Below are 52,888 nucleotides of genomic sequence, written 5' to 3'. Positions count from 1 at the left end.
TCATGCGGCCTCTTGTTCGAAGGAGGGCTCGAGGGCTTGCGCTTGCGGGAGCCGCTCGTGCCCGATGCCGAGCGCATCGAAGAAATCGCCGACGGCGGCGAGTTGCGCCTCGCAGCTCTCCAGCGTGTTCATGCGGGCGCGGAACAGCGCGCCGCCTGGCAGGGTGTGCACTGCCCAGCCGATGTGCTTGCGCGCGGTGCGCACGCCGGCGTATTCGCCGTAGAGCCCGTAGTGATCGTGCAGGTGTTCGATCAGCCACGCTTTCGCCTGTGCCGTCTTCGGCGCGGGAAGCTGCGTGCCGGTGGCGAGGAAGTGCGCGATCTCGCGGAAGATCCACGGCCGCCCTTGCGCGGCGCGGCCGATCATCACCGCGTCGGCCCCGGTCGCGGCGAACACCTCGCGCGCCTTGCGCGGGCTGTCGATGTCGCCGTTGGCAACGACCGGCACGCGCACGGCCGCCTTCACCGCCGCAACCGTGTCGTACTCGGCCCGGCCGCCGTAGCCCTGCTCGCGGGTGCGGCCATGCACCGTGAGCATCGCGACGCCCAGCGCTTCGGCGCCGCGCGCCAGCGCGACCGCGTTGCGATCCTGCGCGCTCCAGCCGGTGCGCATCTTCAGCGTCACCGGCACACCGTGCGGTGCGCAGGCGGTGACCACGGCCTCGACGATGCGCAGCGCCAGCGACTCGTCACGCATCAGTGCCGAGCCGGCCCACACATTGCACACCTTCTTGGCTGGGCAGCCCATGTTGATGTCGATCACCTGCGCGCCGCGGTCGATGTTGTAGGCGGCGGCCTCGGCCATCATCAGCGGCTCGGTGCCGGCGATCTGCACCGCGATCGGCGCGACCTCGCCTTCGTGGTTGGCGCGGCGCGAGGTCTTCAGGCTGTGCCAGAGGTCCTTGCGCGAGGTGACCATCTCGCTGACCGCGTAGCCGGCGCCGAGACGCTTGCACAGCTGCCGAAACGGCCGGTCGGTGACGCCCGCCATCGGCGCCGCGAACAGCCGGTTCGGAAGCTCGATCGAGCCGATGCGCAGGGGGGACACGGAAGGCGGTGTGCTTAAAAAGAGGGCAGAGTATAGCGGTCCGACCCGGGCCGATTTTCAATCGCCGGCGGCGCGGCATGCTGCGCTGCATCGACAATCCCGGTCGATGGAAACGTGGCTCGAATCACTGCTCTCGCTGCTGGCGCTGCCGAAGTTCGGCCTGAGCACGGTGTTCGTCGTTGCCTTCATTTCGGCGACGCTGCTGCCTTTCGGTTCGGAGCCGGCGGTGTTCGGCCTGGTGAAGCTCGACCCGCAGCTGTTCTGGCCGGCCGTGCTGGTGGCATCGGTCGGCAACACGCTGGGCGGCGCGTTGACATGGTGGATGGGCTATGGCGCCGAACGCGCCTACGAGCGCGTGAAGCACAAGCCGGCCGAAGCGCGCGTGCTGAAGTGGCTCGAGCGCTTCGGCCCCAAGGCCTGTCTGCTCAGCTGGTTGCCGGTGGTCGGCGATCCGCTGTGCGCGGTGGCCGGCTGGCTGCGGCTGCCGTTCTGGCCCTGCGTGCTCTACATGGCCGTTGGCAAGTTCGCGCGCTACCTCACGGTGACGGCGTTGCTGCTGTGGGTGCTGCCGGGGCAGTTCCACCCCTGACGGCGTCTCCCTATCACTGCATCAGGCGGCTCGCTTGCGCGGAGCGGCTCGCGTGGTGGTCGTCCCACGGAGAGCGGAGGCCTTGGCAGCGGTCTTCGCCGGCGCGGCCTTCTTGCGGGCCGGTGCCTTCGACAGTTTGGCCACCTGGGCGCTCAGCGCGTCGACGCGTTTGATCAGCGTGTCGAGGTCCTTGCCCGACGGCACGCCGAGCTTGCCCAGCGCCTTGGCGACGCGGTCCTCGAAGATCGACTCGAGCTTGTCCCACTGCTGACCTGCCCGGGTCTGCACGTCGTCGGACAGTCGTGTCATCTTGCTGCTCACCTCGCCGAGTTTCTCCTCGGCCGCGGCCTGGGTTTTGCGCTGGATCGAGACGCCTTCCTTGACCAGTGTCTCGAACACCTTGCTGCCTTCGCCCTGCGCCTTGGCGAACGCGCCGAGACCGGCCTGCCAGATCTGCTGGGCGGAGTCCTTCACCGAGTTCGCGAACTGGTTGTCGAACAGGTGAGCCATCGAGGGTGCGCCGGAGGTGCTCATCTTGTCGGCGAGTTTCTGCAGCTTCTTGACCATGCTTGTCTTCCTCGAGAGTGCGTTGCAGCGCTCCCCGTGAAGCAAGCGCCCTGATCACTATAGGAGCACTCCCTAGGAGCCGCAGCCTAAAACGCCGAGAAAGTACCGGGCGCGGCACACGCCGACGATCGGGCCGACGAAGACATGCCGCAAGCGAGCGACGCGGGTGCTGCTCAGTGCGCGTGACCGGCGCTCGGCGGCTGCGCCGCCCGAGCGCCGCGGCAGCGGTTGATCTCGATCGACACATGCGCCAGGCTCGGCAATCCCTGCAGTCGGGCGCGGTAGTGGTCGGCCGCCAGGGGCTCGTCGGCCACCAGCGTCGCCTGGCAGGCGAAGCGCGCATCGCCGACGCGCCACAGGTGCAGGTCGGCCACGCGGGCGTCGCCGTCCGATTCCAGCCGCTCGCGCACCTGGCCGGCGAGCGGGTCGTCCATCTCGCGGTCGAGCAGGATCTTCGCGGTCTGGCGCAGCAGTCCGAGAGACCAGGCCGCGATCAGCGCCGCCCCCAGCAGCCCGACCAGCGGGTCCATCCAGGTCCAGCCGGCGAGCTTGCCGGTCAGCAGCGCGCCGATCGCCAGCACGGACGTGGCGGCGTCGGCCAGCACGTGCAGGTAGGCGGCCCGCAGGTTCAGGTCCTTGCCGTGTTCGTGTTCATCCTGACGGGCGTGCGCGTGCTCGCCGTGGTGGGCGGCATGCCCATCGTGGTGGTGATCGTGGTCGTGGTCGTGTCCGCCGTGAGGGTGCGCATGCCCGCCATGCAGCAGTCTTGCGCACGCGGCATTGACCAGCAGCCCGATCACGGCAACGACGAGGGATTCGTCGTAGGACACCGGCTCCGGCGCCCACAAGCGCAGGCCCGACTCGAGCGCGATGCCGATCGCCACCACGCCGAGCAGCACCGCGCTCGTGTAGGCGCCCAGCACCTCGACCTTCCAGGGGCCGAGCGAGAAGCGGGCATCGCCGGCCCAGCGCCGCGCCAGTGCGTAGCTCAGCGCGGCCACGCCGATGGCTGCCGCATGCGTGCCCATGTGCCAGCCGTCGGCCAGCAGCGCCATCGAATGCCACCACCAGCCGGCAGCGATCTCGGCCACCATCATCGCGAGCGTGATCGCGATCACCCAGCGCGTGCGCCGTTCAGCGGCGCCGCGGTCGGCGGCATAGTCGTGGCGGTGCTGCCAAGGGCTGAGGTCGTGGGTGTGCATGGGCGTTAGCTTATCCGCCCGCGGCCGGACCGCACGGCCGATGGGCTCACGGTCCCGGGCGGTGCGGCACGGTCGATGTCACCTGGCGACTTCGATCGACGTCACCGTGTAAGCGCCGTTGATCTTGTCTGCCGTGAAGCGCACCTTGTCGCCGGCCTTCACCTTGGCCAGCAGCGCCGGGTCGCTGACCTGGAACACCATACTCATCGGGGGTATGTCGAGGTTCTTGATCTCGCCGTGCTTGAGCGTGATCTTCTTCTGCGCGGCATCGACCTTGCGCACCTCGCCGTCGGTCGTGGTCTGGGCGTGCGCCAGCATGGCGGTCGCGGCGAGCATCAGGGCGCTCAGGCGGTGCTCCATGTCGATCACTCCTTGGTCTTCGGTGCGGCGACGACGACGATCCGCCGGGGGGCGATCGAGAAACCACCGACCGTGCGGCGCTCCGGTGTCATGCGCGAGGGCTGCGCCGGGTGGTACGGCGCATTGGAGCAAAAGTATGCGCCAGACCAGGCGGGCGACGGTGCGAAAAGTTCCGCCCGTACCCGCCCGCACCGATGTCAGACTGGGGCGAACCCTAGAATGCGGCCCGATCGCCTCTGAGTCCGGAGAACCCGCCATGGCCCCCCACGCTCCCGCTGCTGCGTCCGACCCGCTGACCATCTCGCCGCGCGACAAGGCCGAGATCCTGGCCCAGGCGCTGCCCTACATCCGCAAGTTCCACGGCAAGACGCTGGTCATCAAGTACGGCGGCAACGCGATGACCGACCCGGCGCTGCAGCAGGACTTCGCCGAGGACATCGTGCTGCTCAAGCTGGTGGGCATGAACCCGGTCGTGGTCCATGGCGGCGGGCCGCAGATCGACGAGGCGCTCTCCCGTCTGGGCAAGAAGGGCACCTTCATCCAGGGCATGCGCGTGACCGACGAGGAGACGATGGAGGTCGTCGAGTGGGTGCTCGGCGGTGAGGTGCAGCAGGACATCGTCGGCCTGATCAACGCGGTGGGCGGCAAGGCGGTCGGTCTGACCGGCCGCGATGGCGGCATGATCCGGGCGCGCAAGCTGAAGATGGTCGACAAGGACGATCCCAGCATCGAGCACGACGTCGGCCAGGTCGGCGAGATCACGGCCATCGACCCGGCGGTCGTCAAGGCGTTGCAGGACGACCAGTTCATCCCGGTGATCAGCCCGATCGGCTTCGGCGAGCACAACGAGAGCTACAACATCAACGCCGACATGGTGGCGAGCAAGCTGGCCACCGTGCTGCAGGCCGAGAAGCTGATGCTGCTGACCAACACGCCGGGCGTGCTCGACAAGGCCGGCAAGCTGCTGACCAACCTCAGTGCGCGCGAGATCGACGAGCTGTTCGCCGACGGCACCATCAGCGGCGGCATGCTGCCGAAGATCGCCGGCGCGCTGGACGCCGCCAAGAGCGGCGTCAACGCAGTGCACATCATCGACGGGCGGGTGCCGCACGCGATGCTGCTGGAGATCCTGAGCGATCAGGCCTACGGCACCATGATCCGTTCGCACTGAGAGCGGATCATGGGGACGCCGCTTGGTCCGCTGACGATGCTCCGCCCTCGCTGAGCCGTGGGCAGGACACACCCGGCCCACCGCCGGGCCGCGCCGCCGCGCCGCCGCGCGCGCGGCGGCTCCGTGACGTGGCTGTTCGATCTCGACAACACGCTGCACGATGCCTCGCACGCCTTCGGCTTGCTCGACGAGGCGATGAACGACTACATCGCGCGCGAGCTCCGGGTCGGTGCGGCGCGGGCCGATTTCCTGCGGCGCGACTACTGGCGCCGATTCGGCGCGACGCTGCTCGGCCTGGAGCGGCATCACGGCATCCGCGCTGCCCACTTTCTGGAGCACACGCACCGCCTGCCGGGCCTGGAGGAGCGTTTGCGAGGCAATGCCCGGGATCGGGCCGCGCTGCGGGCCTTGCCCGGGCGCAAGTTCGTGCTGACCAATGCGCCCGCCCACTACGCCAAGCGAGTGTTGACGGCCCTCGATCTCGCGGATTGCTTCGAGGGGATCATCAGCATCGAAGGCATGCGCCTGTTCGGGCAGCTGCGTCCCAAGCCCGATGCGCGCATGTTCCGCGTGGTGCTGGCGCGGCTGCAACTGCGGCCAACGCAGTGCGTGCTGGTCGAAGACACGCTGGCCCACCAACGTGCCGCTCGGGCCGTGGGCTTGCGCTGCGTGTGGATGCAGCGATATTTGTGGCGCAATGCGCATGGACCCGAAGTAGGTGCGCGCTTGCGTCGAAAGCCCGCCTATGTGTATGCAAGAATTCGTTCGCTTCAGAAGTTAAGAGCCCTCTTCCTGCCAGCCTGAGCGCATGTCCGACACGCCGACCCCCGAGCCGCTGGATCCCGCTGTCGACGCGCCTGCCGAGGCGGTCGCCGGTGCGGCGCCGGTGCGCAAGCGCCCCAAGCCGGGTGAGCGCCGCATCCAGATCCTGCAGACGCTGGCGGCGATGCTCGAACAGCCGGGGGCCGAACGCATCACCACCGCTGCGCTGGCGGCCAGGCTCGATGTCAGCGAAGCCGCGCTCTACCGGCATTTCGCCAGCAAGGCGCAGATGTTCGAGGGCTTGATCGAGTTCATCGAGAGCAGCGTGTTCACGCTGGTGAATCAGATCGCCGAGCGCGACGTCGATCCGCGCGAGCAGGTGCACAAGATGCTCACGGTGCTGCTGCAGTTCGGCGAACGGAACCCGGGCATGTCGCGCGTGATGGCGGGTGACGCGCTGGTGTTCGAGAACGAGCGCCTGACCGCACGGATGAACCAGTTCTTCGATCGTTTCGAGTCGCAGCTGCGCCAGAGCCTGCGCACGCTCGCCGAGGCCAGCGGCTCACAGACGCCGACCGTCGATGCCCAGGCCCAGGCGTCCGTCCTGGTGAGCTTCGTCCTCGGTCGGCTGCAGCGTTACGCGCGCTCCGGCTTCAAACGCCTGCCGAGCGAGCATCTCGACGCGGCCCTGCGCCAACTCGTCGGCTGAGCCGGTCGGCCGCGAAGAGGGCGGCAGGCCCTCTAAACTCGGCGGCCATGAATCCAGAATTCCTGTCCCTGATGGCGCACGCCGAGCGTGTGCTGTCCCGCCTCGACACCCTGCTGCCAGGGCCCGGCGCGCGTGCCGTGCATGCACCCGACTGGGCCGCGTCCATCGCGTTTCGCTACCGCCGGCGCGGGGCCTCCGTGTTCGGGGGCGGCTGGCTCGAGCCGGTTCGTCATGTGGCGCCGATCCGTCTGTCCGGCCTGAAGGAGGTCGAGCCCCAGAAGGAGCGCCTGGTGCGCAACACCGAGCAGTTCGTCGCAGGGCGGTCCGCGAACAACGTGCTGCTGACGGGTGCGCGCGGGACCGGCAAGTCGTCCTTGGTGAAGGCCTGCCTGAACGAATTCGCGCCGCGCGGCTTGCGGCTGATCGAGGTCGACAAGGCCGACCTGGTCGACCTGCCCGACATCGTCGATCTGGTGGCGGACCGCGCCGAGCGCTTCCTGGTGTTCTGCGACGACCTCAGCTTCGATGAGGGCGAACCCGGTTACAAGGCGCTGAAGTCCATCCTCGACGGCTCGGTGGCGCAGTCCAGCGACAACGTGCTGATCGTGGCGACCTCCAACCGGCGGCACCTGCTGCCGGAGTACATGAAGGAGAACCTCAGCTACCAGCACACCGAGGACGGCGAGGTGCATCCGGGCGAAGTGGTGGAGGAGAAGATTTCCCTTTCCGAGCGCTTCGGGCTGTGGATCAGCTTCTACCCGTTCAGCCAGGGCGAGTACCTGGCGATCGTCGCGCAATGGCTGAGCGCCTTTGGCGTGGACACCGAGGCCATCGCCGCGGCGCGCCCCGAAGCCCTGGTCTGGGCGCTCGAGCGAGGCTCCCGCTCGGGTCGGGTGGCATGGCAGTTCGCGCGCGACTACGCCGGGCGCAGCGGTGCCGGCACGGGAGAGCAGGCGTGAGCGAGCGCACCCCGGTCGATGTGGCGGTGGGGGTCCTGTTCGACCCGCAAGGCCGCTTCCTGATGACCTCGCGGCCCGAGGGCAAGGTCTACGCCGGTTACTGGGAGTTCCCGGGCGGCAAGCTGGAGGTCGGAGAGACGGTCGAGCAGGCGCTGCGCCGCGAGCTGCACGAAGAACTGGGCATCTGCATCGGTGCCGCGCAGCCGTGGAAGGTGGAACTGGTCGAGTATCCGCACGCCCGCGTCAGGCTGCATTTCTGCAAGGTGCATGCGTGGAGCGGCGACCTGGTGATGCGTGAGCAGCAATCGGCGCGTTGGCAGGAACTGCCGGTCGAAGTGTTCCCGGTGTTGCCCGGCACCGTGCCGGTATTGACCTGGCTGGCCCAGGATCAGCAGTTCTCGGGAAAAACCCACACTGCATAGGCAGTACGCGTTGGTGCGAGCGAGCGCCGATGTCCGGGCGGGTGAAGCTCCCTCAGCACTCAGTCGGCGGCTGGGTTGCTGCATCGGCGGCAGCAAGGTTCACGGGCAGTTCGCTCAGCTCGGCCACGTCGAGGCCTGTGCGCAAGTCCCAGGAAGAGTCGAAACAGCTCCCGTCGCGGCTGCCATTGGCTTCCGTTTCGACCATGCTGTTGGCCGGCCCGGCGTGAGGTGCCGGCGAGCACCCATGGGGTTTGGCCGACTTTCCTGAACTGACGAGCGTCATGTGAACTCTCCCAACTGTGGCGCCTGCGGTGGGTGCCTCCGGTTGAAAGTGTCAGCGCGGGGCAGCGGCCCGCCCATCCCTCACGGTTGGGATGCGGGGCTCAAGGGGCCTGCGGCGATGACGATTCGTCATCACCGTCCACCGGTGGCGAGGCTTCGACACGGTAGCGTTCGTTGGCCCAGGCGCCGAGGTCGCCGTTCTTGCAACGTTCGCTGCAAAACGGCCGGTAGGGGTTGGCGGGGGCGAACTCGCTGCGCTGACCACAGCCGGGGCAGCGCACGATGCGGGGCGAAATGCCGGGCCCGGAGTTCATGAACACAGGGTGAGCTCGAAGCTCGCGTCATCGCCGCAGGGCCGAAGGCGGCCTTCGTTGTCCTGGCGCATCAGGCGGATAGACACCATCAGCCGGTGGCCGCTGATCTCCGGCACCAATCCTGGCGAATCGGTCAGGCGCACACGCAGCAGACTGAAACTGCGCCCCGGTGGCAGGCTTTGCTGGTACTGGCCGGCCGCCGCGAACACCATGTGGGGACTGCCCGATTCGCGCAACAGGGCCAGCAGCACCTTCAGGGCTTCGGCCAGCGGCAGCAGCGTGGCCATCCAGCGCTGCAGATCGCCCTTGCGCAGGTCGACGCTCTCGTGCTGCCAGGCGTAGTAGCCCGGCAGATCGAACTCGCAGGTGCCGCCGGGGATGCTGATCCGGCTGCGGATGCCCATCAGCCATTCGTTGGTGGTCAGCGCATGGCCGGCCTTGCCGGGCAACTGGTTCAGGGTGGCGAACGACTCGTCGATGCGCGAAATCACCTGGTCGAGCGCGGCTTCGGAGATCGACGGGTTGCCGCGGTACTGCGCGAGCTGCGTCTTGTGGCGCTCCAGATCCTTGAGGAGGTCGCTCTTCAGGTCGGCCCGTGAGGCGACATCCATGATCTCGAAGATCGTCGCAATGGCGAAGTGGTGGTCGATTGCCGCTTCACGATCGGCCAGCACCTCGAGCCGCTCGAACAGGTGCTCGAGGCGCAGCATCGTGCGGATGCTTTCATTCAAAGGGTACTCGTAGAGGATCAAGGTGGCCCACCTGAGCGCTGCAACGCGGCTGATTGTTCCACAGGGCGCCGGCCTTGCCCGCGCATGGCTTCAGCGCCGTTCGATCCAATGCGTCCAGAGCGCTTCGACCGCCAGCTGCAATGCGTCGAGCGTGTCACGACGGTTGTCGATGACGGCGTCGGCTGCGGCCCGCCGGGCTTCACGCGTCGCCTGCTGCACGATCACTCGCCTGACTTCGTCATGCGTCCAGTGCGACCGCCGCACGACGCGCTCGATCTGGACTTCCACGGGACAGTCGACCACGAGCACCCGGTCGACGCGGTCGCGCCAATGGCCGGATTCGACCAGCAAGGGCACGTCGAAGACGATGCAGGGACCGGTGTTTCCCCGGGCCGCGAGATCCTCTGTTCCAGCGCGGATCAACGGATGCAGGATGGCCTCGAGCTGCACGCGCGCCACGGGATCGGTGAACGCCCGCTCTCGCATCCAGGCGCGATCGAGGCCGCCTTGCGCATCGATGCAGTCCGGGCCGAAGTGCGCACGCAGCGCCGGCACGGCGCCTCCCCCTGGAGCGGCGAGCGAACGCGCGATGGCGTCGGTGTCGATCAGCAGGGCGCCGCGCCGCGCCAGCAGCGCAGCGACCGTGCTCTTGCCGCTGCCGATGCCGCCGGTGAGGCCGATGCGCAGTGCCGCGCGGTCGGTGCCCATCGAAACTCAGGCCCAGCCGAGCCAGCCCATCACGCGCTCCGAGCCGGCATACAGCACCACCAGTCCGGCGCCGGCCAGGAACGGACCGAAGGGCACGTAGCGTCCTTCGTGCAGCGCGCCGCCGAACTTCATCGCGATGCCGACGATGGCGCCGATCAGCGAAGCCGCGAGCACGATGGGCAGCAGCATCTGCCATCCGAGCCAGGCGCCGAGGGCGGCCAGCAGCTTGAAGTCGCCCGCGCCCATGCCTTCCTTGCCCGTGGTGAGCTTGAACAGCCAGTACACCGACCACAGCGACAGGTAGCCGAACACGGCCCCCCACACCGCCGTCGTGAGTGGCAGCGTCCAGCCGAGCGCGGCGGCCACCAGTCCGGCCCAGAGCAAGGGCAGCGTGAGGTTGTCCGGCAGCAGCGTCGTGTCCCAGTCGATGCCGGACAGCGCCAGCAGGATGGCGACGAACGCACACCAGATCAGGGCTGTCGGCTGCGCACCAAAGCGCCAGCCCAGCAGCGCGAACAGCAGTGCGGTCGCGATTTCGAGCAGCGGGTAGCGCACGGAGATCGGCGTCTTGCAGGCCGAGCAGCGGCCCCGCAGCGCCAGCCAGCTGAGCACCGGGATGTTCTCGAACCAGCGGATGCGGTGGCCGCACTGGGGGCAGCGCGAGGCCGGCTTGGCCAGCGTGAGTTCCGGCACCTCCGGGAGGGTGGTGCCCAGCAGCTCGGCACTCTCGAGTCGCCACGCCTGCTCCATCATCCGGGGCAGGCGGTGAACGACGACATTGAGGAAGCTGCCGATGCACAGGCCCAACAGGCCCAGCGTCCAGGGCGACAGCAGCGCGCCCTGCAGGTCAGGCGACATGCCGCGGGAGCGTGCTCAGACCACCTGGCCGAGCTTGAAGATCGGCAGGTACATCGAGACGACGATGCCGCCGATGATGGTGCCCAGCACGACGATGATGATCGGTTCGAGCAGGCTCGACAGGCCCTTCACCGCCTCGTCGACCTCGGCCTCGTAGAACTCGGCAGACTTGGCGAGCATGTGGTCGAGTGCGCCGGACTCCTCGCCGATGGCCGCCATCTGCAGGACCATGACGGGGAAGATGCCGGTTGCCTGCATCGACGTCGTCAGTGCCGTGCCGGTGGAAACATCCTTCTGGATCTGCTCGGTGGCTTCCGCGAACACGGCATTGCCCGAGGCGCCGCCGACCGAATCGAGTGCCTCGACCAGCGGCACGCCGGCCGCGAACATCGTGGCGAGCGTGCGCGTCCAGCGCGCGACGGCCGACTTGTAGATCAGGTCGCCGAACACCGGCACCTTCAACAGCAGCCGGTCCATGGTTTTTTGCATCTTCTCCGACCGCTTCCAGGACTCGAAGAAGAAATAGGTGCCGCCGATGATGACGCCGAAGATCAGCCACCAGTAGTGGACAAAGACCTCCGACATGCCCATCACCAGCAGCGTCGGTGCAGGCAGATCGGCGCCGAAGGACGTGAAGACTTCCTTGAACGCCGGGATCACGAAGATCATGATCACCGCGACGACCACGAAGGCGACCACCAGCACGGCGACCGGGTAGATCAGCGCCGACTTGATCTTGCGCTTGATCTCGAGGGTCTTCTCCTGGTAGACGGCCAGCCGCTCGAGCAGCGTTTCCAGGATACCCGCCGCTTCACCGGCCTCGACCAGGTTGCAGTACAGCGCGTCGAAGTACAGGGGATGCTTGCGGAACGCCGACGACAGGCTGGTGCCGGTCTCGATGTCGGAGCGGATGTCCGTCAGCAGTTTGGTCACGCGCGGGTTGGTGCTGCCACGCGCCACGATGTCGAAGGACTGCAGCAGCGGGACGCCGGCGCGCATCATCGTCGCGATCTGGCGCGTGAAGATCGCGATGTCCTTCTGCTTGATGGACTTGCCGCCGCTCATGCGGCGCTTCTTCACCTTGTTGACGAGAATGCCCTGACGGCGCAGCGAAGCGCTGACGACGGACTCGCCACCGGCGCGCATCTCGCCACGGACGACCTTGCCGTTCTTGTCCTTGCCTTCCCACTCGAAGACGAATTCCTTGATGTCTCTCGCCGAAGCCGTTGCTGCTGTGGCCATGGTGTCTCCGACTCTCCCTGACGACTGTTGGGCTTACTCGTTCGTGACCGAGATCACTTCTTCCAGCGTGGTCGCGCCGTTCCTGACCTTGATCAGCCCGGACTGACGCAGATCGCGCACGCCTTCGCGTTGTGCTTGCTTCGCGATGTCGACCGCGTTGCCCTGCGACAGGATGATGCGCTGGATCTCCTCGCTGATCGGCATGACCTGGTAGATGCCAACCCGCCCCCGGTAGCCGTTGCTGCAACTGGAGCAGCCGACGGCACGGTAAGGCTTCCAGCTGCCGTCCAGATCCGCTTCGACGAAGCCGGCACGAAGCAAGGCCTCGCGAGGGTAATCGGCCGGCGCCTTGCAGTTCTCGCAGAGTTTGCGCGCCAAGCGTTGCGCCGTGATCAGGATCACGCTCGATGCGATGTTGAAGGGCGCCACACCCATGTTCATCAGGCGCGTCAGCGTGGTGGGCGCATCGTTGGTGTGCAGCGTGCTCATCACCATGTGCCCCGTCTGCGCTGCCTTGATGGCGATGTCGGCGGTATCGAGATCGCGAATTTCGCCGACCATGATGATGTCCGGGTCCTGGCGCAGGAAGGCCTTCAGCGCGACCGAGAAATTCAGGCCCGCCTTGTCGTTGACGTTGACCTGGTTGACGCCCGGCAGGTTGATTTCGGCCGGATCCTCGACGGTCGAGATGTTCACGCCGGGCTGGTTCAGGATGTTCAGGCAGGTGTACAGCGACACGGTCTTGCCGGAGCCGGTCGGCCCGGTCACGAGCACCATGCCGTAGGGCCGCTTGATGGCTTCCATCAGACGGTCCTTCTCGATTTTCTCGTACCCCAGCGCCTCGATGCCGAGCTTGGCGCTCGACGGGTCGAGGATACGGATCACGATCTTCTCGCCGAACAACGTGGGCAGCGTGCTGACGCGGAAGTCGATGGCCTTGCTGCCGAACTTCAGCTTCATGCGGCCGTCCTGCGGCACGCGCTTCTCGGCGATGTCGAGCCGAGAGATCACCTTGATGCGAGACTCGAGCTTGTCCTTGATGGCGATCGGCGGCTGGGTGATCTCGCGCAACTCGCCGTCGACCCGGAAACGGACCCGGTAGTTGTATTCGAAGGGCTCGAAGTGCAGATCGGATGCGCGCGCGTTGATCGCATCGATCAGCATCTTTTGCAGGAAGCGGACGACCGGCGCATCCTCGACATCGGTGGTGACGTCCGCGGTTTCAACCGCGCCGGTATCTTCCTCGGTGACATCGAACTCGAAGTCGCCGGCCACCAGCGATTCGAGCGACTCGCTGGCCGTCGTCGTGGCGGCATCGACGAGCCTCGAGAGCTTGTCGTGCTCGACGATGACCCATTCGGGGGTCAGCTGCGTTGCAAACTTGATGCGCTCGGCAGCCTCCTGGTCGGTGGGGTCGGCCCCGGCGATGAAAAGGCGGTTGCCGCGTTTGCCCAGTACGAGCACCTGGTACTGTGTCGCCAGCTTGGCGTCGATCACGTTGCGGGGCAAGCGCTGCGGATCGACCGCTGCCAGATCGAGCAGGGGCATCGCCAGCACGCTGGAGAGCGTGTGCGCGAGATCCGACGGATTGACGGCGCCGGCGCTCAGGACCGCCGAAATGAAGCTGCGCTTCTGTTCCTTGGCGCTGCGGACGAGATCTTCAGCCGTCTTGACGCTGAGCTTGCCGGCGTGCACGAGCACGCGTGCAACACCGGACAGCGAACTCTGCGGGGCGTCGGCAAGGGTATCCACAGGGCAATCGGCGAAGTCTGGGCTGCAACCGGTTCATGATCGCCGATTCACGCGGCCCTGTAAACGATCGGAATCCGTGGATGTGAGCATCCACCACGCTATGCCGTGCAGACACCACGACATTGGCACGTCGCCCAGCTGCAACGGCAGTCGGCGTGAGAGGGTCCAGCCCTCCGGACCCTGCGTCCCGAACAAGCCGACGCAGCGCCAGAGTCGCAGGCACCGAAGTGCCTGCTTCCGGAAAGCCGGCAGGTTAGCACAGGCGTTTCGGGGTTTCCGTCCGTCTCCAGGGGTTCGGCGAAGCAATCCGGGCGCGCAGATCTCGAGCGGGCAAGCCGGTCCTTCGGGGGGCGTGTCAGGCCGGCTCGCGGGACACCAGCTTGTGCGTGGCCGACGGCAGCGTCGGGGACAGGCTTCTCCGCGGCACATGGGCGTCGGCGTTCCGGAACACCCGTTCGCGCGCGGGCATCGGTGCCGCCAAGAAGTCCCCGTACGAGCGGATCAGCAGCGCGCGGTAGCACCGGTACAGCGCCTGTTCGTTGTCGGCCGGCAGCTCGGGCTCCTGGCGGATGTACTGGAAGAAGCGTTTGAGGAGGTGCGGGCGGCGCGTGTCGACGACATGCGTGTCGTACGGCACCGCGAAGAAGTCGAGAAAGTCCTCGGCCGAGGACAGCTCGCGCAGGCGCTGGGCCAGTTCGTTCATGGCGTGGTTTCTCCGAACACGGGTTGGGCGCAGCTGTCATCGCAGTCGTGACAGGGCGTGCCTTCGATCTGCGAAGGCGCTCCGCGCAATGCCACCATCTCGCGCTCGAGGTTGGCAATGCGATCCAGCAGACAACCGATGGCCTTGCCCACCGGGTCGGGGACGAGGTGGTGCGCGAGGTCGATGCCGTGCGGGGCGCTGCGCTGGTGGCGTGGCACGACCACGCGCCCGGGGATGCCCACCACGGTGGCGCCTGCGGGCACCTCGTCGATCACCACCGAGTTGGCGGCCACGCGTGCCCGGTCGCCGATGGTGATGGGGCCGAGCACCTTGGCGCCCGCGCCCACCACGACGCCATCGCCCAGCGTCGGGTGGCGCTTGCCGGCGCGCCCGCTGGTGCCGCCGAGCGTGACACCGTGGTACAGCGTTGCGTCGTCGCCGATCTCGGCGGTCTCGCCGATCACGACACCGGCACCGTGGTCGATGAAGAAGCGCCGACCGATGCATGCGCCGGGGTGGATGTCCACCCCGGTCGCGGCGCGCGCCAGGAACGACAGCAGGCGCGGCAGGTAGCGCCAACCGTGCTGCCACAAGGCGTGCGCAACGCGGTGGGCCGCCACGGCGTGCACGCCGGGGTAGAGGGTCCAGACTTCGAAGCGCGAGCGTGCCGCGGGATCGCGTTCGACCACGCATGCCACGTCCTCGCGCAGCGTGCGCCAGATGCCGGGCCGGCGTTCTGGCGCTGGCGGTGTCTTGGCGGGTGCGGCGGGTGCGAGCACGGCCAGGTCTTCGCGCTTCATGAGGGCCGCCCCTCGGGCATGGTGGCTTCGAGGCGGAAGTACAGCGGTCCGGCCGCCGGGGGCGCGCATTCGGCCGGTGTCGCGTGAGCGCAGCTGGGCTCGATCAAGCGGCCGGGTTCGAGGGTCACCACCGGCAGCCCGGGCCCGGAGCGCCCGGCGCCGAAATGCCCACTTCCCTTTCGGGCACGCCGGCTTCCGGCAGCGCGCGCGATGGCGCATTCCTCTTCGATGACGAAGGCCGCGCCGGCGGTTTGTTCGCCGGCGCGCAAGCTCATGTTGCAGATGATCGCCGCGGGCTGCATGGCATCACTCGTGGGGGTCGATGCAGCGACTCCGCAAGCACTGTGCCATGCACGGAAGACACTCTGGAAATCGTGCAAAGCCTTGATTCCATGCGGCTTTGCAGGGTGTTGGCGGACGCCGGGCGGGGGCTGCGTTGCCGGGCCTGTCGGCTTTGTGCCGTTTGCCACACGGGCGCTTCATGACGGGCCCGAGAGCCCCGGAATGCTCAGCGCCCGGGACGGAGCCGCCGAGCGTCGCGGTCGGGTTCAGGCGCGGGCCGCAGGGCCGTTCGCATTGACCTCATGCCGGCACCGGCACGCTGGTCGGGCGACCCGCGAAGTCGGTCCAGCAACGCGCCTTGAAGTCGTAGAGCTTGCAGCGGCGGGCCGTGTCGGCATACCAGCGCCAGGAAAATGGCTGGACCACGATGCGGCCCGGGAGCTTGGCCTCCAGCCGCTTTTGCGCTTGCTTGAGCCGGTACAGCGGCACGCTCATGTCCACGTGGTGGGCGGTGTGCTCCATGATGTGGTGCAAGACGCCGCCCATCGCCGAGCGGAAGGTCAGGTGCACCGTGGTGGAGACGAAGGGGGCCGCGGCGGCCCAACTCGCCTTGTGCTCGTACCAGGCCACGCCGAGGTGGGTGTGGTGCACGTACACCACGAAGCCGATCATGCCGTTCCAGAAGACGAAAGGCAGCACGAAGCCGACGCTCACGAGCCACCAGGGCGATTGGCCGGTGGCCCGTGCGGCGACGACCAGGCCGCCGATCCACACCGCGGCGACGCTGCTCACCAGCAGACAGTCCCACAGGAACACCGCGCGGCGGGTGGGCATGTGACGCTTGTTCGGGAACATCATGCGGGCCCACCAGATCTCGACCATGTAGTAGAGCCACGGCGCCCAACCGCTGCGGTAGATGCGCTCCCGCAGTTGCCGCCAGCCCGACAGGGCCTGGAATTCCTCCAGCGAGCGCGGCTCCCAGACGAAATCGACCCCCTTCAGGTTGGTGTAGCCGTGGTGCACGACGTTGTGCCCGACCTCCCAGAGGCTGTAAGGCGTGAGCGACGGCAGGAACACGATGCGACCCACCCAGCGGTTCAGGCTGCGGTGGCGCGTCAGGCTCTGGTGGCAGGCGTCATGCCCCAGGATGAACAGGCGGCCGATGATGAAACCCGTGACCGCACCCATCAGCAGCTGCAGCGGCGCGCTGTCGATCACGATCGTTGCCGCCAGGGCCACCGCGAACAGCGCGATGTCGAACAGCACCAGGGCGAGCGCGTAGGGCGTGCTGCGCTCGGAGATGTCCGCCAGCCACGAGCGGATCAGTTTGCGGTGGGGAATGGGAACCAGCGCGGTGGCCGGCGTGGTGACGCCGACGGCAATGGGAGCGGGGAGGGTCGTCATGGGGCACGGGTCGAAATGCTGGAGGCTAGGGCCAACGACATCCGGCGACCTTGATGACGATCAAGATGACTCAAGGTCCTTGCGGATGGACTCGCGTTGCCGGCACGGGCACCACGGTGGTGGGCCATGGGTTGTCGGTTGTCGGCAGCGACCATCGGAGAAGTCGTCGCTCGAATTCGCCGAAGCCGCTGCGTGGCATGCCTGATGCTTGTCCCCGCAGCCGATTTCCTGCAAATCCGAAGTCCCACGTTCAAGGAGGTCACCATGCACATGTCTCGTTCCCTCGCGAGCCTCATGCTTGCGGGCCTTGTGGCCGGCTCGGCGGTCGCTGCGCCGGCGAGCCTTCCCGCCTACGGCGCAGACCCACAACAGACGTCGGTGTCCGGACTGTCCTCCGGCGCATTCATGGCCGTGCAGTTGCAAGTGGCCTATTCGCGGTCGTTCATCGGTGCTGGTGTCGTTGCCGGCGGTCCCTACTACTGCGCGGCAAACAACGTGTTCCTTGCGGGCATCTGCATGGGGCAGGTGCCCTTTTTTCCGCCCAATCCCGTGCTGATGGCCAACGCCGCGAAAGGTTTCTCGCGCGCGCGCTGGATCGACCCGCTCAGCAACCTGAGCAAGCGCCGCATCTATGTCTTCAGCGGGACCGACGACACCATCGTGCGCCAGCCGGCGGTCGATGCCACGGTGTCGTTCTTCCAGCAGATGGGGGTCAAGGGAGACAAGCTGAAATATGTCAACCAGGTGCCGGCGGGACATGCGGTGATCACGCCGGGCTATGGCAACGACTGCGCTGCCAACGCCGCCCCCTACATCAACCATTGCAATGTCGGCAGCGAGGGCTATGACCAGGCCGGGGCGCTGTTGCAGCACATCTATGGCGCACTCAATCCCCGCGTCGACACACCCACCGGGCAGATCGTCAGCTTCGATCAGCGCGCCTATGCCGCCGTCGCCACCGGCATGGCCGACACGGCCTACCTGTACGTGCCGCGCAGCTGCACCGCATCCGATGCGCACTGCAAGGTCCATGTGGCGATCCACGGCTGCGTGCAGTCGTCCGAGTCGGTCGGGGATCAGTTCTATGCCGACACGGGCTACAACAACTGGGCCGACAGCAACCACATCCTCGTGCTCTATCCGCAGGTCAACAAGTCGGCGATCCCGTCCAACCCGCAGGGCTGCTGGGACTGGTGGGGCTACACCGGCGGGAACTACGCCAACAAGTCGAGCCTGCAAATGAGGGCGATCGTGGCAATGGTGAACAGGCTCGCGCAGCACCGGTGAGCGCCTTCGTCCTCGGTTTCACGCCCCCCACTGGCTCACCACCACCCGCAGCCCCAGCCCGATGCTGAACAGCGCCACCGTCGCGCTGAGCGCGCGGTGGTAGCGGCTCAGGTGCGTGGCCGTCAACCGCATCGGCAGCGACACGGTCCACGACAGCGCGGCCATGCCCAGCACCGAGCCCAGGCCGAACAGCACCACGTAGAGCAGGCCGACCCAGGGGTTGCGCACCTGCTGCAGCGTCAGCAGCACCAGCGCGGCCGAGCCGGCGAGGCCGTGCACCATGCCGACCAGCAGCGCGCGCAGCGGCAGCGGGTGGTGTTCGTGGCGGTGCTGCCGGCGGTCGTGCGGCGCGGTCTCGCCGCGGTGCGAGTGGGCGTGAAAGTGCGTGGTGGTGTCGGTGGTGGCTGCAGCGGCCGCCTGCGCTTCGGCGGGCGCGTCGGCGCGAGGATGCGAGTGCGCATGGAAGTGCACCCGCTCGCGCCACAGGCGGCGCAGCAGGTCCAGGCCGAGCAGCACCAGCATCACGCCGACCGCGCCCTCGAGCCCGTGCACCCAGCGCTCCGACAGCACCACGCCGATCACCATCACCAGGCCGCCGAACAGCAGCAAGGTCAGCGAGTGGCCCAGGCCCCAGAACACGCCCTGGCGGATGACGCGGCGCGTGTCCTTCTCGCGCGTGACCAGCGTGGCCACGGCCGCCAGGTGGTCGGCCTCCAGCGCGTGCTGCATGCCGAACAGCAGCCCGAACAGCAGCACGGTGCCGGTGATCACGCTGCCACTCCGATCGTTGCGAGTTCATCGCGCAGCCAGCCGTACCAGGCGTCCAGCCCCTCGCCGCTGTAGGCCGACACCGGGAAGATCTTCAGCCGCGGGTTGATGCGCAGCGCGTTGTCGACCATGCGCCGCAGGTCCACGCGCAAGTGGGGCAGCAGGTCGGTCTTGCTGAGCAGCAGCACGTCGGCGGCCTTGAACATGTGGGGGTACTTGAGGGGCTTGTCCTCGCCCTCGGTGACCGAGAAGATCACCACGCGCGCCTGTTCTCCGAGGTCGAACAGCGCCGGGCAGACCAGGTTGCCCACATTCTCGATCATCAACACCGAGCCCGGCAGCGGTTGCAGCAGCTGCAGCGCACGCTGCAGCATGTCCGCCTCCAGGTGGCAGCCGGTGCCGGTGTTCACCTGCACCGCCGCTGCACCGGTGGCGCGGATGCGCTCGGCGTCGTTCTCGGTGGCCTGGTCGCCCTCGACGACGGCGATGCCCACCTGCCCCTGCAGGTCACGGATGCAGCGCTCCAGCAGCGTGGTCTTGCCGGCACCCGGACTGCTCATCAGGTTGAGCGCCAACACCCCGCGTCCGGCCAGCCAGCCCCGGTTGCGCTCGGCCAGCGCCTGGTTCTTGCCGAGCACCGCGGCCTCGAGTGCGATGGTCTGGGTGTCGCGGCCCGGCACCCGCAGGGGGGTGTGGTCATGCGTGCGGTCGTGTCCATGACCGTGCGCGTGGTCGTCGTGCTCGTGCTCGTGCCCATGCCCATGCTGGTGTGTGTGCTCGTCTTCGTGTGCGTGATGCGCGTGCCCGACATCGTGATCTCGCCCGTGCGTGGGCTCATGCGAGTGCGTCGTGCCGTCCGCGTGGGTGTGCACCGGCCCGTGTTCGCGCGCAGGCTCCGTCGGTGCGCCGGGCATCGATACGGTGGCGGGGCCGTCGCCGCTGCAGCCGCAGGTCACACACATGATTCCACCTCCATCTCGCGGATCTTCAGTTCCTCGCCGGCGACGATGCGCAGGCTCGGTGCATGGCAGGCCGGGCAGCGCCCGAGCGGCATCGTCAGCGCGTGTTCGCTGCCGCAGGCGCCGCAACGCCCCCGGCCTTCGGGCTCGATGATCTCCAGCACGGCGCCTTGCAGCGGCGTGCCCTCGCTGCACAGGTCGAAGCAGAAGCGGATCGCCTCGGCCATCAGCCCCGACAGCCGGCCGACCTCCAGCGTGACGCGCAGCACCTTCTGGCCCTGTGCCCGCTCGCTGACGATCGCGACCACGCTGCGGGTGATGCCGAGTTCGTGCATGGCCGGTCGTCGCGTTGCGTGAGGCGCGCTTCAGCAGATGCGCGGCAGCTGCTCGCCGACCAGCATGTCGACGACGCGCCGGCCGCCGAACAGCGTGTCCAGCAGCACGCTGCCGGCCGGCTCGGCGACGATCTCGCCGATCACCGCCGCGCCGGCGCCGGCCGGGTGCGCCTGCATCGCCGTCAGCACCGCGTCGGCGTGCGAGCGCGGCAGCACGGCCACCAGCTTGCCCTCGTTGGCCATGTAGAGCACGTCCAGGCCCAGGATCTCGCAGGCGCCGCGCACCTCGGGGCGCACCGGCAGCGCGTGCTCGTTCACGCGCACGCCGACGCGCGAGCTGACGGCGAACTCGTTCAGCACCGTCGCCACGCCGCCGCGCGTGGCGTCCCGCAGGCAATGAATGTCCGCGCAGACCGCCAGCATGGCCTGCACCAGGCCGTGCAGCGGCTGGCAGTCGCTGGCGATGTCGGCGTGCAGGTCGAGCTCGTTGCGCGCCAGCAGGATCGCCACCGCGTGGTCGCCGAGCGGGCCGTTGACGATCACCACGTCACCCGGGCGCGCCCGCGTCGCCGAGATGTCGACGCCCGCCGGCACCACACCCAGCCCGGCGGTGTTGATGAACAGCCGGTCGGCCGCGCCGCGCTGCACGACCTTGGTGTCGCCGGTGACCACCGCGACGCCGGCCGCGCGCGCCTGCGCTGCCATCGACGCGAGCACGCGCTCCAGCTCGCTGGTCGCCAGGCCTTCCTCGATGACCAGGCCGCAGGACAGGTAGAGCGGCAGCGCGCCCGACACCGCGAGGTCGTTGACGGTGCCGCAGACCGCCAGCGTGCCGATGTCGCCGCCGGCGAAGAACAGCGGCGAGACCACGTAGCTGTCGGTCGTGAAGGCGAGCCGGTCGCCGTGCGCCAGCAGGCCGTGCAGGCCGATGCGCGCCTGGTCTTCCAGGCCGCAGAGCAGCGGGTTGTCGAAGGCCGGCACGATCAGGCGCTCGATCAGCTCGCGCATCGCGCGGCCGCCGCTGCCGTGGGCCAGCGTGATCGAGGCGTCGCGGATCTTGCCCATGGCCGGCTCAGCTCGCCACGGCCGCCGCCGCGTCGGCGGCCACCCGCTTCGGCATCGCGATGCGCGCGTACTGGTAGTGCGCCGCGCAGGCGCCTTCGCTCGACACCATCAGCGCGCCCAGCGGCGTCTCGGGCCGGCACAGCGTGCCGAACACCTTGCACTGCGGCGGCTTGATCACGCCCTTGAGCACCTCGCCGCACTGGCAGCTCTTGGGGTCGGCGATCTTCAGGTTCGGCACCGAGAAGCGGCGTTCGGCGTCGTAGGCCGCGTAGGCCTCGCGCATGCGGATGCCGGAATGGTCGATCGAGCCGAGCCCGCGCCACTCGAAGAACTCGCGCAGCTCGAACACCCGGGCGATGGCCTGCAGCGCCGGCGTGTTGCCGGGCTCGGGCACCACGCGCCGGTACTGGTTCTCGACCTCGCTGCGGCCTTCGGCCAGCTGCAGGACCACCATCCACAGCGACTGCAGGATGTCCAGCGGCTCGAAGCCGGCGATGACCAGGGGCTTGCCGTAGCGCCGCGCGATGAACTCGTAGGGCGTGCTGCCGATCACCATGCTCACGTGGCCCGGGCCGAGGAAGCCGTCGATCTGCAGGTCGGGCGAATCGAGGATGGCCTTGACGGTCGGGATGATGGTGATGTGGTTGCAGAACAGCGAGAAGTTGCGCACCCCCATCGCCTCGGCCTGCAGCACGGTGAGCGCGGTGCTCGGCATCGTGGTCTCGAAGCCGAGCGCGAAGAACACCACCTCGCGCTCGGGATGGGCCTGCGCGAGCTTCAGCGCGTCGAGCGGCGAGTAGACGGTGCGTACGTCGGCGCCGTCGGCCTTGGCCTGCAGCAGGCTCTTCTTCGAGCCCGGCACGCGCATCGCGTCGCCGAAGGTGGTCATGATGACCTGCGGGTGCTCGGCGATCGCCACGCAGTCGTCCACGCGGCCCATCGGCAGCACGCACACCGGGCATCCCGGGCCGTGCACGAACTCGATGCTCGCCGGCAGCAGGTCCTTGAGGCCGTAGCGGAAGATCGTGTGGGTGTGGCCGCCGCACACCTCCATCACCTGCAGCGGGCGCGCGGCATGGGCCGCCAGACCGTCGGCCAGGCGCGCGATCTCGGCCACCAGCGAGCGCGCCAGCGCCGGGTCGCGGAACTCGTCGGCGAATTTCATGGCGCCTCCCTTCCCGGTCCGCGATCGTCGGCCAGCAGCGTGTGCGTCAGGTCCCAGAGGATGTGGTACAGCGTGACATGGGTCTCCTGCACGCGGTGGATGCTGTCGGTCGGCACCACGAGGCAGCAGTCGACGTGCGGGCTGGTCGCCATGCGTCCGCCGTCGCCGCCGGCCAGGCCGAGCGTCATGGCCGAGCGCTGCTTGGCCGCCGCGAAGGCCGCGAGCAGGTTCTCGGAGTTGCCGCTGGTCGAGATGCCGACCAGGCAGTCGTGCCGGTCGACATAGGCCGCCACCTGCCGCGTGTACACGTGCTGGAAGCCGAGGTCGTTGCCCACCGCGGTGATCATGGCCATGTCCTGGCTCAGGTTGACGGCCGGCAGCGCCGGGCGGCCGGCCGTGATCGGGTGCTGGAACTCCACCGCGAGGTGGGCCGCATCGCAGCTCGAGCCGCCGTTGCCCATGGTGTAGATGCGTCCGCCGCCGCGGTAGCAGGCCGCGAGCAGCTGCGCGGCAGCGACGATGCGCGGCCCGTGGTCGGCAAAGAAGCGCTGCTTGACCTGCACGCTGTCGGCCGCCTTCTGGCGCACCGATTCGAGCAGCGCCTCGGTCATCGCCGCCGGGTCGGCCGGCGTGCCGCCCAGGTGCGGGTAGAGACCGGCGAGTTCGTGGTCGTTGCTCATGGCGGTCTCAACCGACGGCGAGGGCGCGCTGCGGGCCAGCGCTCAGGCTGGCATCCGCGGTGCGCATCGCCTGCAGCTCGGCCTGCGCCTCGCCCAGCTGCTGCAGCACTTCCAGCGTGAGCCGGGCCTCGGTCTCGTCGATGCGGCTCATCGCGAAGCCCACGTGCACCAGCACCCAGTCGCCCACACAGGCGGGCACCGGGTGCTGCTCGTTCACGACGCAGGCGATGTTGATCTCGCGGCGCACGCCGAGCACCTCCACCATCGCGAGCTTGTTCGGCGCACTGGTGATCGCGACGATCTGGCCGGGAATGCCTAGGCACATGGGGGTGTCTCCTGGTGGGGCAGCGCGCGTGCCGCGGCGACCACGGCCTGGCCCAGCGCCAGCCCGCCGTCGTTGCACGGCAGCTGCCGGTGCGTGAGCACGGTGTAGCCCTGCGCGCGCAGCCGGGTGGCGACGCCTTCGAGCAGGGCCTTGTTCTGGAACACGCCGCCGCTCAGCGCCACGTGGCGCTGCGGCTCCTCACTGCGGCCGGCATGCGCGAGCTGGTCGACCATCTTCACGATCGCCAGCGCCAGCCCCTTGTGGAAGCGCGCCGCCATCACCGGCACCGGCGTCTTCAGGATCAGGTCGCCGAGCAGCGCGCTCCACATCGCCAGCGGCTCGATGTAGGGCAGGCCGCTGTCCTTCAGCCGGGGGATCGTGAACGGGTAACCGAGCGCTTCGTCCTCGTGCGCCAGCACCTCCGCATCGACCAGCGCCTCCATCTCGATCGCGCCCTGGCCTTCGTAGGCGGCGCGCTCGCGGCACAGGCCCATGGCCGCGGCGGCGGCATCGAACAGGCGGCCGCAGGAGCTGGCGAGCGGTGAGTTGAGGCGCTTCTTCAGCATCGCGTCGAGCAGCTCGCGCGGCTTGGCGGTGAGGAAGGCATGAAGCTCGAGTTCGGCGTAGTTCATCGTGAACGCGGCCCAACCCATCTCGGCCATCAGGTGCGCATAGGTGTTGCGCCAGGGCTCGCGCATCGCCTGCTCGCCGCCGAGCAGCGCGACCGGCTTGAAGGTGCCCAGACGCTCGAACGTGCGGTAGCCGGCCAGGCCGAATTCGCCGCCCCAGAAGCTGCCGTCCTCGCCGTAGCCCAGCCCGTCGAGGGCCACGCCCAGCACCGGGCCGGCCTCGAGCGGCCAGCCGTTGTCGGCCAGGCAGGCGGCGAGGTGGGCGTGGTGGTGGCCGACCTCCACCAGCGTGCCGCCGTCACGGGCGGTCTCTTCGCGGGCGAGCTTGGACGACAGGTAGTCCGGATGCCGGTCGCAGGCGCGCAGTAGCGGTTCGAAGCCGAAGAAGGATTGCAGGTCGCGCAGCGCACGGCGGTAGTCGGCCTGCGTGGCCGCGTCCTCCAGATCGCCGATGTGCTGCGACAGCAGCGCGTGGCCGCCATCGGCCCCCGACGTGCCGCCCCGCAGCAGGCAGAAGGTGTTCTTCAGCTCGCCGCCATAGGCCAGCACCGGCGGCGCGGCCTCGAAACCGGGCGGCAGCGCGATCGGCGCCGGCACCAGGCCGCGGGCGCGGCGCAGCACGCGTGGGGCGCCGTCGGCGACGCGCATCACCGAGTCGTCGACGCGGCGCGCGATCGGGCGGTCGTGGTCGAGCACGAAGTCGATCTGCCCGCCGAAGCGCTGCGTCAGCTCGGCCAGCGTGGTGGCCTGCGGCTCGTCGCTCAGGTTGCCGCTGGTCAGCACGATGGGGCGCGTCATGCGCCTGAGCATCAGGTGGTGCAGGCCGGTGCTCGGCAGCATGAAGCCCAGCGTGCCCAGCCCCGGCGCCACCGCGTCGGCGATCGCCGGTTGCGGCAGCGGCGGCGGCGGGTGGCGGCGCACGAGCAGCACCACCGGCGCGGCCGGCGATTGCAGCAATTGCGCCTCGGCGTCGTCGACGCAGCACCAGGCGCGCACCGCCTCGAGCGACGCGGCCATCAGCGCGAACGGCTTGCGCTCGCGGCGCTTGATCTCGCGCAGGCGCCGCACCGCGTCAGGCTGCGTGGCGTCGCAGGCCAGCTGGTAGCCGCCCAGGCCCTTGATCGCCAGCACCTGGCCCTTCGCGAGCAGGGTGCCGGCGGCGTCGCAGTCGTCGAGGAAGGTGTAGCGGTCGAGCGCGAAGGCGCGGCCGTCCAGGCGCTTGAGCACGACCTTCGGCCCGCAGGCGTGGCAGGCGATCGGCTGCGCGTGGAAGCGCCGGTCGGCAGGCGCTTCGTACTCGGCGCGGCAGGCGGCGCACATCGTGTAGCCGGCCATCGTGGTCTGCGCGCGGTCGTAGGGCACGCCGGTGACGAAGGACAGGCGCGGGCCGCAGTGCGTGCAATTGGTCAGCGGGTAGCGAAAGCGCCGCGCGAACGGGTCGACGATTTCCGCGAGGCATTCGGCGCACATCGCTGCGTCGGCCGCGACGGCGGTGGTTGGCGCGCCGCCGCGGCTGGCGGCAATGACGAAACCCGTGGGCAAGCTTGCCGGCAGCGCCAGCGGCTCGCGCTCGATCGCGGCGACGCGCGCCAGCGGCGGTGCCTCGCTGCGCAGGCGCTGCACCAGTTCGTCGATGCGCGACGCCGTGGCGACGGCGACGATCAGCACGCCGTCGGCGTCGTTGGCGACCGAGCCGGCCACGCCCAGCTCGCTCGCAAGGCGCCACACCGTCGGCCGCAAGCCGACGCCTTGCACCGTGCCGCGCACGCGCAGGCGTTCGCATGCGAGGGCCGGCGCGTCGGTGTGGACGGTGAGCGGAGGGTTCATGCGGAGCGCACCGTGTCGTGGAGCCGCCAGAGCAGCACGCGGTTGTTGCCGGAGTCGGCGACCAGCAGCTGCTCGCCGTGCACCGCCACGCTGTAGGGCCAGCAGACGCTGTCGCGCGTGGCGGGCTGCCAGCGGTTGTCGCCCTTGCTCTGCCAGTCGGGCTGGGCCGCGAGGGCGCGGGCGGGCACGCCGTCGCGGGTCAGGTCGGGCAGGTGCCAGGCCAGCAGGCGCGAGTTGGCCGTGTCGGCAACGACCAGCCACTCGCCGGCCACGGCCGCGCCATAGGGCATGTTGAGGCAGGCGGCATCGGGGTAGTAGCTGGCGCGGTTGTGCTCGGCGGCCCCCGCATCCGCCTGGCCGACGAACAGGTCGCAGGGCGCGTGCTGCCGGGTCGGCGGGCGCCGCCACAGCATCAGCCGGTTGTTGCCGGCGTCGGCGACGCACAGGCCACCGGCGGGGAAGCTGATCGCATGCGGCCAGCGCATGCCGGCCGGACCGGGCGCGTGTCCGGCGTTCTCGTCGCGGTGCGCGAAGTCGGGCTGCCCGAGCACGAGCGCCGCGGCGTCGCCGTGGCGCTGCGGCAGCCCGTCCCAGCGCAGCACGCGCCGGTTGCCGGTGTCGGCGACCCAGAGCCGTGCTCCGTCCCAGGCCACGCAGTAGGGCCAGAACAGCGTGTCGGCGCGCGGTGCGGCCAGCCCGCGGTTCGATTCCGCGGCATCAAAGCCGGCCTGGCCCAGCACCACGTCGGGCGGCGACTGCGAATGGCGGGGCCGCTCATGCCAGATCAGCACGCGGTGGTTCCAGGCGTCGGCGACGGCCAGACCGCGGCTGTCGGTGCCGCAGGCGCACAGCCCGGTCGGCACGTTCATGCTCAGCGGGCTCACCGCGCCGCGGGCATTGCGGCCTTCGCGGTCGAAGGCGGGCTGGCCGAGCAGCCAGTCGGCCGGCGTGGCATCGCCCTCAGGCTGCTGGCGCCAGCCGAGCACGCGGTGGTGGCCGGTGTCGGACACCCACAGCGAGCCATCGGCCAGCGCGCACACGCCACGCGGGCCGAACATCGTGGTGGCCGACGGCACCACCGGCTGGGCGAGGCCGAGCGGCTCGCCGCTGGCGCCGAGGATGACCTGCGCGCCGCGCTCGTCGAGCAGCGGGCGGCTGGGTTGCACCGGCCCCGCCGGTCGCTTGGCGACCGGGGCGAGCGAGACGTGGCTGACGACGGCATCCATCGCGGCCTCAGCGCCTCAGCCGCACGTGCACGCGCTCGCCGACCACCTTGACGGCGTGCACCGCGAGTTGCACCTCGGGCACCGTCAGGCACTCGCCGGTGTCGAGCCGGTAGACGAAGCCGTGGTAGGGGCAGCACAGGCTGCCGCCTTCGACTGCGCCGCCGTCGAGCGGCATGCCCATGTGGGCGCAGGCGTTGTCGTAGCAGGCGACGCTGTCGCCGTGCCGGTAGAGCAGCAGTTCGCGGCCTTCGGCCGTGCGCGTGGCGATCTGGTCGTCGTGCAGGTCTGCGAGCCGGCACAGGTCCAGCCAGCCGGCGTCGTGCTGGCGCGCGAAGGGGCTGACGAAGTGCACCACCTGCTCGCCGTTCGGGCCTGCGCCGTGCTCGGCAGCGCCGCGGCTGACGCGCGTGACCGTGGTGATCTCGGGGCACAGCGCGCGGATCGATTTCTCGACGCCCTCGCTCAGCGTCTCGCCCGAGGAGGGGCAGGACTGGCAGGAGCCCACCAGCCGCACTTCCACCGTGTCGGGCGGCTTGATCGCGACCAGCTCGACGTCGCCGCCATGCGTCTTGAGGAAGGGGCGCACGTCGTCCAGCGCCTTCGCGACGCGGTGCTCGAGCGGCTCCTTCACCACGCCGTGGAAGCGCAGCACCTGGTAGACCAGCGGGTCGCGCACCGCCCGGCGCAGCACCGGCGCGGCGGCCGGCTCGTCCTTCAGCGCGCGGATCAGGCGCTTGAAGGCCTCGGCGTTGAGCTCCTCGATGCCCGTCTTGATCGCGCCGAGCACGCGCTGCTGCGCTTCGTCCCAGCCCTGCGTCAGCGCCTCGAGCTGTGCCAGGTCATCGGCGCGCCGCGCCAGTTCGGCGGCGGATTGCGCGTGGAGGGCGTCGAGGGACTGGCTATCGGCCATGACGAGCCTGCGAGGGATGGCAAGCCGCGCTCACGCGTACTTGAGGTCCTTGAACAGCAGCGGTTGCAGCGCGCCGCCGACCAGCGAAGCGACGACCACACCGACCAGCGGCGACACCCACCAGCCCAGCACCAGCAGCAGCGCCAGGCAGACCGCGAAGCCCTTGAGCCATTGCACCAGCACCGCGCGGCCGTCACGGAACAGCTTGCCGGCCACGAACAGCCGCACCGAGTTGAGGAACATGTCGAGCACGGCGTTCTCCTCAGCGAACGAAGTACAGCAGCAGCAGGCCGACCATGATGGCCGGCAGCACGGCGGTCGGTCCGAAGAACGCGCCCATCATCGCGGCCAGCTCCTTGCCCAGCGCGTCGGCGCCGATCCTGAGGCCGCTCGCGGCGCCGCCGATCAGTGCCAGCAGCAGTGCCAGCAGCGTCAGTCCGATCAAGCTCATCGCAGTCATGTGCTCTCCTTCGTTCGCGGGGGAGGGGGTGGGTCGGTTGGTGATCAGTTGGCAAGCTGGCGACGCTGCGCCAGCTCGGCCTCGATCTCCGCGGTGGCCTGCGACATCAGCTGCGCCTTGTGCGCGTCGCCGTGGCGGGTGAACAGCTGGTGCGCCTCGCGCACCAGCGCGAGCGCATCGGCCAGTGGGTCGCGCAGGTCGGCTTGCGACACGTCGCGCGCCGCATCGGGCACCAGGCAGCGCAGCACATTGGCCTTGTTCGAGATCGTGTTCGCGTACTCCAGCGGCGTGTCGCGCGGATTGCGCACGCGCAGCGCCTCGTCGTAGGCGGCGAGGGCACGCAGGTGGTTCTCGACCACGTGGCTGCTCGACGCGACCTGCAGCGCGTTGCCGAGGTTGTTGTTGACCATCGCGTACTCGCTCGGGTGGTCGATCAGGTTGATGACCTTCAGCACCTCCTCGAACGACTGCACCGCGAGAGCCTCGCGCAGCCGGCTGCGCTCGTCGGTGGCCGGGATCGACAGGTAGGCGATCGCGAGGTTGTTGTGCAGGATCGCGAACTCCTGCGGATAGGCCTCGCGGGTGAACACGCGCAGCGCGCGCAGGTAGGTGTTGATCGCGTCCTGGATGCGCGCGCGGCCCGAGGCGGCCAGGGCTTGCTGCACCAGGCCCTGGTTGAGCTCGACCTCGGCTGCTTCTTCCGGCGTGCCTTGGGTCTCGAGGGCCGGCAGGGCGGCTTGCAGGCTGGCCAGCGCGCGCTCCAGGTTGTCGACGCCGCGGCCGTCGCCGCAGTCCGGCAGGGCCTGCAGCGCGGTGCCCAGGCGGGCGCCGATGCGGGCCCGGAGCAGGACGGCCGCGACAGGGGCCAGCTCGAGCGCTCGCTGGTACAAGTGGATGGCGTCAGTGATCTGTTGCGCCGACTCCGGTCGGCGCTGCAGGCCCATCGCGATCTCCATCAGCATCTCGGCCCGCTCCTGCGGCGACGCGGCGGCGTCTTCGGCCGCGCCGAGGGCGGCTTGAAGCTGCGACTGCGAGAGGGTCTGCATCGAGCGCCTCCAGGGGCGACACGGGGTCGATGCGAACGAATCTAGACCGGTCTGCGGCGATGGTCAATAAGGTATGCGAGCGCAAAGAAAGTTTGCGCTGCGTGGACGGCGGGGCACGATCGCAGCACGGTTCATCCGGCCGCCGACAGGCCTTCGATCCACAGCGCACCGTCCTCGCTGGCCCAGCGCACGGCGTACTCGCGGTCGGTGCCGAGCTCGCCGTGCCCGCAACGGGCCAGGAACTCCGGGGCCAGCAGCACGCGGTCGCCGTGCAGGTTGCGCTGCTTCAGCAGCAGGCCGCCGGCGACCGGGCCGGACAGCGGCAGCAGCAGCACCCGGCCGTCGCGCTCGAGCAGCGCGGCCGAGGTGGCCGCGCCCAGGTAGCACTCGTAGGTCTCGAGCGGCACGACGAGGCGGCCGTTGCCGACCCGCACGGTGTGGCTCATGGCTGGGGAGGGGCCCGGGCGCTCGCCGGTCCGGCGCGGATGGCCTGCGCGATGATCCCGCTCACGATTCCGATCGCCGCCTGCACCGGCGCGCCGACCTCGGTGCCGAGGGCCAGCGAGCCGGCCTCGATCAGGTAGACGGTCAGGTCGCTCGGGAAAGCGTCGCCGAAGATGCGCCGCCCGGCATGCACGGCGTGGTCCCAGCGGAAGTCGTGCAGGCTGTAGCCGGGCTGGTGCGCACCGGAGATCTCCGAGCCCGGCAGGCGGAAGATCGCGCCGGGGGTCGAGTCCGCGCGGCAGGCGTCGACGATGATCAGTTGGCGCGCGCCGCGGGCCTGGAACATGACCTCCATGCCGCCGGTGCCGGCATCGAACAGCCGCACGTCCGCCGGCAACCGATCGCCGAACTCCTGTCGCAGGCGCTGGACGACGAGCACCCCGGCCGCGTCGTCGCTGCGGTTGAGGTTGCCGCAACCGATGACGACCCGCATGTCAGCACCTCCTCGGGACGTGGTGAGCGAAGTGAGTGCGGGGCTTCATTTCAGATCCGCCAGAGGATGCAGGACCAGGTCGGCTCGACCGGCAGCCTCAGTTCGGGCAGCGCGCAAAAGCGCCTGTGGGCTTCGAAATACATGCAGCTCGAGCAGCCCTGCACGAGCTCGTCGTCCCCTGCGGGGTCGGGCCAGGGCTGCAGCGTGAATCCGGCACTGGCGAGCTTGCCCTCGAGGTCGTCGGGCGGCAACGCGGCCAGCCGTGCGGTCACGGCGTTGACCTGGGCGCTGTCGTAGGCGCGCTCGCTGCAGCGTGTCTCCAGGCCCTGCGCGAGCAGGTGCTCGACGCGGGCGCGCAGCGCGGATTCGCTGTCGCCCACGTGTGCCCTCCGGTAGCGTGAACAGGCCCTAGATGCGCCAGAGGCGGCACCACCAATCGGGCTCCACCGGGACCGCCAGCTCCGGGAGGTCGCACCACTTGCGATGCACCAGGTAGTACATGCATTCCTGGCAGCGCATCTGATCGGGCCCGTACGGTTTGTCGACAAAGCCGCTCAGCACCAGCTTGCCCTGCAGATCGTCCGAAGGCAGTTCTCGCAATTCGGCGAGCAGATGGCCGAACTCCCTGTCGGTCTCCGGGAACGGCTCGGTCTGCGTCGTCAGGCCCGTGGCCATCAGCGCACCGATCTTCTCGCGCAGCGCGTCGTCGTCGCTCTTGGACATCGTTGTTCTCCCCTGCTCGTCCGGCTACCCGGCTCCTCGGCGCCAGGCTGCGACGGGCAGGCCATCAGCCGATGCGAAAGCGCGCCAGTTCATCTCCCGTCTTGGCGTCGTGCGCATGAACGGTGCACACCAGACACGAATCGAACGAACGCGCCACATGCCCCACTTCCACCGGATCGCTGGCATCGGCGATCGGCGCACCGATCAGCGCTTCCTCGATCGGCCCGCGCGTCTGGGCGCCGTCGCGAGGTCCGACGTTCCAGGTGGTCGGCGCGATGATCTGATAGTTCTTGATCTTGCCATCCTTCACGTCGATCCAGTGGCACAAGGCGCCGCGGATGGCCTCGGTGGCACCCCAGCCGCGGCCGTCGCGCTCCTTCGGCTTGATGTACCAGGGGTCGTTCAGCCTGAATTCGCGCAGGCAGCGCTCGGCCTGGCGATAGAGTTTGATGGTCTCATGCATGCGCGCGATCTGGCGCAGGTGCAGGCTCGCGCCGCCCATCTTCTTGAACATGTCGAGGATCAGCGGGTCGTGGTGCTGCCAGCCTTCGCCGTGTGTGCCGCCAGCGATCAGCTGCCGCGCGAACGGCCCGGCCTCGAGGCGGCCGAAGTCGGTGTGCGAGACCGCCGAGGCCCACGAGTACTTGGCGTCGAAGTCGCGGTCGTTCTTCTGGATCGGCCTCGTGGTGCGGTCGAAGGGGTGCTGATCGGCCGTGCCTTCGTCGTACCAGGCGTGGCTCAGATTCTCGCGGGTGAACTTCTGGTCCATCACCACGTGGGTGTCGGCCACCGAGTCGTAGACGCCGCTCTTCATGATGACCGCGGCATTGCGCGAGTCGATCGTCGGCTTCTGATACTTGTCTTCATGCGGCAGGTAGCCCCAGCTGATGTACTTGCCGACACCGCCGCCGTATTTGTCGAGCCCCACGTCCAGACCCATGCGCCAGTAGAAGCCGAGGTCGGAGTTGGCGTGGGCGGGCGACTCGTCGAGCCAGTTCAGGAAGTCCTCGTGCGACTTGATCTGCTCGTAGCGCTCCAGCGTGCAGCCCAGCCAGCACGGCTCCAGCCAGTTGACCTTGAAGTACTCGAGGATCGCCCAGGCGCGGGTGACGTCGGTCAGCGTCGGCGCGCACATCACGCCGCCGGGCACCATGTAGCTCGAGTGCGGCCACTGGCCGCCGAGCAGGGCGTAGATCTCCACCGGCTTGCCCGAGATCGTGACGCCGAGCTCGTAGGAGCTGCCGGTGAACGGGGCGAAGCGCTTGCAGGCCTCCTCGTAGTACTTGCTGCCGCGGTACTTCTTGTTCGTCATGTCGATCGCGTACAGGCCGTAGAAGTAGCGCGGCTGGCTCTGCAGGCTCTCGACGATCTGGCCGAGGTTGCGTGCCAGGATGGCGTTGCGCGGCACCTCGGTCTGCCACGCGGTGTCCAGCGCCCACGCAGCGCAGGTCAGGTGCGAGGCGCCGCAGATGCCGCAGGCACGCGGCGTGACCACCAGGCCGGCCTGCGGGTCCTTGTCGCGCAGGATGACCTCGAAGCCGCGGAACAGCTCGGCCTGGGTCCAGGCGTTGGTGACCTGACCATCCTGGATCTCGACGCGGATGTCGAGATCGCCTTCGACGCGGCCGACCGGCGAGATGTCGAGTGTTTGGACTGCTGACATGGTGCGTGCTCCTCGGTTTCAGACGACGAAGATGTCTTGCTCGGCCCACGGCGGTGCGGCGTTCTTGGCCGCCGCGGTGAGCGAGATGTAGCCCTTCTTGTCGATGCCCAGCGGCAGGTCCTTCGGCACGCCCATCACGGTCTGCGTCTTGAAGACCGTGCCCGGGGCGAGGTCGAAGAACGGGAACTCGGGCTCGGTGCAACCCATGCACGGCATGCCGGCGCGTGTCTTGGAGGACACGCGGTTCCACAGGATGCGGTTGCAGGGCGAATGCGTCATCGGTCCGCGGCAACCGAGGTCGTAGAACAGGCAGCCCTTGCGCTGCCCGAACTCGGTGGCCGACACCTTGTAGGCGAAGTGCATGTTGCGGGTGCAGCCGGTCTGCGTGAAGCTCTGGAAGAAGGTCTTCGGGCGCTGGAACTCGTCGAGGCCGATGTCGCCGGCGCGGCCGGTGGCGATGGCCACGACGATCTGCGTGATCCAGTCCGGGTGCGCGGGGCAGCCCGGGATGTTGATCACCGGCAGGCCCGACTTGGCGACCCAGCTCTTGCCGAGAAAGCCGCCGTGGTTGCGCTTGAGAAACTGCAGGCCCTGCGAGTCGCTCGGGTTCGGCGCGGTGGCCGGGATGCCGCCCCAGGTGGCGCAGTCGCCGATGGCGACGACGAACTTCGCCGCGTTGGCCAGTTCCTGCACCCAGTGCTTCATGGCTTTGCCGGCGAAGCGGTTCCATTCGCCGGTGCCGTTCGGCGCATTGACCACCGTGCCCTCGAACACGAACACGTCGAGCGGGATCGCACCCGACACGCAGTCGCGCAGCAGCTTCTGCAGGTTGTCGCCGAGTTCCATGCCGAGCGACGGGTGCCACAGGATGTTGATGCCGAAGTCGGTCACCAGGTCGCAGGCACTCGGTTCCTCGGCGTTGAGGAAGGACATCGTGTTGCCGGAACACGCGCCGCCCTGGAGCCACAGTAGGTTGGCCATCAGCTGTCTCCTCGTTCTTGCCACGACGATGTCGAGGCAGGTTGCTGCGCCGCAAGCGAAGCTCGCCGCGTCGCGTGAGGGCATCGGACGCATGGCACGTGCCACTTTTCAGGGAGTGCGGGTTTGTCCCCGAGTTGCCGGGCGTAGCGCCGGTGGTCTCGCAGGCCCCGGCTGCGGGCCGCCTGCCAACTTGGTTTGCGGCTGCAGCGAAACAGAAACTTGGTTTGCAGCGGACCGGTGGGACGCCGGCCCTGCGAGACGAAGCGCTTGCTGCGCTGCGTCAGGGTTTCAGCCGTGGCGGTTGCCGCAGCGCGGACATTGCGCTTCGAGCGTGTAGCCGTACCAGATGCCGCGGCAGCGGCTGCACCAGTGGCCGTTGAGCTGGTCTTCTTCAAGACCGAGCTGCTGCGCCAGCGGCGTGATGCCCAGCTCGACATAGCCGCCCTGCGTCTGGGGCGGTGCGACCCTCGACTGCGGGAAGCGCAGGATGCCGGCAGACGGCTCGGTCTTCTTGCCGTCGTCGCTCATGTGAGCCCCTGCTCGGTCGAGCGCTGGATGCTGTAGCGCTTGAGCTTGTTCGCCAGCCCGACACGCGACAGCCCGAGTTCTTCGGACGCTCGGGTGTGATTCCAGTGGTGGCGCTCCAGCGCCGCACGCACGAGCGCCACCTCGAGCTGCTCGACGTGTTCTTTCAGCGTCTGGCCATCGAGCGTCACCGGCGAGGCGCCGTGGTGGTCGGCGCGAGGCCGGGTGCGGGCGATCTCCGGCGACAGGTGCTGCACGGTGATGAACTCGCCGTCCTCGAGCGTGGCCACGGTGCGGCGGATTTCGTTCTCCAGTTCGCGCACGTTGCCGGGGAAAGCGTAGGCGCGCAGCTTTTGCTGGGCCAGGCTGGCCATGCCCGGCGTCTTGCGGCCGAAGACCTCGCAGTACTTGCTGATCAGGAAATCGGTCAGCACCGGGATGTCGTCGGGGCGTTCGCGCAGCGGCGGTATCGAGATCTCGAAGCCCTTGAGCCGGTAGTAGAGGTCGCGACGGAATTTGCCTTCCTCGACCAGCTGGCGCACCGGCCGGTTGCTGGCGGCGATGATGCGCACATTGGTCTGCTTGACGCGGTCGCTGCCGATCGGCTTGACCTCGCCGTCCTGCAGGAAGCGCAGCAGCGCGACCTGCACGGCCGGTGAGATGTCGGAGATCTCGTCGAGGAACACCGTGCCCCTGTCGGTGGCGACGAACAGGCCGAGACGGTCGCTGATGGCGCCCGAGAAGGCGCCGCGGGTGTGGCCGAACAGCTCCGACAGCAGCAGGTCCTCGGCGATCGCGCCGCAGTTCTGCGCCATGAAGAGCTGCTGCTGGCGCGGGCTGAACAGGTGGATGGCCTTGGCGAGCAGTTCCTTGCCGGTGCCGGTCTCGCCTTCCAGCAGCACCGGCAGATCGGTGCTGGCCGCCTTGCGCGCGGTGTTGCAGACCGCCGCCATCTTGTCGCTGGCGAACACCAGCTTGTCGAAGCGGTAGGTCTGCTGCAGCGCATGCGTCATGGTGTCGTTCTCGCGCCGGATCACGGCGTCGGCGAACTTCAGTTCACGGCTGAGATAGCGGTGGATGCGCGCCAGCTCGCGGCTCTCCAGGGCGCGCTTGAGGATCAGTGCGAGCTGCTCGGGCTCGAACGGCGTGGTGACCACCTGGTACACCGCTGCCTCGTTGATCGCCTTGACCATGTCCTCGCGGCGTGCGCTCTGCAGCGCGAGCACGCGCACGGCATGCGGGTGATCGATGCGCATCTGCTGGAGCAGGTCGACGCCGCGGGCATCGTCGAGCTGCTGTTCGCAGACCACGACATCGGGCAGGCGCTTGAGCATCAGCCGGGCGACGTCGGCGGCACGCGGCGCATGCAGCACGGCGTACTGGCGCGCCAGGTCACGCTGCAGCGCGCGGTCCCCCAGGACCTCGGTGCCGACGAGGAAGACACAGAACTCCGGTCCGGCCGACATGCCAAGTTGCTTTGCGTGGTGACAAGGCCATTGTCGGCATGGCCTCGCCCGCTGTAAACCGCGGGCCCGGAGCGCAGCAGGGCCATCGGGTGCTGCTCGCGGCACGCCGCGGCCGGGGGCGCCTCGATTTCAGTCGAGCGCCGGGCCCACCGGGATTGCCAGCGCCGCGGCGACCGCCGCGATCCGCGCGTGCTGGATCGCTGCCCCCACGGCGGGCCCGCGGTCGCCGCGTGCGGCTGCAGCGGCGGCGACCTGCGCCGTGTCGACCGTCTGCGCGGCGGCCAGTGCGCCTGCCAGCCGGGGCGCCGGCTCGTAAGCCGCGCTCTCGAAGCCGAGCCGGCCGCGCGCGTCGCACTCGCAGGCCAGCAGCGCCTCGTCGAAGCGTGCCGGCTTGCGGAAGGCATCGCAGCGTTCCAGCAGGCGCACCAGCGCCGCGGCGCCGAACTCGCCGCTGCGGTGCACGTTGCCGTGCTCGCGTGCCACCACCTCGGCGAGTTCACGGCAGTCGGTCGGCACGCGCAGCCGTTCGCTCACGCTCCGCAGCAACGCCACGCTGCGCTGTTCGTGGCCGATGTGGCGCGGCAACACCTCGGCCGGGGTCGTGCCCTTGCCGAGGTCGTGACCCAGGCAGGCGTAGCGCACCGTCAACGGCGCGTCGAGCTGCGCGCTCATGTCCAGCACCATCATCAGATGCACGCCGGTGTCGACCTCGGGGTGGTACTCGGCGCGCTGCGGCACGCCCCACAGGCGCGCGACCTCCGGCAGCAGCCGCGCGAGCGCACCGCAGTCGCGCAGCACCTCGAACATCCGTGAGGGCCGCGGCTCCATCAGCCCGCGTGCGAGTTCCTGCCAGACCCGTTCGGGAACCAGCGCATCGGCCTCGCCGCTGTCGACCATCTGCTGCATCAGCTTCAGGGTCTCCGGCGCCACGGCGAAGCTCGTGAAGCGCGCCGCGAAGCGGGCAACGCGCAGGATGCGCACCGGGTCTTCGGCAAAGGCAGGTGACACGTGGCGCAGCAGGCCCGCGGCGATGTCGCGCCGTCCGCCGTAAGGGTCGATCAACGTGCCGTCGGCGGCGCGCGCGATGGCATTGATCGTCAGGTCGCGCCGCGCCAGATCCTGCTCGAGCGTGACCTCAGGGGCCGCGTGGAAGCTGAAGCCGCGATACCCAGGGCCGGTCTTGCGTTCCGAGCGAGCGAGGGCGTACTCCTCATGGGTCTGCGGGTGCAGGAAGACCGGGAAGTCGCGTCCGACCGGCAGGAAGCCCGCGTCCAGCATGGACTGCGGGGTGGCGCCGACGACCACCCAGTCCCGGTCGCGCACCGCCAATCGCAGCAGTTCGTCCCGCACCGCACCGCCCACTGCAAAAACCTGGGTGCCTTGTGGTGCCAGCGCGACGCGCCGCACCCCTTGTTCGGGGGGTGAACCTTGAGTCACGGGATACCGGAAGAGGCGTGGGTCGCATACATATCTAGACGGTGCAGCAGCGCGACATCGTGTGGATGCGAACGCTGCTGGCATCTTAATCAGGGAACCGTCATGCAAACCAAATCGCTACTGGCCGCACTCGCGCTGGCAAGCGCATTCATCCCCAGTTTTGCCGACCAGAAGGTCGAGAAAGCGGTGCCGGGCGTGGCACCTGCCGAGAGTGAACTTTCGATCAGCGCCCCACCGGCCTCGGAGCCGAGCAACTACGCCTTGCTGGTGGCAGCACTTGGCGTGCTGGGCTTCGTGGCGCACCGTCGCAGCAGCAAACGCTGACGGCGCGGTTGTACCGCACCAGAAAACGGGCCTTCGGGCCCGTTTCTCATGGCGCTGGGCGCTGTCGATAGGGTTCCTCGAAATCGAGGAACTCGTGTTCGGCCCGGGCTTGCGACACCCAGGCCTGCATGCCCGGCAGCGCGAACACTGCATCGATGTACGCCGCCGCGGCGGGCGGCACCGGCAGGCCGTAGGTGCGCAGCCGGCTGCACACCGGCGCGAAATACGCATCGGCGATCGTGAAGCGGCCGAACAGCATGGGGCCGCCGTGCGCGGCCAGCAATTCGCTCCACAGCTCGACGAGGCGGTCGAGATCGGCGCGCACGCCGGGCTGGTCCCGCAGCAAGCGGGTGCCCACGTCGAGCAGCGAGGCCTCGATGTTCATCGGGCAGTGGCTGCGGAGCGCGCCGAAGCCGGCGTGCATCTCGGCGCAGACGCTGCGTGCGCGAGCACGCGCCTTCGTGTCGGTCGGCCACAGCCTGGCTGCGGGGAACTTCTCGGCCAGGTACTCGGCGATCGCCAGCGTGTCCCAGACCGCGAGGTCCTCATCGATCAGCACCGGCACCTTGCCGGCCGGCGTGTGGGTTGCCAGTGCCCGCTTGAACTTCGAATCCGGCGCGAAACCGTCGAAACGGATCTGCACCTCCTCGAAAGGAATGCCGGCCTGGCGCATCAGCACCCAGGGGCGCAGCGACCACGACGAATAGTTCTTGTTGCCGATCACGAGTTGCATGGGGCCGCCTCCTGTGCCGCCGATGCTACTCAGCCCCGGCGTCCTGCGGCGTGCATTCGGCGCATCGGATTGATGCGTGACCGCCGCGTCGGGCGGCCGCGACCGCTCTCAGCGGCGCCGCGCCAGGGCGCGCCAGGCGTCGAGTCGCGCCGGACCGCGGCCCGCGCTCAGGTAGCTCGGGCCGATCGCCTCGAGGGCCGTCGGCGTGATGCCCAGGGCCTGCAGCCCCGGCAGCGTGCCGCTGGCGACGTTGGGCACGCGCATCGAGTCGAGGTTGTCGGGGGACATCAGCGGCGTCCCCGGTGCCAGCGCCAGAAGGCGTGCCTGGATGCGGCCCAAGGCGGCGGGCAGTGGGATGACGGGCCGCTCATGCCCCGACCAGTGACCGGCCAGCCGCACCAGTTCGGCCAGCGTGTAGACGCGCGGGCCGGCGCATTCGATGGTTTCCCACTCGGGCCGGGGGGCGACCAGGCTCTTCACGATGGCGGCGGCCACGTCCTCCACCCATACCGGCTGGAACTTCGCGTCGGCGCCGGCCAGCGGCACCAGCGGGAACACAGCCTGGAGTTGCGCGAACAGCTTCATGAAGCGGTCTTCTGCCCCGAAGATCACCGACGGCCGCAGCACCGTGAGACCGAGCCCGGCCGTGCGCAACGCCGCTTCGCCAGCGGCCTTGGAGCGCAGGTAGTTCGACGGTGCATCCGCGGCGGCACCGAGCGCGCTGACGTGCACCACGCGCCGCACGTTCGCCACCCGGCAGGCACGCGCCAGCCGCTGCGGCAGCGCAACGTGAGCCCGCTCGAACTCGGCCGCGCTGCCGTGCAGGATCGCGACCAGGTTGACCACGGCGTCGCGACCGAGCAGCAACCTCGTCAGTTGCCCGTCGTCGTGCAAATCGGCCTCGACCAGCTCGACGGTCGGCAGCATCGCCAGCTGTTTGGCGCGCTGAGGACGGCGGCTCGGCACGGTGAGGCGGGCGCCGGCCGCGCCGAAATGCTCGACCAGTTTTTCGCACAAGGCACTGCCGACGAAACCGGTGCCACCGAGGATCAGCAGGTTCTTCATGGGGTGCCGATCATGGCAGGTCGCGCTCGACCGGGCTAGGTGCTCCGACGTGCGGGCCGATCGCCGTGCCGAGCCGTGCACGCAGCGACTGCGGCTGTCCGCTGAGCAGCGTGGCGTAATCGGTGGCGTTGGACAAGACCTTCTTGACGTAGTCGCGCGTTTCGGTGAACGGAATGTTCTCGGCCCAGGCGGCCGCGTCCAGCGACGGACCCTCGCGCCATTTGCGTGGCCGGCTCGGCCCGGCGTTGTAGCCGGCCGCGGCCATGGCCTGGGAGCCGTCGAAGCTGTCGAGCATGAGCTTCAGGTAGCCGGTGCCGATCCGCAGGTTGGTGCCGTGGTCGGTGATGCGATCCTGCGTGTAGTCGATGCCGAGCTTGCGGGCGGTCCATTTCGCGGTGGCCGGCATCAGCTGCATCAGGCCCGAGGCGCCGACCGCCGAGCGCGCCGTGGCGACGAAGCGCGACTCCTGCCGGATCAGGCCGTAGACGTAGGCCGGGTCCAGCCCGGCCTCGCGCGCGCGGGCGACCACGTCGGCGCGGAACGGCGTGGGAAAGCGCTGCTCCATGTCGACCTGCTCGCGCGTGCGCTCGCTGGTGTTGATGCAGCGGTCCCAGATCTGGCGCTCGCAGGCCAGCTGCGCGGCCGCCAGCAGTTCGCGCTCGCCCATGCCGAACAGCGAGAAGTTCCATTCGCGCACGCCCTCGTTGCGCAGGCCGACGTCGATCAGCAGCAGGGCGCGCTGCAGGCCGGGATGCTGCGCCGCGGCGCTGCGTTCCTCCGGGCTCGGCGGTGCCGGGCGCGCGGGCAGAACCAGCGGCTGGCCCAGCTCCTCGGTGGCGAGCTTGCCGTAGAAGTGCAAGGGGTTCGCGATCGACGCGAGCAGCTCGTGTGCCTGCGCGCTCAGCGTGCCGCCCTCCTGGCTGCTGCCGGCCAGCGCCAGCAGGGCGCGGGCCTTCCAGTAGATCCAGGCCGGCTCGCGCTGCTCCGTGGGGCTCATGGCGTTGACCGCCTGCATGACCTGCTGCCAGCGCCCGGCGCCACCGTTGGCGCGCAGCGCGGCGCGCAGTTTCCACGCCAGCGTGTCGTCGGGCAGCGCCACCTCGACCGGCCCGGTGCGCGTCAGCTCGGCGCGCTGGAAGTGGTCGGATGCACCGTCGCTGAGCTTGAGGGCCGCCTGCTTGCCGATGCTGGCCCAGACCCAGCTGCTCAGCTCGGCCGGCAGCCGCGCGGCCCAGCGTTCGTTCATCGACGTCGCGGCCACATCGGGGTCGTTCGCCGCGCTGCGGATCAGCGCCAGTGCCGTCAGTTCGCTGGCGCCGCGATCCTTGGTCGATGCCTTGCGCGTCAGGTAGCGCTGCGGGTTGTCGCTCAGCTCGCCGACCGTGTTCGCCACCTCGTCGCCGAGCAGTGCGGCCGCCTGGCGTGCCATGCGCACCCGGTTGGCCTCGACCGCGAGCCGCGTCTTGCGCCAGGCATCCTCGGGACCCAGGCGTCTGGCCTCGAACAGTGTGCTGGCGAGCAGAGCGCAGCCGTCGTCGGCGTCGCGCTGCGCCAGCCAGGCGGCACGGGCGTCGTCCAGCACGTCCTGGCCATCGAGGTGGCGCGTCAGCAGCGCGTAACAGCTCACCTCGCGGTCGTCGTTGAGCTTGAAGCGCGGGTATTCGACACGGAAGTTGACCCAGTCGCGGCGCCTGCCGAGCTCGAGCAGCCAGTCGTTGCGCAACCGGTCCTCGACATAGCTGCCGGGCCAGCGGGCGTAGAAGGCGTTCAGTTCGTCCTGCTGCGCCTCGGCGAGCCGGTTGCCGAGTTCCCAGTAGTCGGCCCACATCGCGAGCGGGTGATTCGCCGCGAGTGCGGCGGCACGGGTGGCCGCCAGGCGACTCTTGTCCCGCTTGCGCAGGGCCTCGCGTGCATCGAGCACGGTGTCGTTGGCCGTCTGTGCCCGTGCCGGCGGCGGCGGGGCGAGCAGCGTCAGGGCTGCGGCGATGGCGGCGAGTGCGACCGCGCGGCTGAAGGTGTGGCAGTGCAGGGAAGTCGGGGTCTTGGGGGTCATGCCACGGAAGGAGCCGTGTCGATCGGCTTCGGTTCCGTTCGAATTTAACGCAGTCCCCAGCGGTGCATGACGACGCGAGCTCCTGCGAGTCACGGCGGCCGGCTCAATCCGGCACGCCTTCGCCTATGGCCTGTCGCGTCAGCGCCGCCTGCGCCTGTACCCAGGTCGCGAAACGCTGCACGTCGGCGCGTTCGCGTTTGCTGCCGGCGATGACCAGCCAGTAGGCGTAAGGGCTGCGCGTGCGGCAGTCCGGTCCGAACGGCTCGATCAGCTCGCCGCGAGCCAGTGATTCGTCGACCAGCGCCAGCCGGGCGAGCGCGATGCCCTGGCCGGCCAGGGCGGCCTGCACCTGCTGGTAGGTGAAGTTCAGGTAGATCCAGCGCCGCGGCTCCAGGCCGGGCAGGGACTGCAGCGTGAGCCAGTGGCGCCAGCTGACGAACTGCGTGCTGGCCAACTGGCTGTCTTCTTCGAGCAGCGTGTGCTGTGCCAGGTCGGCCGGTGTGCGCAGCGCGGGGGCGGCGCCGCTGGCGGCCTGCTCCAGCAAACGCGGGCTGACCACCGGTGTCAGGGTCTCGCCGAACAGCCGCAGCGCACCGGCGGGCGCCCGTTGCGCGCTGCAGTAGCGGATCACGATCTCGACCTCGGGGTCGTCCAGGTCGGCGAGGCGATCGTTCGCATCGATGCGGATGTCGAGGTCGGGATGGTCGCGTTGGTAGGCCTCGATGCGCGGCAGCAGCCACAGCGACGCGAACGACGGGAAGGTGTTGAGGTTCACGCCGCGACGGCCCCGCGCACTGCGGATCTGCCGAACGCCCGCGTCGAGCCGCTCCAGCGCCGGCGTCACGGCCGCCAGCAGCACGACGCCGTCGCCGGTCAGCGCGACGCTGCGTGTGCCGCGCGTGAACAGCGAACTGCCGACCTCCGCCTCCAGCGACTGGATCTGTCGGCTGATCGCCGACTGCGTGAGGTGCAGTTCCTCGGCCGCGGCGCGGAAGCTGAGGTGGCGCGCGACCGCCTCGAAAGCCCGGATCGGTCCGACCGACAGCGGTCGCTGGCGGGGTGTATTAGTGCTCATTGATCATCAATAGAGGGTTTCGATCTCATTGGATTCGAGGCCGAACATTGACGATGATATGACGCATGGGTTCCGCACTCGAGGGGCCCGTTGGAGCGCAACATGAGCTTGCACGATTCGCAACAATCTACGGACCAGGCGATGCCGCTGTGGCAGCTCGGCAGCGGCCAGACCCTGCGCCTGCCAGCGACGCGCAGTGCCCGTTGGCTGCGTCTGCGCGAGGGCCGACTGTGGGTGACGGCCGAGGGCCGTGTGGGTGCACCACCGCCGGAAGACTGGTGGCTTGCTCCGGGCCAGAGCCTGCGCCTGCCGGCCGGCACCGAGGTGCTGGCCGAGGGCTGGTCGGCGGCGAGCTTCGAGGTGCTGGAAGAGCCGCTCGCTTGACTGCGCGTCGGCTCCGGGCCGCGGCGTGTCGCGGCCGCCCCGGCGCTCGGCGGAGCGCCGCTCAGCCGTTTTTTCGCGGGCGCACGGCGCGCGCGGTGGCCCGCTTGCGGGTCCGCGCCGCTTGCGCGCGCAGCGCGGCTTCGAGCGCGAGCCGGGCCCAGGGGCGCAGTGCCTCGGGCGACTCGGTCGCTTCGTCGGGCGGGGTCCGGTAGCTCATCGTCGCGGTCCTGACGACGCCGTCACGCAGGCTTTCATAGACGAACGGGCGGGTGCCGGCGGCCTGCCACTGCGGCAGCGTCTGCGCGTCGGTCTTCAGGTAGAGCTGCTCGGCGGCGATCAGCCCGATCATCAGGCCGTCGAGGTAGAGACCGTGGCCGCCGAACATGCGCCTCGCATGGGCCGCACCGAGCGGCGCCAGCAACTCGACGCAGTGGGCGGCGAACTCGTTGTGCGGTGGGGCCATCGCCACAGTGTAGGCAGTGCCGGCGCACCGGGCCTGCACCGCGGGGCAAAATCGGTGCAGTCTTCCCACGCCAGCCAGCCACAGCCTGCCCATGACCCTGCCCTACGACCCGATGAGCCTGCCGCGCGACAAGGCGCAGTTGCGCCGGATGCTGCAGTCCGAGCGCCAGAGCCTGCTCGATCGCCAGGAGCGCGCCGAACAGTTGCAGGGCGTGCTGCGCGTCTGGCTGACGCAGCGCGACGACGTGACGCTGGGCGCCTACTGGGCGATCAAGGGCGAGTTCGATGCGCTGCCCGCCTTGCACCGCTGGACCGAGGGTGCCGGCCACGGCACCGGCGACGGGCCGCCGCGCCGCATCGGCCTGCCGGTGATGAACCGCCAGACCAGGCAGCTGCGCTTCCACCAGTGGTATCCCGGCTGCCCGATGGAGGAGGATGCCTACGACATCCCCAAGCCCAAGGGCACCGACCTGCTGATGCCCACGCTGTTGCTGGTGCCCTGCGTCGGCTTCGGGCCGAAGGGGCTGCGCCTGGGCTACGGTGGCGGCTTCTACGACCGCACGCTGGCGGCGCTCGAGCCGCGGCCGTTCACCGTCGGCATCGGCTACCGGCACGGCTACATCGAGTGGCTCGAGGCCGAGCCGCACGACATCCCGCTCGACGCGATGCTCACCGAGGACGGTGTGGCCTGGTCGCGCGAGGACTGAGGTCATGGATCCCCCGGCTGCGGCGTACCGCAGCCTCCCCCCGCGGGGGCTCGGCCGGCTTGGGGCGGCCCGGCGCTCGGCCGGGGTGCCTGCCCCGTTCCCCGGAGCCTCAGAAGCGCCAGCCCACCCCCACGCCGATCAGCACCGGATCGATCTTGAAGGTGCCTGCCTTCACGCCGTTGGCCGACACGTCGGTGCGGATCTGCACCTTCTTCACGTCGAAGTTGAGCACCAGCTTGTCGGTCAGCGGCACGTCGAAGCCGGCCTGCAGCGACAGGCCGAAGCTGTTCTTCTCGATGCTGAACGGCGCCGGCAGGTCGATCGACGAGAAGCGCGTGTAGTTGATGCCCGCGCCGACATAGGGCTGGAAGGCCGCGCCGGGCAGGAAGTGGTACTGCAGCGACAGCGTCGGCGGCAGGTGCTTGAGTTCGCCGATGCGTGCGCCCCCAGCGCGGACCTCCTGCTTCTGCGGATAGGTCAGTACCAGTTCGGTCGCGATGTTGGGCGTGAAGAAGTAGCTGAAGTCGATTTCGGGAAAGGTCTTGTTGTCGATGGACAAGCCGACACCGGTGCTGTCCTTGTTCGCCGAGTCGAGATGCAGGGCGCGCACGCGCACCAGCCAGTCGCCGCCGGCCGGCGCGGCCGCGGCGACGCCGCCGAGCGCAGACAGGACGAGGGCGGCGAGGATCTTCTTTTCCATGAGCTTCACTCCGATGACGCGGGGAGCTTCCCGCCTGCGCATTGCAGATCGCGCGGTCCTGCCGCCTCTTGCGCCATGTCAACCGTCGCCGGGCGTGCCGCGCCCGGCGCGCCGAACTTCTGAGGCAGATCAATCGGGCGCGTTGCGGTGTGGACGCGGCGCTACAGTGCACGCACACCCTTCCGTGGAGCAGCGATGGCCCGTTCGTCCGCCTACCTGAAGACCTACCGCGTCGGTCGCAAGCTCAGGCTCAAGGACATCGACCCCGGCGCCCGGCCCGCCGCGAGCAGCAGCCGCGAGGCCGACGACGCGCGGCTGGCCGAGCTGGCGATCGAGGTCGACCGGCTGCAGGACCTGCTCTATGCCAACGGCCAGGCCGGTGCGCCGCCGAAGCTGCTGCTGGTGCTGCAGGGCATGGACACCTCGGGCAAGGACGGCACCGCACGCTCGGTGTTCCGCCAGTGCAGCCCGCTCGGGGTGCGGGTCGCGGCCTTCAAGGCGCCGACCGAGGTCGAGCGCGCGCACGACTTCCTGTGGCGCGTGCACGCCGTGGTGCCGCGCGCCGGCGAGGTGGCCGTCTTCAATCGCAGCCACTACGAGGACGTGCTGGTGCCGTTCGTCGAAGGCTGGATCGACGCCGACGAGCGCGCCCGGCGGCTCGCTCACATCAATACCTTCGAGCGCCTGCTGCACGACAGCGGCACGACGATCGTCAAGTGCTTCCTGCACATCTCGAAGGACGAGCAGCGGTTGCGCCTGCAGGCCCGCCTCGACGACCCGGCCAAGCGCTGGAAATTCCAGCCTGGCGACCTGGAGACGCGCGCGAAGTGGAAGGCCTACCTCGCCGCCTACGAGACCGCGCTGGTGGCGACCTCGACCGCCTGCGCGCCCTGGCACGTGGTGCCGGCCGACAGCAAGAGCAACCGCAACCTGATGATCGCGACGCTGGTCGTGCAGGCCCTGGCGGGCATGAAGCTCAAGGCACCGAAACCCGACTTCGACCCGGCAGCTATCCGGATCGTGTGAGCTCCGCCGCGCGCCCTCCCGCCGCGTTGACGGGTGCGGGCATGCACGGGAGGTGATTCGCGCGCGAGCGCCGCGCCTCAGGCCAGACCGAGCCGGCGGCAGATCTCGAGCACCGGCGCCGACTGGTTCATCGCGTAGAAGTGGAGGCCCGGCACGCCGGCCGTGCGCAGCTGGTCGACGAGGTCGGTCACCACGTCCAGGCCGAAGCTCTGGATCGACGCGCGGTCGTCGCCGAAGGCCTCGAGCCGCCGGCGGATCCACCGCGGGATCTCGGCGCCGCAGGCTTCCGAGAAGCGGATCAGCTGCGAGGAGTTCGTGATCGGCATGATGCCCGGCACGATGTCGATGTCCACGCCGAGCGCGTGTGCATCGTCGACGAAGCGGAAGTAGGCATCGGTGTTGTAGAAGTACTGCGTGATGGCGCTCGAAGCACCCGCCTTGGCCTTGATGGCGAAGGCCAGCAGGTCGGCCTGCGGGCTCTTGGCCTGCGGGTGGGTCTCCGGGTAGGCGGCGACCTCGATGTGGAAGTGGTCGCCGGTCTCGGTGCGGATGAACTCCACCAGCTCGCTCGCATAGCGGAACTCGCCATAGGCGCCGTAGCCCGACGGCAGGTCGCCGCGCAGCGCGACGATGCGCTTCACGCCGGCGTCCTTGAACTGCTGCAGCGTCGTGCGCGCCACCGCCCGCGTGGTCCCGAGGCAGCTGAAATGCGGCACGCCCTCGACGCCGTCGGCCCGGATCGCCTGCACCGTGGCCCAGGTGCCCTCCTGCGTCGAGCCGCCGGCCCCGTAGGTGACCGAGCAGAACTGCGGCCGGACCGCATACAGCGCGCGGCGCACCGCGGCCAGCTTCTCGGCGCCTTCGGGCGTCTTCGGCGGGAAGAACTCCAGGCTCAGCGGGAGCTTCGACTTGCTGTTCATCAGATTCACTCCGGTCTCCGGGGCTGTGCCCGGATGAAGAATTCTCGGTTGCCGTCGCCCCCGGCGACGGCGCTGTCGATCCAGTCGATCACGGCCAGGCCGAGCTGCCGGCAGGCCTCGCGCAGCTTGCGCTCGACCTCGGCATAGGAGGCCGCGCTTTTCACCAGCCCGCCCTTGCCGATGTCCTTGGGCTGCAACTCGAACTGCGGCTTGACCAGCGCGAGCAGCGTGCCACCGGCCGCCAGCAGCGGCACCAGCGCCGGCAGCACCGTCGTCAGCGGGATGAAGCTCAGGTCGGCGACCACCACATCGAAGCCGGCCTGCGGCATCGAGGCGCCGAGCGCCTCGCGCGTCAGCCCGCGCGCATTGAGGCCCTCGATCGCCGTGACCCGGGCATGCCCGCGCAGCGACGGGTGCAATTGCCCGCGGCCCACGTCGACGCCGACCACCCGCGCCGCGCCGCGCGCCAGCAGCACCTCGGTGAAGCCGCCGGTGCTCTGGCCGACATCCAGCGCCGTGCCGCCGGCGACATCGAGCCCGCAGTGCGCGAGCGCGCCGTCGAGCTTGAGCCCGGCGCGCGAGACCCAGCGCAGCTCGGCGTCGTCGGTGACGCGCAGCTCGGTGGCCTCGGCCAGGTCTTCGCCCGACTTGCGCAGGCGCACCCAGTCGGCCGCTGCACGCCGCTCGACCGCGCCGCGGTCGATCAGCCGCTGCGCGGCCGAGCGCGTCGGCGCGAGGCCGCGCTGAACAAGAAGCTGATCAACACGTGGCATATGGATAAACCGAGTAGACGCCGCGGATCCGGTTCCGCCGGTCCGCCAGCGTCGCCCCGTGGAGGGGGAGCGGCACAGCCGCAACGGGGGTGGGGGTCAGTACCGATAGGTGTCGGCCTTGTACGGCCCCTGCTTCGGCACGCCGATGTACTCGGCCTGCTCGTCGGTCAGCTCCGTCAGCATCGCGCCGACCTTCTTCAGGTGCAGGCGCGCGACTTTCTCGTCCAGGTGCTTGGGCAGCACGTAGACCTTGCCCACCTCGTAGTAGTCGCTGTGCGTGAACAGCTCGATCTGCGCGATCGTCTGGTTCGCGAAGCTCGACGACATCACGAAGCTCGGGTGGCCGGTGGCGCAGCCCAGGTTCACCAGGCGGCCCTTGGCGAGCAGGATGATCTTCTTGCCGTCCGGGAACACCACATGGTCGACCTGGGGCTTGATCTCGTCCCACTCGAGCTTCTCGAGCGATGCGACGTCGATCTCGTTGTCGAAGTGGCCGATGTTGCAGACGATGGTCTCGTCCTTCATCGCCGCCATGTGCTCGTAGCGGATCACGTTCTTGTTGCCGGTGGCGCTGACGAAGATGTCGGCCTTGTCGGCCGCGTACTCCATCGTCACGACCTTGTAGCCTTCCATCGCGGCCTGCAGCGCGTTGATCGGGTCGATCTCGGTCACCCACACCTGGGCCGACAGCGCGCGCAGCGCCTGGGCCGAGCCCTTGCCCACGTCGCCGTAGCCGGCTACACAGGCCACCTTGCCGGCGACCATCACGTCGGTCGCGCGCTTGATGCTGTCGACCAGCGACTCGCGGCAGCCGTAGAGGTTGTCGAACTTGCTCTTCGTGACCGAGTCGTTGACGTTGATCGCGCGGAACAGCAGCGTGCCCTTGGCCGACATCTCCTTCAGGCGGTGCACGCCGGTGGTCGTCTCCTCGGTCACGCCGATGATCTGGGCGCTCTTGCGGCTGTACCAGGTCGCGTCCTGCGCCAGCTTGGCCTTGATGGCGGCATAGAGGCAGGTTTCCTCTTCGCTGGTCGGCTTGCTCAGCACCGACGGGTCCTTCTCGGCCTTCTTGCCCAGGTGCATCAGCAGCGTCGCGTCGCCGCCGTCGTCGAGGATCATGTTCGGGCCTTCACCCTCGCTGCCTTTGGCGCCGAACTCGAAGATGCGGTGGGTGTAGTCCCAGTAGTCGGTGAGGTTCTCGCCCTTGTAGGCGAACACCGGCGTGCCCTGGGCCACCAGCGCGGCCGCGGCGTGGTCCTGCGTGGAGAAGATGTTGCACGAGGCCCAGCGCACCTGCGCGCCCAGCGCCTGCAGCGTCTCCACCAGCACGGCGGTCTGGATCGTCATGTGCAGCGAACCGGTGATGCGCGCGCCCTTGAGCGGCTGGCTCTTCGCGAACTCCTGGCGGATCGCCATCAGACCGGGCATCTCGGTCTCGGCGATCTTGATCTCCTTGCGGCCCCAGTCGGCGAGCGACAGGTCGGCGATGACGCTATCGACGTCGGTCGGTCGGGTGGCGGGCTTGATGACAGCGCTCATATCTCTCTCCGGTTCAACGACAGATGAACCGCAGGGGCCGCGACCGAAGGGGAGGGGAGATGCCACTCACCGCGCGTGACGAACCTGCGGGTGAGCGCCGTTGCCTTGGGGAAGGTTCCGAGCCTGGCCGTCGCGCCTGAACAGGCCAACGGTTGCAACGCTCCTCGGAAGCCGGCATTGTAGTCGCGGCGGGATTCCCCGCCCGGATCGGGCGCACGGCAGGCAGCCCTGCGGCGACAATCGCACGTTGTTCGCGCCGGCCCTTCCCGCCAGCCCCGGTGCGCCGCCTTGGAGTCTTCCCGTGTCCCTCTCCCCCGACGCCAGCCCGTTGTCCGGCGAAGTGCGCCGCCGCCGCACCTTCGCGATCATCTCCCACCCCGACGCCGGCAAGACCACGCTGACCGAGAAGCTGCTGCTGTTCTCGGGCGCGATCCACATCGCCGGGTCGGTGAAGGCGCGCAAGGCCACGCGCCACGCCACCTCCGACTGGATGGAGATCGAGAAGCAGCGCGGCATCTCGGTCGCCAGCTCGGTGATGCAGATGCTCTACCGCGACTGCGTGATCAACCTGCTCGACACCCCGGGCCACAAGGACTTCTCCGAAGACACCTACCGCGTGCTGACCGCGGTCGACGCGGCGCTGATGGTGATCGACGCGGCCAACGGCGTGGAGCCGCAGACGCGCCGGCTGATCGAGGTCTGCCGCCAGCGCGACACGCCCATCATCACCTTCGTCAACAAGATGGACCGCGAGGGCAAGGAGCCGCTCGCGTTGCTCGACGAGATCGAGCAGGAGCTCGGCATGCCCTGCGTGCCGATGACCTGGCCGGTCGGCCAGGGCAAGGCCTTCGGCGGCATCGTCGACCTGCGCAAGCAGCAGATGCGCCTCTTCAAGGCCGGCGCCGACAAGCGCAGCGACCAGACGGGCGCGGGCAGCGACGAGATCGTGCCGCTGACCCAGTCCGACAAGCTGCGCGCGCGCTTCGGCCACGACTACGAGCAGGCCGAAGGCCACATCGAGCTGCTGACCGCCGCCGCGCCGGCCTTCGACGAGGCAGCCTTCGTCGCCGCCAAGCAGACGCCGGTGTTCTTCGGCTCCGGCGTCAACAACTTCGGCGTGCAGGAGGTGCTCGATGCGCTGGTCGACCTGGCGCCGCCGCCGGCCGCGCGCCACGTGACGCGGGCCGACGGCAGCGAGCACGAGGTGCCGCCGCAGTCGCCCGGCTTCTCGGGCGTGGTGTTCAAGGTGCAGGCCAACATGGACCCCTCGCACCGCGACCGCATCGCCTTCGTGCGCGTCAACTCCGGGCGCTACACCGCGGGCATGAAGCTGCGCGTGCAGCGCACCGCCAAGGAGCTGCGGCCGACCTCGGTGGTCACTTTCCTGTCGCAGCGGCGCGAGGCGGTCGACGAGGCCTATGCCGGCGACATCATCGGCTTCACCACCCACGGCGGCGTGCAGCTCGGCGACACCATCACCGACAGCGAGGCGCCGGCCGGCTTCGGCAGCTACACCGGGCTGCCGTTCTTCGCGCCGGAGCTGTTCCAGACCGTCGAGCTCGCCAACCCGATGAAGAGCAAGCAGCTCCAGCAGGGCCTGCTGCAGCTCGGCGAGGAGGGTGCGATCCAGGTGTTCCGGCCCACCGTCGGCGGCGCGATGCTGCTCGGCGCGATCGGCCAGCTGCAGTTCGAGGTGGTGCAGCACCGCCTGAAGGCCGAGTACGGCGTCGACGTGCGCCTCTCCGGCAGCCGCTTCCACGGCGCGCGCTGGGTGACCTGCGACGACGACGCGGCGATGCGCAAGTTCACCGACGAGGCCGCGAACAAGCTGGCGCTCGACGCGGCCGACACCCTGGCCTACCTGATGACCTCGCCCTACGACCTGCGCCTCACGCAGGACCGCCATCCGCAGGTGGTGTTCCACCCGCTGCGCGAGCACGCCGGGCTGGCGCTGCAGCAGGCCGCCTGAGGCGGGGCCGGTCCCGCAAACCCCCACGCCGCGCGGGGGGGGCTGGACGGCGCGTCTCGCCTTGCCGCAACATTGCCGCGGGGAGGGGCGCGCCATGTTGCACACGCCGGTGCTCATCGTCGGGGCAGGCCCCACGGGCCTGATGCTCGCCTGCCAGCTGGCCCGTCACGGGGTCGAGTTCCGCATCGTCGACGGCAAGGCCGGACCGACCCGCGAATCGCGCGCCCTCGGCGTGCAGGCCCGCACGCTGGAATTGTTCGAGTCGATGGGCATCGCCGCCGAGGCGGTGGCTCAGGGCCGGCCCACCTTCGCCGGCAACATCTATGTCGGGCGCCGGCGCGTGCAGCGCATCCCGCTGGGCGACATCGGGCAGGCGGTGACGCCGTTCCCCTATTTGTTGATCCTCGAGCAAAGCCGCAACGAGGCCTTGCTCTACAAGACCCTGCAGGCCGCCGGTCGCGAGGTGAACTGGCACACCACGCTCACCGACGTGCGCAACGAGGCGCGCGGTGCCGCCGTCACCGTGCGCCACGCCGACGGCAGCAGCGAAATGCTGCGCTGCGACTGGCTGGTCGCCTGCGACGGCGCCCGCAGCCCGGTGCGCGAGCAGCTCGGCCTGCCGTTCTCGGGCGGCACCTACGAGAACGCCTTCTACGTGGCCGACACCCGCGTCGACTGGGCGCTGCCGCACGGCGAGCTCACGGTCTGCCTGTCGAGCGAGACCTTCGTGGTGTTCTTCCCGATGCCGGGCGAGCAGCGCTACCGTGTCATCGGCACGCTGCCGCACGACACGGGCGTGGACGCGCCGGCGCTGCGCTTCGAAGACATCGAAGCCGCGGTGCGCGCGCAGATGGACATCGAGGTGCGCTTCGCCGAGACCGCGTGGTTCTCGGCCTACCGCGTGCACCACCGCTGCGTGGAACGCCTGCGAGCCGGGCGCTGCTTCATCGCCGGCGATGCCGCGCACGTGCACAGCCCGGTCGGCGCGCAGGGCATGAACACCGGCCTGCAGGACGTGAGCAACCTGGCCTGGAAGCTGGCGCTGGTGGTGCAGGGCCGCGCACGCGAAGACCTGCTCGACAGCTACCACGCCGAGCGCTGGCCGGTCGCGCAGCAGCTCTTGAAGACGACCGACAGCGCCTTCCAGTTCATCATCAGCCCCAACCCGCTGGTGCGTGCCTTCCGGCTGCACGTGTTCCCTCGCATCGCCGCCCGCGTGATGGCCCGGCCGGCGGTGCGCAGGCGCCTGTTCCGGGTCATCTCGCAGACGGGAATCCACTACCGAGGCAGCCGCCTGTCGCAAACGGTGGCTGCGCTGAGCGTGCAGGCCGGCGACCGCTTGCCCTACGCCGAGATCTCGGCACCGCTGGCCGATCCGGCCGTGTCGGTCTACGCCTGGCTGGCCGCGCCCGGCTTCCATCTGCTGCTGATGCAGCGCAACGCCGATGGGCTCGCTGCACTGGCGCGGACCTGGGCCGCGCGCCTGGCGAGCGCCTGTCCCGGCTGGTTCCATGTGCATGCGATCGCCGCGAACGCCGGCACCGACGGCCTGTTCGACGTGCTCGGTGTCGGGCAGCAGGCGCTCGTGCTGGTGCGCCCCGACCAGTACATCGCCTGCACCGACGAGTGTCTCGAGTGGTCGGCGCTCGAAAGCTATCTCGATCGCACGCTGGGCATGCTGCCGAGCCACTGATGCCGGCCGCCGGCACCGCGCGGTACCAGCCGTTGTAGGACGCGGCCCGCAGCGCGTCGCGGTGCCGTCCCATCGCGGCCGGGCAGCGCACTGCCGATACTGCTTGCATCGGTCGAGCGCTCGGCTGCCCGTGGCGTTGCCGCCGGCACCGAAACGCGCGCCGCCACCCCCATGCAGGAGCCGCCAT

Annotated in this window: 61 protein-coding genes and 1 riboswitch (2 of these 62 only partly in view); of the genes, 14 read left to right on the top strand and 47 right to left on the bottom strand. The window is 69.3% G+C overall.

Features of this window, described 5'->3' with window-relative positions:
• On the bottom strand, positions 1–4 hold the 5' end (the start) of the coding sequence (locus ACQY9S_RS14195; protein WP_428420403.1) for a Fis family transcriptional regulator. The gene continues 236 nt to the left of window position 1, outside the view; only the first 4 of its 240 coding nucleotides appear in the window; it begins with the start codon at positions 2–4; the stop codon falls past the left edge of the window.
• Positions 1–1,038: a tRNA dihydrouridine synthase DusB gene (dusB, locus tag ACQY9S_RS14190; RefSeq protein WP_428425759.1), complete on the bottom strand. Its 1,038-nt coding sequence runs from the start codon at positions 1,036–1,038 to the stop codon at positions 1–3. Before dusB ends, ACQY9S_RS14195 begins: the two co-directional genes overlap by 4 nt.
• Before the next feature lie 115 nt (positions 1,039–1,153).
• Here dusB and ACQY9S_RS14185 point away from each other — a divergent pair, with 115 nt between their 5' ends.
• Positions 1,154–1,636: a YqaA family protein gene (locus ACQY9S_RS14185; RefSeq protein WP_428420401.1), complete on the top strand. Its 483-nt coding sequence runs from the start codon at positions 1,154–1,156 to the stop codon at positions 1,634–1,636.
• Between the two features lie 21 nt (positions 1,637–1,657).
• Here the strand turns inward: ACQY9S_RS14185 and ACQY9S_RS14180 are convergent, their stop codons facing one another.
• From ACQY9S_RS14180 to ACQY9S_RS14170, 3 genes are all read right to left on the bottom strand, one after another.
• Positions 1,658–2,203, bottom strand: coding sequence for a phasin family protein (locus ACQY9S_RS14180; RefSeq protein WP_428420399.1), 546 nt, complete (start codon positions 2,201–2,203; stop codon positions 1,658–1,660).
• A gap of 173 nt (positions 2,204–2,376) precedes the next feature.
• Entirely contained in the window at positions 2,377–3,405 is a 1,029-nt protein-coding gene (gene dmeF / locus ACQY9S_RS14175) for a CDF family Co(II)/Ni(II) efflux transporter DmeF (RefSeq protein WP_428420397.1), read from the bottom strand.
• A 78-nt stretch (positions 3,406–3,483) separates the two neighbouring features.
• Positions 3,484–3,765, bottom strand: a complete 282-nt coding sequence (locus tag ACQY9S_RS14170) for a copper-binding protein (RefSeq protein ID WP_428420395.1) — start codon at positions 3,763–3,765, stop codon at positions 3,484–3,486.
• A gap of 256 nt (positions 3,766–4,021) precedes the next feature.
• Between ACQY9S_RS14170 and argB the strand changes: the two genes are divergently transcribed.
• From argB to ACQY9S_RS14145, 5 genes are all read left to right on the top strand, one after another.
• Positions 4,022–4,936, top strand: a complete 915-nt coding sequence (gene argB, locus ACQY9S_RS14165) for an acetylglutamate kinase (RefSeq protein ID WP_428420394.1) — start codon at positions 4,022–4,024, stop codon at positions 4,934–4,936.
• A gap of 123 nt (positions 4,937–5,059) precedes the next feature.
• A complete protein-coding gene (locus tag ACQY9S_RS14160) occupies positions 5,060–5,740 on the top strand; it encodes an HAD-IA family hydrolase (RefSeq protein ID WP_428420393.1) in 681 nt (226 codons plus the stop codon).
• 4 nt (positions 5,741–5,744) lie between these two features.
• Positions 5,745–6,407 carry a nucleoid occlusion factor SlmA gene (gene slmA / locus ACQY9S_RS14155; protein ID WP_428420391.1) on the top strand — a complete coding sequence of 221 codons (663 nt, stop codon included), beginning with the start codon at positions 5,745–5,747 and terminating at the stop codon, positions 6,405–6,407.
• A gap of 47 nt (positions 6,408–6,454) precedes the next feature.
• Complete coding sequence (locus tag ACQY9S_RS14150; RefSeq protein WP_428420390.1) at positions 6,455–7,366, top strand: ATP-binding protein; 912 nt, start codon at positions 6,455–6,457, stop codon at positions 7,364–7,366.
• A complete protein-coding gene (locus tag ACQY9S_RS14145) occupies positions 7,306–7,788 on the top strand; it encodes an NUDIX domain-containing protein (RefSeq protein ID WP_428420389.1) in 483 nt (160 codons plus the stop codon). Before ACQY9S_RS14150 ends, ACQY9S_RS14145 begins: the two co-directional genes overlap by 61 nt.
• A gap of 52 nt (positions 7,789–7,840) precedes the next feature.
• On the opposite strand, the gene ACQY9S_RS14140 is transcribed toward ACQY9S_RS14145, so the two are convergent.
• The 11 genes from ACQY9S_RS14140 to ACQY9S_RS14090 form a co-directional block, all read right to left on the bottom strand.
• Positions 7,841–8,071: a hypothetical protein gene (locus ACQY9S_RS14140; protein WP_428420387.1), complete on the bottom strand. Its 231-nt coding sequence runs from the start codon at positions 8,069–8,071 to the stop codon at positions 7,841–7,843.
• A 100-nt stretch (positions 8,072–8,171) separates the two neighbouring features.
• On the bottom strand, positions 8,172–8,384 hold the full coding sequence (locus tag ACQY9S_RS14135) for a DNA gyrase inhibitor YacG (RefSeq protein ID WP_428420385.1): 213 nt from the start codon (positions 8,382–8,384) through the stop codon (positions 8,172–8,174).
• Entirely contained in the window at positions 8,381–9,136 is a 756-nt protein-coding gene (gene zapD, locus ACQY9S_RS14130) for a cell division protein ZapD (protein ID WP_428420383.1), read from the bottom strand. The genes ACQY9S_RS14135 and zapD overlap by 4 nt, the downstream gene beginning before the upstream one ends.
• 69 nt (positions 9,137–9,205) lie before the next feature.
• Positions 9,206–9,823 carry a dephospho-CoA kinase gene (gene coaE, locus ACQY9S_RS14125; protein WP_428420382.1) on the bottom strand — a complete coding sequence of 206 codons (618 nt, stop codon included), beginning with the start codon at positions 9,821–9,823 and terminating at the stop codon, positions 9,206–9,208.
• A gap of 6 nt (positions 9,824–9,829) precedes the next feature.
• Positions 9,830–10,681, bottom strand: a complete 852-nt coding sequence (locus ACQY9S_RS14120; RefSeq protein ID WP_428420380.1) for a prepilin peptidase — start codon at positions 10,679–10,681, stop codon at positions 9,830–9,832.
• A gap of 15 nt (positions 10,682–10,696) precedes the next feature.
• Complete coding sequence (locus tag ACQY9S_RS14115; protein WP_428420378.1) at positions 10,697–11,923, bottom strand: type II secretion system F family protein; 1,227 nt, start codon at positions 11,921–11,923, stop codon at positions 10,697–10,699.
• A 33-nt stretch (positions 11,924–11,956) separates the two neighbouring features.
• The gene (gene pilB / locus ACQY9S_RS14110; RefSeq protein ID WP_428420376.1) at positions 11,957–13,675 is read right to left on the bottom strand and encodes a type IV-A pilus assembly ATPase PilB; all 1,719 of its coding nucleotides are present in this window, start codon (positions 13,673–13,675) and stop codon (positions 11,957–11,959) included.
• A gap of 355 nt (positions 13,676–14,030) precedes the next feature.
• Complete coding sequence (locus ACQY9S_RS14105; RefSeq protein WP_428420374.1) at positions 14,031–14,378, bottom strand: nitrogenase-stabilizing/protective protein NifW; 348 nt, start codon at positions 14,376–14,378, stop codon at positions 14,031–14,033.
• Positions 14,375–15,178 carry a serine O-acetyltransferase gene (gene cysE, locus ACQY9S_RS14100; protein WP_428420373.1) on the bottom strand — a complete coding sequence of 268 codons (804 nt, stop codon included), beginning with the start codon at positions 15,176–15,178 and terminating at the stop codon, positions 14,375–14,377. Before cysE ends, ACQY9S_RS14105 begins: the two co-directional genes overlap by 4 nt.
• On the bottom strand, positions 15,175–15,480 hold the full coding sequence (locus tag ACQY9S_RS14095; protein WP_428420372.1) for a hypothetical protein: 306 nt from the start codon (positions 15,478–15,480) through the stop codon (positions 15,175–15,177). Before ACQY9S_RS14095 ends, cysE begins: the two co-directional genes overlap by 4 nt.
• 280 nt (positions 15,481–15,760) lie before the next feature.
• Entirely contained in the window at positions 15,761–16,864 is a 1,104-nt protein-coding gene (locus ACQY9S_RS14090) for a fatty acid desaturase (protein WP_428420370.1), read from the bottom strand.
• Positions 16,865–17,128: 264 nt separating this feature from the next.
• Between ACQY9S_RS14090 and ACQY9S_RS14085 the strand changes: the two genes are divergently transcribed.
• Positions 17,129–18,151: an extracellular catalytic domain type 2 short-chain-length polyhydroxyalkanoate depolymerase gene (locus tag ACQY9S_RS14085; RefSeq protein ID WP_428425758.1), complete on the top strand. Its 1,023-nt coding sequence runs from the start codon at positions 17,129–17,131 to the stop codon at positions 18,149–18,151.
• Positions 18,152–18,169: 18 nt separating this feature from the next.
• On the opposite strand, the gene ACQY9S_RS14080 is transcribed toward ACQY9S_RS14085, so the two are convergent.
• The 22 genes from ACQY9S_RS14080 to ACQY9S_RS13975 form a co-directional block, all read right to left on the bottom strand.
• Positions 18,170–18,922, bottom strand: coding sequence for an urease accessory protein (locus tag ACQY9S_RS14080; protein WP_428420369.1), 753 nt, complete (start codon positions 18,920–18,922; stop codon positions 18,170–18,172).
• Complete coding sequence (gene hypB, locus ACQY9S_RS14075) at positions 18,919–19,881, bottom strand: hydrogenase nickel incorporation protein HypB (RefSeq protein ID WP_428420367.1); 963 nt, start codon at positions 19,879–19,881, stop codon at positions 18,919–18,921. The genes ACQY9S_RS14080 and hypB overlap by 4 nt, the downstream gene beginning before the upstream one ends.
• On the bottom strand, positions 19,872–20,213 hold the full coding sequence (locus ACQY9S_RS14070) for a hydrogenase maturation nickel metallochaperone HypA (RefSeq protein ID WP_428420366.1): 342 nt from the start codon (positions 20,211–20,213) through the stop codon (positions 19,872–19,874). Before ACQY9S_RS14070 ends, hypB begins: the two co-directional genes overlap by 10 nt.
• A gap of 30 nt (positions 20,214–20,243) precedes the next feature.
• Positions 20,244–21,278, bottom strand: a complete 1,035-nt coding sequence (hypE, locus tag ACQY9S_RS14065) for a hydrogenase expression/formation protein HypE (protein ID WP_428420364.1) — start codon at positions 21,276–21,278, stop codon at positions 20,244–20,246.
• A 7-nt stretch (positions 21,279–21,285) separates the two neighbouring features.
• Positions 21,286–22,443, bottom strand: a complete 1,158-nt coding sequence (gene hypD, locus ACQY9S_RS14060) for a hydrogenase formation protein HypD (protein WP_428420362.1) — start codon at positions 22,441–22,443, stop codon at positions 21,286–21,288.
• Complete coding sequence (locus ACQY9S_RS14055) at positions 22,440–23,123, bottom strand: D-sedoheptulose-7-phosphate isomerase (RefSeq protein WP_428420361.1); 684 nt, start codon at positions 23,121–23,123, stop codon at positions 22,440–22,442. The genes hypD and ACQY9S_RS14055 overlap by 4 nt, the downstream gene beginning before the upstream one ends.
• A 7-nt stretch (positions 23,124–23,130) precedes the next feature.
• Entirely contained in the window at positions 23,131–23,448 is a 318-nt protein-coding gene (locus ACQY9S_RS14050) for a HypC/HybG/HupF family hydrogenase formation chaperone (protein WP_428420360.1), read from the bottom strand.
• Positions 23,439–25,904, bottom strand: coding sequence for a carbamoyltransferase HypF (gene hypF / locus ACQY9S_RS14045; RefSeq protein ID WP_428420358.1), 2,466 nt, complete (start codon positions 25,902–25,904; stop codon positions 23,439–23,441). Before hypF ends, ACQY9S_RS14050 begins: the two co-directional genes overlap by 10 nt.
• Positions 25,901–27,130 carry a hypothetical protein gene (locus ACQY9S_RS14040; RefSeq protein ID WP_428420357.1) on the bottom strand — a complete coding sequence of 410 codons (1,230 nt, stop codon included), beginning with the start codon at positions 27,128–27,130 and terminating at the stop codon, positions 25,901–25,903. The genes hypF and ACQY9S_RS14040 overlap by 4 nt, the downstream gene beginning before the upstream one ends.
• Positions 27,131–27,137: 7 nt before the next feature.
• Positions 27,138–28,040: a NifU family protein gene (locus tag ACQY9S_RS14035; protein ID WP_428420355.1), complete on the bottom strand. Its 903-nt coding sequence runs from the start codon at positions 28,038–28,040 to the stop codon at positions 27,138–27,140.
• A 30-nt stretch (positions 28,041–28,070) separates the two neighbouring features.
• Positions 28,071–28,292 carry a hypothetical protein gene (locus tag ACQY9S_RS14030; protein WP_428420353.1) on the bottom strand — a complete coding sequence of 74 codons (222 nt, stop codon included), beginning with the start codon at positions 28,290–28,292 and terminating at the stop codon, positions 28,071–28,073.
• Between the two features lie 10 nt (positions 28,293–28,302).
• A complete protein-coding gene (locus ACQY9S_RS14025; protein ID WP_428420352.1) occupies positions 28,303–28,500 on the bottom strand; it encodes a hypothetical protein in 198 nt (65 codons plus the stop codon).
• Positions 28,501–28,544: 44 nt separating this feature from the next.
• A complete protein-coding gene (locus tag ACQY9S_RS14020) occupies positions 28,545–29,546 on the bottom strand; it encodes a hypothetical protein (protein ID WP_428420350.1) in 1,002 nt (333 codons plus the stop codon).
• A gap of 131 nt (positions 29,547–29,677) precedes the next feature.
• Positions 29,678–29,992 (bottom strand): hypothetical protein, encoded by a 315-nt coding sequence (locus tag ACQY9S_RS14015; RefSeq protein ID WP_428420349.1) that lies wholly within the window; start codon positions 29,990–29,992, stop codon positions 29,678–29,680.
• Entirely contained in the window at positions 29,989–30,483 is a 495-nt protein-coding gene (locus ACQY9S_RS14010) for a hydrogenase maturation protease (RefSeq protein ID WP_428420348.1), read from the bottom strand. Before ACQY9S_RS14010 ends, ACQY9S_RS14015 begins: the two co-directional genes overlap by 4 nt.
• Before the next feature lie 50 nt (positions 30,484–30,533).
• A complete protein-coding gene (locus tag ACQY9S_RS14005) occupies positions 30,534–30,863 on the bottom strand; it encodes a hypothetical protein (RefSeq protein WP_428420347.1) in 330 nt (109 codons plus the stop codon).
• Between the two features lie 28 nt (positions 30,864–30,891).
• Positions 30,892–31,206 carry a hypothetical protein gene (locus ACQY9S_RS14000; protein ID WP_428420345.1) on the bottom strand — a complete coding sequence of 105 codons (315 nt, stop codon included), beginning with the start codon at positions 31,204–31,206 and terminating at the stop codon, positions 30,892–30,894.
• Positions 31,207–31,270: 64 nt separating this feature from the next.
• Positions 31,271–32,869 (bottom strand): nickel-dependent hydrogenase large subunit, encoded by a 1,599-nt coding sequence (locus ACQY9S_RS13995; protein ID WP_428420344.1) that lies wholly within the window; start codon positions 32,867–32,869, stop codon positions 31,271–31,273.
• Between the two features lie 18 nt (positions 32,870–32,887).
• Entirely contained in the window at positions 32,888–33,850 is a 963-nt protein-coding gene (locus tag ACQY9S_RS13990; RefSeq protein WP_428420343.1) for an NADH:ubiquinone oxidoreductase, read from the bottom strand.
• Between the two features lie 288 nt (positions 33,851–34,138).
• Positions 34,139–34,378 carry a hypothetical protein gene (locus ACQY9S_RS13985; protein ID WP_428420341.1) on the bottom strand — a complete coding sequence of 80 codons (240 nt, stop codon included), beginning with the start codon at positions 34,376–34,378 and terminating at the stop codon, positions 34,139–34,141.
• Positions 34,375–35,841 (bottom strand): sigma-54 dependent transcriptional regulator, encoded by a 1,467-nt coding sequence (locus ACQY9S_RS13980; RefSeq protein ID WP_428420340.1) that lies wholly within the window; start codon positions 35,839–35,841, stop codon positions 34,375–34,377. The genes ACQY9S_RS13985 and ACQY9S_RS13980 overlap by 4 nt, the downstream gene beginning before the upstream one ends.
• 129 nt (positions 35,842–35,970) lie before the next feature.
• Entirely contained in the window at positions 35,971–37,233 is a 1,263-nt protein-coding gene (locus ACQY9S_RS13975; RefSeq protein ID WP_428425756.1) for a multifunctional CCA addition/repair protein, read from the bottom strand.
• Positions 37,234–37,380: 147 nt separating this feature from the next.
• Here ACQY9S_RS13975 and ACQY9S_RS13970 point away from each other — a divergent pair, with 147 nt between their 5' ends.
• Positions 37,381–37,602: a hypothetical protein gene (locus ACQY9S_RS13970; RefSeq protein WP_428420339.1), complete on the top strand. Its 222-nt coding sequence runs from the start codon at positions 37,381–37,383 to the stop codon at positions 37,600–37,602.
• A gap of 46 nt (positions 37,603–37,648) precedes the next feature.
• On the opposite strand, the gene ACQY9S_RS13965 is transcribed toward ACQY9S_RS13970, so the two are convergent.
• The 4 genes from ACQY9S_RS13965 to ACQY9S_RS13950 all read right to left on the bottom strand — a co-directional run bounded on the left by ACQY9S_RS13965 (position 37,649) and on the right by ACQY9S_RS13950 (position 42,528).
• Positions 37,649–38,335, bottom strand: a complete 687-nt coding sequence (locus ACQY9S_RS13965) for a glutathione S-transferase family protein (RefSeq protein WP_428420337.1) — start codon at positions 38,333–38,335, stop codon at positions 37,649–37,651.
• 108 nt (positions 38,336–38,443) lie between these two features.
• Positions 38,444–39,400: a complex I NDUFA9 subunit family protein gene (locus ACQY9S_RS13960; RefSeq protein WP_428420335.1), complete on the bottom strand. Its 957-nt coding sequence runs from the start codon at positions 39,398–39,400 to the stop codon at positions 38,444–38,446.
• Positions 39,401–39,410: 10 nt separating this feature from the next.
• Complete coding sequence (locus tag ACQY9S_RS13955) at positions 39,411–41,453, bottom strand: transglycosylase SLT domain-containing protein (protein ID WP_428420333.1); 2,043 nt, start codon at positions 41,451–41,453, stop codon at positions 39,411–39,413.
• Between the two features lie 103 nt (positions 41,454–41,556).
• Positions 41,557–42,528 (bottom strand): LysR substrate-binding domain-containing protein, encoded by a 972-nt coding sequence (locus tag ACQY9S_RS13950; protein ID WP_428420332.1) that lies wholly within the window; start codon positions 42,526–42,528, stop codon positions 41,557–41,559.
• A 102-nt stretch (positions 42,529–42,630) separates the two neighbouring features.
• On the opposite strand from ACQY9S_RS13950, the gene ACQY9S_RS13945 reads away from it, so the two are divergent.
• On the top strand, positions 42,631–42,912 hold the full coding sequence (locus ACQY9S_RS13945; RefSeq protein WP_428420331.1) for a DUF2917 domain-containing protein: 282 nt from the start codon (positions 42,631–42,633) through the stop codon (positions 42,910–42,912).
• 61 nt (positions 42,913–42,973) lie between these two features.
• Here ACQY9S_RS13945 and ACQY9S_RS13940 read toward each other — a convergent pair whose 3' ends face one another.
• Positions 42,974–43,375, bottom strand: coding sequence for a TfoX/Sxy family protein (locus ACQY9S_RS13940; protein WP_428420329.1), 402 nt, complete (start codon positions 43,373–43,375; stop codon positions 42,974–42,976).
• Positions 43,376–43,466: 91 nt separating this feature from the next.
• Between ACQY9S_RS13940 and ACQY9S_RS13935 the strand changes: the two genes are divergently transcribed.
• Positions 43,467–44,081 (top strand): 5-formyltetrahydrofolate cyclo-ligase, encoded by a 615-nt coding sequence (locus ACQY9S_RS13935; RefSeq protein ID WP_428420328.1) that lies wholly within the window; start codon positions 43,467–43,469, stop codon positions 44,079–44,081.
• 109 nt (positions 44,082–44,190) lie between these two features.
• Here ACQY9S_RS13935 and ACQY9S_RS13930 read toward each other — a convergent pair whose 3' ends face one another.
• Positions 44,191–44,781, bottom strand: coding sequence for an OmpW/AlkL family protein (locus tag ACQY9S_RS13930; protein ID WP_428420327.1), 591 nt, complete (start codon positions 44,779–44,781; stop codon positions 44,191–44,193).
• Positions 44,782–44,976: 195 nt separating this feature from the next.
• On the opposite strand from ACQY9S_RS13930, the gene ACQY9S_RS13925 reads away from it, so the two are divergent.
• Positions 44,977–45,807, top strand: a complete 831-nt coding sequence (locus ACQY9S_RS13925; protein WP_428420325.1) for a polyphosphate kinase 2 family protein — start codon at positions 44,977–44,979, stop codon at positions 45,805–45,807.
• Positions 45,808–45,884: 77 nt separating this feature from the next.
• Here the strand turns inward: ACQY9S_RS13925 and metF are convergent, their stop codons facing one another.
• From metF to ahcY, 3 genes are all read right to left on the bottom strand, one after another.
• Positions 45,885–46,727, bottom strand: a complete 843-nt coding sequence (gene metF, locus ACQY9S_RS13920) for a methylenetetrahydrofolate reductase [NAD(P)H] (RefSeq protein WP_428420324.1) — start codon at positions 46,725–46,727, stop codon at positions 45,885–45,887.
• Positions 46,728–46,732: 5 nt separating this feature from the next.
• Positions 46,733–47,500: a TlyA family RNA methyltransferase gene (locus ACQY9S_RS13915; protein WP_428420322.1), complete on the bottom strand. Its 768-nt coding sequence runs from the start codon at positions 47,498–47,500 to the stop codon at positions 46,733–46,735.
• A 96-nt stretch (positions 47,501–47,596) separates the two neighbouring features.
• Entirely contained in the window at positions 47,597–49,039 is a 1,443-nt protein-coding gene (gene ahcY / locus ACQY9S_RS13910) for an adenosylhomocysteinase (protein WP_428420321.1), read from the bottom strand.
• 85 nt (positions 49,040–49,124) lie between these two features.
• Positions 49,125–49,211: riboswitch (S-adenosyl-L-homocysteine riboswitch) on the bottom strand.
• A gap of 129 nt (positions 49,212–49,340) precedes the next feature.
• Between ahcY and ACQY9S_RS13905 the strand changes: the two genes are divergently transcribed.
• From ACQY9S_RS13905 to ACQY9S_RS13895, 3 genes are all read left to right on the top strand, one after another.
• Positions 49,341–51,008 carry a peptide chain release factor 3 gene (locus tag ACQY9S_RS13905; protein ID WP_428420320.1) on the top strand — a complete coding sequence of 556 codons (1,668 nt, stop codon included), beginning with the start codon at positions 49,341–49,343 and terminating at the stop codon, positions 51,006–51,008.
• 94 nt (positions 51,009–51,102) lie between these two features.
• Entirely contained in the window at positions 51,103–52,701 is a 1,599-nt protein-coding gene (locus tag ACQY9S_RS13900; RefSeq protein WP_428420318.1) for an FAD-dependent monooxygenase, read from the top strand.
• A 185-nt stretch (positions 52,702–52,886) separates the two neighbouring features.
• Positions 52,887–52,888: a 2-nt sliver of an OsmC family protein gene (locus ACQY9S_RS13895; RefSeq protein ID WP_428420317.1), read on the top strand. 436 nt of this gene lie beyond the right edge of the window; a 2-nt sliver of its 438-nt coding sequence is all that appears in the window; only part of the start codon is in view: it crosses the right edge, with 2 bases visible at positions 52,887–52,888; its stop codon lies beyond the right edge, outside the window.

The sequence above is a fragment of the Methylibium sp. genome, assembly GCF_965279545.1.
In the GTDB taxonomy this organism is placed as follows: Bacteria; Pseudomonadota; Gammaproteobacteria; order Burkholderiales; family Burkholderiaceae_C; genus Methylibium.
The sequence above is the reverse complement of the archived record's forward strand: the minus strand, read 5'-3'. Positions and strand labels throughout refer to the sequence as shown.

Coding starts and splice junctions, on each gene's coding strand:
- ahcY (WP_428420321.1), bottom strand. CDS start 49,039: ATGAGCGCTGTCATCAAGCCCGCCACCCGACCGACCGACGTCGATAGC.
- ACQY9S_RS14085 (WP_428425758.1), top strand. CDS start 17,129: ATGCACATGTCTCGTTCCCTCGCGAGCCTCATGCTTGCGGGCCTTGTG.
- ACQY9S_RS14035 (WP_428420355.1), bottom strand. CDS start 28,040: ATGGCCGATAGCCAGTCCCTCGACGCCCTCCACGCGCAATCCGCCGCC.
- argB (WP_428420394.1), top strand. CDS start 4,022: ATGGCCCCCCACGCTCCCGCTGCTGCGTCCGACCCGCTGACCATCTCG.
- ACQY9S_RS14140 (WP_428420387.1), bottom strand. CDS start 8,071: ATGACGCTCGTCAGTTCAGGAAAGTCGGCCAAACCCCATGGGTGCTCG.
- ACQY9S_RS14180 (WP_428420399.1), bottom strand. CDS start 2,203: ATGGTCAAGAAGCTGCAGAAACTCGCCGACAAGATGAGCACCTCCGGC.
- ACQY9S_RS13915 (WP_428420322.1), bottom strand. CDS start 47,500: ATGCCACGTGTTGATCAGCTTCTTGTTCAGCGCGGCCTCGCGCCGACG.
- hypE (WP_428420364.1), bottom strand. CDS start 21,278: ATGGGCAAGATCCGCGACGCCTCGATCACGCTGGCCCACGGCAGCGGC.
- slmA (WP_428420391.1), top strand. CDS start 5,745: ATGTCCGACACGCCGACCCCCGAGCCGCTGGATCCCGCTGTCGACGCG.
- ACQY9S_RS14145 (WP_428420389.1), top strand. CDS start 7,306: ATGGCAGTTCGCGCGCGACTACGCCGGGCGCAGCGGTGCCGGCACGGG.
- ACQY9S_RS13900 (WP_428420318.1), top strand. CDS start 51,103: ATGTTGCACACGCCGGTGCTCATCGTCGGGGCAGGCCCCACGGGCCTG.
- coaE (WP_428420382.1), bottom strand. CDS start 9,823: ATGGGCACCGACCGCGCGGCACTGCGCATCGGCCTCACCGGCGGCATC.
- ACQY9S_RS13990 (WP_428420343.1), bottom strand. CDS start 33,850: ATGGCCAACCTACTGTGGCTCCAGGGCGGCGCGTGTTCCGGCAACACG.
- ACQY9S_RS14020 (WP_428420350.1), bottom strand. CDS start 29,546: ATGCAGACCCTCTCGCAGTCGCAGCTTCAAGCCGCCCTCGGCGCGGCC.
- ACQY9S_RS14170 (WP_428420395.1), bottom strand. CDS start 3,765: ATGGAGCACCGCCTGAGCGCCCTGATGCTCGCCGCGACCGCCATGCTG.
- metF (WP_428420324.1), bottom strand. CDS start 46,727: ATGAACAGCAAGTCGAAGCTCCCGCTGAGCCTGGAGTTCTTCCCGCCG.
- ACQY9S_RS14105 (WP_428420374.1), bottom strand. CDS start 14,378: ATGAACGAACTGGCCCAGCGCCTGCGCGAGCTGTCCTCGGCCGAGGAC.
- ACQY9S_RS13960 (WP_428420335.1), bottom strand. CDS start 39,400: ATGAAGAACCTGCTGATCCTCGGTGGCACCGGTTTCGTCGGCAGTGCC.
- ACQY9S_RS14025 (WP_428420352.1), bottom strand. CDS start 28,500: ATGACTGCGATGAGCTTGATCGGACTGACGCTGCTGGCACTGCTGCTG.
- cysE (WP_428420373.1), bottom strand. CDS start 15,178: ATGAAGCGCGAAGACCTGGCCGTGCTCGCACCCGCCGCACCCGCCAAG.
- ACQY9S_RS14120 (WP_428420380.1), bottom strand. CDS start 10,681: ATGTCGCCTGACCTGCAGGGCGCGCTGCTGTCGCCCTGGACGCTGGGC.
- ACQY9S_RS14135 (WP_428420385.1), bottom strand. CDS start 8,384: ATGAACTCCGGGCCCGGCATTTCGCCCCGCATCGTGCGCTGCCCCGGC.
- ACQY9S_RS14055 (WP_428420361.1), bottom strand. CDS start 23,123: ATGAGCAACGACCACGAACTCGCCGGTCTCTACCCGCACCTGGGCGGC.
- ACQY9S_RS13955 (WP_428420333.1), bottom strand. CDS start 41,453: ATGACCCCCAAGACCCCGACTTCCCTGCACTGCCACACCTTCAGCCGC.
- ACQY9S_RS13925 (WP_428420325.1), top strand. CDS start 44,977: ATGGCCCGTTCGTCCGCCTACCTGAAGACCTACCGCGTCGGTCGCAAG.
- ACQY9S_RS14040 (WP_428420357.1), bottom strand. CDS start 27,130: ATGGATGCCGTCGTCAGCCACGTCTCGCTCGCCCCGGTCGCCAAGCGA.
- hypB (WP_428420367.1), bottom strand. CDS start 19,881: ATGTGTGTGACCTGCGGCTGCAGCGGCGACGGCCCCGCCACCGTATCG.
- ACQY9S_RS14010 (WP_428420348.1), bottom strand. CDS start 30,483: ATGCGGGTCGTCATCGGTTGCGGCAACCTCAACCGCAGCGACGACGCG.
- hypD (WP_428420362.1), bottom strand. CDS start 22,443: ATGAAATTCGCCGACGAGTTCCGCGACCCGGCGCTGGCGCGCTCGCTG.
- ACQY9S_RS14150 (WP_428420390.1), top strand. CDS start 6,455: ATGAATCCAGAATTCCTGTCCCTGATGGCGCACGCCGAGCGTGTGCTG.
- ACQY9S_RS13970 (WP_428420339.1), top strand. CDS start 37,381: ATGCAAACCAAATCGCTACTGGCCGCACTCGCGCTGGCAAGCGCATTC.
- ACQY9S_RS14115 (WP_428420378.1), bottom strand. CDS start 11,923: ATGGCCACAGCAGCAACGGCTTCGGCGAGAGACATCAAGGAATTCGTC.
- ACQY9S_RS14095 (WP_428420372.1), bottom strand. CDS start 15,480: ATGCAGCCCGCGGCGATCATCTGCAACATGAGCTTGCGCGCCGGCGAA.
- ACQY9S_RS13950 (WP_428420332.1), bottom strand. CDS start 42,528: ATGAGCACTAATACACCCCGCCAGCGACCGCTGTCGGTCGGACCGATC.
- ACQY9S_RS14050 (WP_428420360.1), bottom strand. CDS start 23,448: ATGTGCCTAGGCATTCCCGGCCAGATCGTCGCGATCACCAGTGCGCCG.
- ACQY9S_RS13980 (WP_428420340.1), bottom strand. CDS start 35,841: ATGTCGGCCGGACCGGAGTTCTGTGTCTTCCTCGTCGGCACCGAGGTC.
- ACQY9S_RS13935 (WP_428420328.1), top strand. CDS start 43,467: ATGACCCTGCCCTACGACCCGATGAGCCTGCCGCGCGACAAGGCGCAG.
- ACQY9S_RS14070 (WP_428420366.1), bottom strand. CDS start 20,213: ATGCACGAACTCGGCATCACCCGCAGCGTGGTCGCGATCGTCAGCGAG.
- dmeF (WP_428420397.1), bottom strand. CDS start 3,405: ATGCACACCCACGACCTCAGCCCTTGGCAGCACCGCCACGACTATGCC.
- ACQY9S_RS14015 (WP_428420349.1), bottom strand. CDS start 29,992: ATGAGCCACACCGTGCGGGTCGGCAACGGCCGCCTCGTCGTGCCGCTC.
- ACQY9S_RS13995 (WP_428420344.1), bottom strand. CDS start 32,869: ATGTCAGCAGTCCAAACACTCGACATCTCGCCGGTCGGCCGCGTCGAA.
- ACQY9S_RS13965 (WP_428420337.1), bottom strand. CDS start 38,335: ATGCAACTCGTGATCGGCAACAAGAACTATTCGTCGTGGTCGCTGCGC.
- ACQY9S_RS13940 (WP_428420329.1), bottom strand. CDS start 43,375: ATGGCCCCACCGCACAACGAGTTCGCCGCCCACTGCGTCGAGTTGCTG.
- ACQY9S_RS13945 (WP_428420331.1), top strand. CDS start 42,631: ATGAGCTTGCACGATTCGCAACAATCTACGGACCAGGCGATGCCGCTG.
- ACQY9S_RS14000 (WP_428420345.1), bottom strand. CDS start 31,206: ATGTCCAAGAGCGACGACGACGCGCTGCGCGAGAAGATCGGTGCGCTG.
- ACQY9S_RS13985 (WP_428420341.1), bottom strand. CDS start 34,378: ATGAGCGACGACGGCAAGAAGACCGAGCCGTCTGCCGGCATCCTGCGC.
- hypF (WP_428420358.1), bottom strand. CDS start 25,904: ATGAACCCTCCGCTCACCGTCCACACCGACGCGCCGGCCCTCGCATGC.
- ACQY9S_RS14185 (WP_428420401.1), top strand. CDS start 1,154: ATGGAAACGTGGCTCGAATCACTGCTCTCGCTGCTGGCGCTGCCGAAG.
- ACQY9S_RS14090 (WP_428420370.1), bottom strand. CDS start 16,864: ATGACGACCCTCCCCGCTCCCATTGCCGTCGGCGTCACCACGCCGGCC.
- ACQY9S_RS13930 (WP_428420327.1), bottom strand. CDS start 44,781: ATGGAAAAGAAGATCCTCGCCGCCCTCGTCCTGTCTGCGCTCGGCGGC.